A 40806-nucleotide genomic window follows, 5' to 3' on the forward strand; every position below is an offset into this window, starting at 1 on the left:
CCAAACGGACTTTTTGCTTCTTATGGGTAACATTAAAAGCTTAATCAGTTAATTGCCTGTGTTGCGCCGGGTAAAAGAAGTACCATTTCTCGGTAGAGTCTCTGGCGTAGATGGGTTGCAACGGAGCCTTTACCTGATCGATACTTACAAGATATCCTGCCTTAAAGTGCAGCACGATATGGATAATGATAAACAGGAGAGGAACAAGTAAACTTATTTTTTAATGAAAGGCTGACAAATAATTCAAGCTAAAGCGAAACTAAAAATAAAGCTTGAGAAATGCATAGTGGTCAGCAATAGTATTGATGTGGTATGTAGCCGGTGCCTTTACTTTCACACTTGTGAAGAACTTCCGGAAGAAGCAGGGAATGTCTGTTATTTAGAAACATCCTAAATAATGTTCTTTTTATTTGGACCGATTCTAAATAGGGTTTACATTTGTGCTATTCAATAGTACCTGATACAAGCTAAAGCAGTACGCATGACACATACTTGCCCCGAATTTGCCGAAATACACACTACTGCCGCTGGCGCTGTGTACCAGTGTAACCGTAAAAACAGATTGGTATTACAGTTTGCAGGAGGCGTGTCGGTGTTAAAAGTAGATGCCTTTTTGCGTTTGTCATTAGCTGTAGAAGCCATTGATCTGGATAGCATGGTCGTGAGCACCGATCGGGCTTCGGACCTTGAGATTATATCGGTATGCGGTTGCGACCGTTGCTTTGTGCTTACCCTGCCTGAACTACTTGCCTTTAAAGAACTGCTGGCTGGTGCCAAATTCTCGTTGCAACTAAACAGTATGCTGCACGAGTGCCTGAACCCGCTTTTTGTATAGCCATCACCAACCCTGTTTTCTATTGCAAGTACAGCTTTGGCTGTACTTTTTTTATTTAGACTTCTTCCATATTTGGCCGCTGCTGCACTAAATTACAACCTATTGCCTATATTCATGGTATCAATAAAGGGGAGAAACCAATTTGGAGTTATTCCCCCACGTTTTATGAAATAAATTACCTCAACCTTATGAAGGATTTACTTAGGCTTAGAACATCACTGACCGAAGAAATAGAAAAAGTTCTGAACGATCAGATCAAAATGGAGGCAGAAGCATCTGCCATGTATTTAGCCATGTCGGCCTGGTGCGACCGCAACGGGTTCGATTTTAGCGCCGGGTATTTTAAAAAACAGTCTGATGAAGAGCGTGAGCATATGCTCCGTCTTTTTAAATATGTGTCTGATATGGGTGGCAGAGCTATTTCGCCATCCATTACCAACACTCAATTAGAGTACGATACCTTTAAAGGCGTGTTTGAGCAGGCGCTGCAACAGGAGATCGCTGTTACACAATCGTTTAACCGCATTGCAGATCGTTGCCAGAAATCGAAAGATTACGTTACCTTCTCTTTTATTCAGTGGTTCCTGAAGGAGCAGATTGAAGAAGAGTATGTAGCCCGCCGTGCCCTCGAACTGTTCGATGTGATCGGTGAAGAAGGTACAGGTCTCTATGAAATTGATAAGCGCGTACCGAAAATTTCTTACGAAGACACGTACGAAGATTAATCGGCACCGCCATAAACAAAAAAGCCTGTGGACACGCGCTCCACAGGCTTTTTTGTTTATAATTTGTCTGATGTGAGAATATGGTCCTTAAACGCCTGCCTTGCCTGCGATTCTGTAACATGGTGCAGCCAGGCATTATCGGGTTGCATGCTCATAACAGGGGCAAAGTCGCAACGGTCGGTGCAGTCGGTTTTTACTACTTCCACAGTGTCGGTCAGGCCGAGGTCTTTGATCATAGACCGGAACATTTTAGCTATGTCTTTGCCGCCTCTCTTTTTGCACTTGCTGCCTGTGCACACATAAATTACTTTCTCGGGTATATCAAATCCTTTGCTCATAGGTATAAATTACTCTTTTCGGGCTAGTAAAGTTCAGCCATACAAATATCGGTAATTAAATGGAAGCCAGGCAAAGCCTGTTTCACCGCACAAAATCTCTGTTTTTAGCTACAACTGCTGCAGCCCGGGCATCGTTGCCGAATTTTTCTAATGAAAATGACCTTCCAAAGAGAAAATGATTAAAACTAGTCAAGGGTCAAACAGGCAATCTGATCTTTCTGCCATACTAAAGTACAAACAAGAAAGTTCCGCCAAATAAATCAACTTACTTCTGTGGTCGCTTCTAAATTATTCGAATGAAAACAGCCTCCAGAAGGTTTTGCATCCGAATTTTGCCAAGGGTCTACCCGATATTTTTTTGTTGCATGTACTTAGTTGGAATCGCCTGTCTGGCAGATGTATGAAGCAACCCTTATAAAAACTACAGATTGGCTACATCGCCTGCCGGTGTTATGGCCGCCACATTATCTAGGCCGGCTATAACACCAGAGTAAGCGCCGCTGCCTTGCGAGTTAAGCACTTTAACTGCTACGACTGTGGCTCCGTGTGCCACACCCACTAAGCCAATGCTGTTGTCGTAACTCCTGCACCGATCAGTGCATGTAAAAGGTTACGTGGTTGTAATGTTGGTTTCATACTTGGTTTTTAGGTTTGAGATATTGAAAAATTTAAATTTTAAGAGGAAGCGATTTTTTTAAAATACCAAACATAATCTTTATAAGAAAACACCAGCAACCACCTTTTGAAAAATAATTAATTTGGAGTAAATATAAAAGATTGGAATAATCTAATATTGCGTGCGCTAGTATACGGGGTTTTACCTGTAAACCAGCTGCAGGAGCTATTTACCGGCCTTTGCTACAGTGGGCTGTCGTTTCGCTGCGGATGGGAATAGTTGTTCGTTTTTTGTAGTTTAGAGAATCAAATTAAAAATCTGCCTCATGACCACACCTCTTTCTGCTGTTAAAGCTGCTGTGCTGCTTTTTTTTGTGTGTATAACGAGTGCCTGCAACAGCGGGCAAGACAAAACAGAAGTGCAGACCGAGGCGCAACCTACTCCCGACGAGCAACTGCAGGCAACCACCTCCGATAACGTAGTAGAAGTGCTCACTGCTTACGGAAAAGAAAACCCCGACACCTTAGCTTTAATCAGCACCCGGCACGGCGACATAAAAGTGCGGCTTTACAAAGACACGCCCCTGCACCGCGCCAACTTTGTACGGCTCGTGAAACTAGGCTTCTACGATCAGGGCGAGTTTTACCGCGTGCTCGAAGGTTTTGCCATTCAGGGCGGCGACTCTGATAACCGCACCATGAAACAGGGTGTGTACAAAATTCCGCAGGAGTTTAACCCAGCTTACTACCATAAACGCGGTGCCCTGGCTATGGCCCGCTACGGCGATGAACGTAATCCTGAAAAAGAATCATCGTCGCATAATTTTTACATTGTGCAGGGCAAGCCAAAGGCAAAACACGAGCTACAGGCATTTGAGCAACAGAAAAGCATAGCCTACACCCCGGAACAAACCGGGAAATACCTGACAGAAGGCGGAGCTCCCAGCCTGGACCAGGAATTTACTGTGTTTGGAGAAGTGATAGAAGGCTTTGACGTAATAGATAAAATAGCTGCAGAACCAGTTAACAGCCAGAAGTGGCCTAAAGCAGTTGTACCGCACACCATTAAAATACTGAATTGATATAGCTTGTAACATTACTTGTCAAAATGTTAATTGTGCTGCCATCTGTAATAGGACACAAGAAGCAGAACAGGAAAATCTACGGTTGAATTTCGCTAAGTTATCCCGTCAGCTACATACAGTCAAAAAAAATTGCTGGAGAATCTAAGAAGGCAATTGAAGGAGTCGTTTCTGCATTATCCACTAATGTATGGCACATGCTAACAAGGAGGCTCTTTTACGTAAGGCATCGGTTGGCTTCGTAGCAAGACGCTCGCAGGTCTTAAAGACGCTGCGAGGTCTGGTGCCTGCCTAGGCGCTTATTTGGTGATATGAGCTTCAGCTTCAGCAAAGTAAATTGTTAGTCTGGTAATACACCACTTTTATCCGTGGCATCAGTACGCGTAACATCAATTATTCAAATAAAAATGCCCTCCAGAAGAATTCAGTTCACTTTTGAGTCAAGGGTTGTTAGCCATAAAGTTCTTTTCGCAGAACATAATCATTCATGTAGTAAGGCCCGATCGGGATATCTTCTTCCTGCAGCACATGGTAACCGCACGATTGGTAAAAGATAAGCGCCTGGTTATGGCGGTTAACATTTAAATCTATTATGTGCGCTCCCTTGGCGAGGGCCATGGCTTCGGCGCTGTTCAGCAGCACTCTGCCCAAGCCTCTGCCCTGGCAGCTCGGGAGCAGGTAAATCTTATTCAGTTTATAAACCTGTTTCTCGGCATCCTTCTCCGATATGGAGGCAAAGCCAATGGGCTCGTTCTGCTCTTGTAGCAGCAGAAAAGTTTGCCCCGCCTGCATCTGCTCCAGCAAAGCCTCTTCCGTATAAATCTTGCTGAACATGTACGCTATCTGCTCCTGGCTCAGAATGTGGCGGTAAGTAGGTTCCCAGGTCGCATCGGCTAGTTGTTTTATGGCCGTAATGTCGGCTTCGGTGGCAGTGCGGATGCAGTAAGGTGTTGTCATGGCAAAACAAAGAGAGCTGTGCATGTTAAAGCCTGAAGATACAATAGCAAAAGCTAATTCCGCTTTCGGGTGTGGCTTAATTTTCTATATTTGAAAAAATAACTGATCACACAACATCTGGTGCTTATGAGAGCTATAAACCTGGAAGCCATACACAAACCGTTTGAACTGGTAGAGAAACCGAAACCAGAACCGGCAGCAGGAGAGGTGCTGGTGCAGGTACAGGCAGCCGCCCTGAACCACCGCGATGTCTGGATACAGTATGGCAAGTACTTTACAAAAAACTACCCGGCCGTACTCGGCTCCGACGGTGCCGGTGTGGTAACAGCGTTGGGCGCAGGCGTACCGGCAGAGTGGCTGGGGCAGGAAGTGATTATTGATCCTACCACCGACTGGGGCGATAACCCGCAGGTGCAGGCACCGGAGTTTAAGGTGCTGGGCATGCCACAAGCCGGCACTTTTGCCGATTATGTAGTCGTAAGAGCCACCAACCTGCACCCGAAGCCACAGCACCTGAGCTTCGGGGAAGCAGCTGCTCTGCCACTGGCCGGTGTAACGGCCTACCGTGCCATGTTCAGCAAGTGCAGGCTACAGGCAGGGGAGAAGGTGCTGATATCCGGTGTGGGCGGCGGTGTGGCTCTGTTTGCGCTTCAGTTTGCGGTGGCAGCCGGAGCGGAAGTATGGGTAACATCAGGATCAGAAGAGAAATTAGAACGCGCCAAAACCCTGGGTGCAGCAGGAGGCATTAGTTACCGAAAAGAGAACTGGGGCAAAGAACTGAAGGCCCTGACAGGAGGCTTCGATGTGAGCATAGATGGTGCCGGAGGCGAGGGCTTTGTGCAGCTGGTAAAGTTGGCAAAACCTGGTGGCCGCATCGGTATGTACGGTGGCACCACCGGCCTCATCGGGCAACTAAACCCAGCCGAAATATTCTGGAAGCAACTCACCATTTTGGGCAGCACCATGGGCACCAACCAGGATTTTGCCGACATGATAGCCTTTGTGCACGAAAAGCAAGTGAAACCAGTGGTAGACTGTGTATTTCCCCTGGAAGAGACAGAGCAGGCCATGCGTTACATGGAGGCCGGCAAGCAGTTCGGTAAAATTGTGGTGCAGGTTAGTGGATCTGCCTGATTAAAAATTAGAATTGATGATGGCGCGAGTGTCATCGGTCGGAAAGAATGTTTTACGGCCTCTGGCTGCTTTGAAGCTACCTTGCTAAGACATAAATAACTGCACATCAACCAAACTGCCATGCAACAATTTAACATCCAGCACCCAAATTATTTAAATAAAATCGGCCTTCAGAAGACTTTTTGCAGGCTGAGTGTCAAGGGTGGAGGGTGCATGCGTGAGCAGCAGCAGGCTATTCTTCGAAGTTGTCGTAGTAAGTAAAGTCTTTTGTAATGAAGCCGTTTTCGATGGTGAAGATGGTGCAGATCGGTAGTTCAAAGGTGGAGCCGTCGGGGGTGGTGCCAGTCGAGACAAACTCCACTATTATATGTTTCTCACCAGATGGATACATGGCCACAACCTCGTCTTTCAGGTCAGGAATAGCGTGGGTTAACTCTTCGTATTTAGTTATTAGCTCCTCCCTTGTCTGCTTTACTAGGCCTCTGCCCAATGCAGGATCTTTAAAATCGGCCGTTTCGGAATACATGCTGGCCAGCTGCTGCCAGTTGTGGGCGTTAAAAACCTCGAAATATTGTTTTATCAGCGCTTCGTGGTTTGTTGTTGGCATAGTCTGATCTGTTTGTGTGTTGCACGAGGCCAGTGCCAGGGCAAAAAGTAAGCAGGTTGTTAAGTGTTTCATAGAGGGGGTAACTGCAGGTGCTACAGGTGGTTAAGCTACGTTTACTCCAAGCTACAAAATTTTCAGGAGTAACATGTCAGGTATAATACAGCTTTTTAAATTCTTCTTTCTGCTTTAAGTAAGCGGGGTTGTCTTTGGCTTTAAACCAATAGCTTTTAAACACGGCTGCAGCCTTTGCCTTTTCGCTGGTGAGGGCGTCTGCTTCCTGCGTGCGCACAATATTACCTTTGTTTTTGCTCCCGGAAGAATAGGGGTAGGCAAGGCCCGCGTTTTGTTCTGTTTCACCCGATTCGTATTTTTTGCCGCTTTTATGGTTGGCATACCTCCTTGCCCGTGTAAAACCCATCTGCAGAAATTTCCGGGCCATATCAGCGCCTACAAAATCGGTTGCTTGCAGGTACTCCTCAAAGAGAGCGTAAATTTTCTCCGCCGATTCCTGGGCAATGGCTTCTGTTTTAAACCGCCAGTAAGGTAAAATTTCGGCTTTATAAGGCTGCACCAGCAGAACCCCCTGCTCGCCTACGCCTACTCTGTACAGTTCCGGCTGCTTTCTGAAGTCTACCTTCTCAAAATCTAAAGAATAGTTAAATGCGTTTTTCGACATGCTAAATAAAAGGACACAAGTATCAAGACATAGGATAAAAAATGATTTTGGTGGTATAAAGTTGATTTTCAGGTTGTTGTGTTTGTTCTGTTTAAACTGCGTAGGTTAAGGTAATTTTGTATTCAAGCTACTTGTATTAGGGTCGGGGCAGTGTGGCTGCAGTCGGAGTATACGCAGTTTTTGTGACCAAAGAAGTTGTAAAAAGGAATTAATTCCAGATTTCGTTTAGCTCGGTCAGAACAAGTGGTTGGCCATCGGTTACCATAATAGTATGCTCGTGCTGTGCCACAAAACCACCTTTGTTGCCTACAAGCGTCCAGCCGTCTTGCAGGGTGTTGGCAATAGTCGAATTGGTAGCTATAAAGGTTTCTATGGCTACAACAGAATTTTTCCTGAACCGCTCCAGATTATGGCGGTCTCTGAAGTTGGCGATTTCGTGTGGGGCTTCATGCAGTTTCCGGCCAATGCCATGCCCCGTTAAATTTTTTATAACTTTATAGCCTGCCTTTTTTGCCTCTGTCTCTATTAAATACCCTACATCTGAAATGCGCACGCCACCCTTTATGGCAGCAATTGCGCTCCGGAGTATTTGCTTCGAAGTTGCGACAAGTCGTTGTTTTTCGTCTGTTCCTGCACCGATTACAAACGAGCCGCCATTATCGGCCCAATAACCATTTAGTTCTGCCGATACATCTATGTTAAGCAGGTCACCTTCTTTCAGTACCTTTTTAGCTGATGGAATGCCATGCGCTATTTCATTATTTAAACTGATACAGGTCCAGCCAGGGAACCCGTAAGTAAGAGCAGGTGCAGAATTTGCTCCAAAACTTTTCAAAAGCTTTCCGCCAAAATCATCCAGCTCTTTTGTCGTTATTCCTGGTTTGGCAAAGGCCCGCATCTCTTTTAAAGTTAAAGCAACTGCTTCACTTGCCATTCTCATTCCGTGTAACTCTGCTTCAGTGCTGATAGACATGGTTTCTTCTCTTTTTTAATTGGACTAACAATAAGTATATACAGCTTTTTCCCCTCTTCCTTACTTTCTGATATTGCTGCTTTATGATAACTATTCAGGTGAATAATAATTAAAATCGTAATTATTTGCTAATTGTTTTTACAGCTCGTTAATATTAAAGCTATGGTCACACATTAAGTTTTTGTAACTTTACTGCGGAAAAAATTATAATACAACATGGTTACGCAAGAAGAATTTGACAGCGCTGTAGCAAAATCTAAAACGCTGGCAGAGCGTCCGTCTAACGAAGTGCTGCTGCAATTATACGGTTTATACAAGCAAGCTACCGACGGGGATGTAAACATAGAACGACCTGGCGGCTTCGATTTTAAAAGTATCGCCAAATGGGAAGCCTGGTCAAAACTGAAGGGTACGCCTCAGGAAGTTGCTCGTGGCGAATATGTTCGCATAGTAGAACACCTGGCCTCTAAGTAAAAATCTCCAACCTAAATATAGTCTGCAACTTCCCTTTCCGAAATTAGATCTGTTATAGCATTTGAAAAACAGATGTTTAAGCTGTTTTCTTCTGTTGAAAACTGAAAATTAAATTTCGAGTTCAGGAAACTTTTGTTGCAGTCTATTTGGCTACAGCGAAAATAGGCTGGCACCAACGTGCCGGCCTATTTTTTTTGCTTCCAGGCGTAGCCGCAGGCACTGCATTTGTATTTTCTTTTAAAGAAGGGCGGCGGAAACCCCAGGAGCAGGTACACAAACGAGAATACCGTTTTAGAATAGTTCTCTTCCTGCACATGCTCCGAGTCGCAGATGGGGCAGCAGGTTTGCGGTTCGTGCTCCTGCATAAACGGCGCCAGTTCAATGTCATCGTCGGGGTCGAGGTGTCCTCTGCCAGACTGCACCAGCTCTACCAGGTGGCGGGCCTCTGCCTCATGCTGCTCTGCAACCTGCAACTTTACACCGCCCACCGCTACCGAATAAAACGGGTGCGCCCCCACAATGTGCTCATCGCCGAGGTAACACGGAATTCCCTCCGACTCCAAACGCCCTTTCAGGATGTGTGCTTCGGTGGGTTGGTTAAAAGTAGCAATAGTTACAAGACGTAGTGCCATAGAAAGTTGCCGGGACCTTGCCCTGTTAGTTTTGTTTTTTCGGAGGTAAGTTAAAGGCTACCGCATCGTGCTCGAAATGGCCTTTATGTGAGCCGTCGCAAAAAGGTTTGTTGCTGGATAAGCCGCAACGGCAAATCGATACAAGCTCGCGACCTCCCAGGTCGTATACGTTTCCGTTTTTGTCTACAATCTCGAAATCTCCTTCTACACGCAACGATCCGTTGTTGTTAACGGTAATTTTTGTTTTTGCCATCTGTTAATTTTGTCTGTTGTAACCGGCACTGGCCGGTATTGGGTTAAGGGTTAAAATGAATGTATAAACAAATATACTCATTTAAGCCGGTAGTGTTCGGGCTGCCGTGAGTGCTGCGTCAAATTAAAAAACAGAAATAAGAATAACGTTAACATAAATGCGTGCATGTCTCTTTATCTATCGCCTTTGGTGGGTTATAAAAATGGTGCAAGCCGGAGAAACAGAGTACCGCTCAAAGACCAGTTTTTCAGAAGCATCTTAAGGGTTGGCCTACTGCTAATTGTCAATTATGCGAATAAAAAGTGCCTCCAGAAGCCATTTCATCAAAAAAGTGTCAAGGGTAATCCTGCTCTTTTAGGGACTTCGTCTAAACGAAAAAACGTGGCCCCGCCTGAGCAGAGCCACGTAGTATAAGTAGCTGGCTAAAAATAATGTTAGCTGCCGTACCTGAAGGTCAGGGTTTCTGATTTGCCTTTGGCGCCTTTGGTTGTCATGGTGCTCACCTTGCCCTGGTCGTCGTATTTAAAGGCATAGTTGGTGGTATATGTTTTGTTGGTGCTGTGCACCAGCGTGGCATAGCTTATCAGGTTGTTGGGGCTGCTGATGGTGCCTGGCTCTGCAAATTCGTGGAAGGGGTTCTCATGCGAATCGTAGGAGTAAGTAGTGGTAGAATACAATTTAGGCGTTCCGGTGGCATCTATCACAAATTGCTTCTCCTGGCTGTAGTTGCCATTTGGCAGCACTTCGTACTCATAATAAGATTTTAACCTGGAGGAGGTGCTGTCTTTGTCGGTGCCTTCGTAAACCGATTTCGATTTAAGCTTGTGGTCGGAGTACGAGAACTTAGCAAAAGAAGTGTACTCGAGTGTGCCGCTGGTGTAGTAGGCGGTGTTACTTTGCTCCAGGTCGCCTTTCTGATCGTAAATAAACTGCTGCTCTGTTAGCAACGTGTTCGAGTTTCCGAGAAAGGTGCTCACTTTTACTACTTTACCTTTGTTGTCGCGGGCATACTGCTCGTAGGTCTCAAGCTCGCCGGAGGTCGGGTTGTAGTGGTTAATTTTACTTATCTGGCTGCCTGCAAAGTTATAAGACCTTACTTCGGCAGAGTCGGCCAGCACATGAGAAATTTTTCCCTGTTCGAAAGCAGGCGCAACTGATTCACGCTCGTTTTTTTCGCACGAGGAAAGCGCAGCAGCTCCAAATAGCAGGATAGCTGGCAAAATACTGTTCTTCAATTTCATTTGGCTAAAAGTTGAAAGTTGAAATAGTGAAATAAATTAAATTGACCAATACGTATTATTGGCTGTTGTTAGGAAGAACGCTAACTTATTTAAAATAATTGCACTAAGAGGCAAAAAAGTCTTTTTAAACCAACAGTTGTTTAAACAATTATTTTTGAAAGTTATATTTAAAAAGCTATAAATGAGCAATTTGCAAATTGTTTTTATTGCTCGTAAAGCAATTGAAAAAGTTTTAAAAAAATCTATTATAGGATTTTTTAAATGTAGTAGAATTGGCTTCAGTTAATTTAGAGTTGCATTTTTAGCAATAGCCAGCAGTTCATCGCCTGCATCTATATCGTGGCGCAACTGCTCTTTAAAATTGATGCTGACACGCAGTGCTTTCAGCCCTTGCACCCCCTGCATCTCTTCCAGATCCAGGTGCTCCACGTTTTTGGTTATGTACCCTTCGTACTGCAGAAAATCGATGTAGCGCATATACTCGTCTGCCTCCCGCTGCAGAGTATACACAATGGCAATGGTACCGGGCTGTGTCAGCCGTTCTTCAGAGCCCAGTATCGTGGCTTTGTCGATGCGTTTTTTCAAGACTTCGTAACGTATGTTATCGGCGCCATCCACATCAAACTTTTTCTCGTCGAGCCTGAACCTGATCGAGATAGGGGAGCTGGGCACCAGAATAAGCTGTGTAATTTCGAGAGGCAGCTTCAGGTTGGCGCGCAGGTTCTGCACACGCCGTGCAATTTCGCAGGAGAGCATCAGCTGCCACAGCCGCATGTTTTTGAGGTAAATAGGCTCAAAGGTGCCTGTGTTCAGCAGCGAAGCGCCAATGTACATGTTGTACTCCAGGCCATCGGTCTTGTTTTTCTCGAAGTAATGCGGAAAAATTTCCTGTGCCTTTTCCTCTTCTCTTTCCAGAAAAGAAGCAATGGTTTCGTTTATCAGGTAAAGACTTTCTTCGTAGGCTTTGCGCTTGTTGTAGACCGCCCGCGAAGGGTTATTTATGGCTTTGCGGTAGGCATTTACGGGCTCGAAGGTGGTGGCAGGGTTCCGTTTCAGGAAATGCTCGAACAGTGGCTCTATCTCGTTGCGCAAAAAGTCCAGAATCACACCCTCGTCTCCGGTTGCCAGCTCGTGCATTATGCTCTGCGAGTACTTATCTATTTTAAAAATGAGTTCATCCAGGATAGAAAGCTGCAGGTTGTCTTTTGCTGCCAGCACCACGTCTTTGGCCAGAATGAGCTGCTCCAGCAAATCGCCCTGTATGGCTTTGTTCCTTTCTGTAGCCGAACTCCTTACATCAGACACGCCATAAAGCGGGAAAATGTCTTTAAACACAATCGGCTCTATTTCGGAAGTGGCGTTTCTTTCTCTTTTCTCGAGCAGGTTAATAGCCGCCTTGGTAAAGCGCCATTCCACAATAGGGTGTATGGCCGTGTATTTTTCTTTAATGATGTTCTGGATACTGCTGCGCAACTCATCGAGGCCACGGTTCATGGCCAGCGCAAACAGGGGCAGAATCTCTTTTAAGCGGATGGTGGTAAGGGCATTGAGCTCTCCCGGAATAGGAGAGGCCAGTTCCAGCATGCCAATTATATGGCCGTCGTAGTGCAGCGGTGCTATAATCAGGTTGCGTATTTTGGCATCCAGCAGCTTTTGCTCTATGTTAGTCGGGTGCTGGAACATGGCCAGGTCCTCTACCACCACGGTGTGGCCCTGGCGAATAACAGGTTCATAAATAGAATTATTGATGTCGGCCAGCTTCATGTCGCACATTTTGGTAAGCACCAGGCCGCTCCAGAGCTTCCGCGAGTAATTTGTGTCGAAATCGGCCAGCGAGGGGCAGGTAACCAGGCCCAGCTGCAGGTCGGGCAGGCTAAAGAGCACCCTCAGTTTTTGCTGCAGGCTCTCAAAGCTTTCAGGAGAGTTAACCGAGCCTTTCTCGAGCAGGTCGTAGCGGAGCGATGAAATAGTTTCCTCGTTCGTTACGTCGGTAAAATCGTAAATGGCGAAACCGGTAAACTCAAAGCGCTCAGGAGGCAGTTTCTCCATCCAGAGGTCCAGGTTATTATAGCGGTTTATCAGAAAGTTTATTTCGCCGTCTGTCAGCTTTTTTAGCTCACCCAAAGGTTTCACTTCCATAAACTTCAGGTCGATGCTCAGCTTGTAGTGCCGCTCCAGGCGTTTGAACTTATCTTTAATGGTAAAAATAAAAGGCTCCTCCACCACAAAATTGGCATTATAGAATTTCTCCAGAATGAGGGTGTAAGCCGATATGGTTTGCCTGAAAAGCAGTGTTTTTAGGTCTAAGTTTAGTTTTTCGGTATAATTGCCTCCGCCGAGCAGCTTCAGTTCCTCGAGTTTAGGAGTGGCATAAAAACTCTCGAACTGAAAAGGAACCACCACCGCCTTCAGGTCATTTTCCCAGAGCGCACTCGGAAAAATATCTTCCATCAGAATATCGATGGTGTTAATATGTTTGTCAATAATAGAGACATCCTCTATCGGCTCCAGCAGTTCGGGCGTTTGGCGCAGCAGGGTGGCAAGCTCAATAATACGGGCCACGTTGCAGTTCGGGTCTGTGTCGGCCTTGGTCTCCCAGTAGGAGATAAGCGTAAACAGGCTGAGTGTGGTCTTGAACGGGAACTTGTCCACGCTCAACAGCACCTCATCGTTATTCGTGATCGAAACCACAGTTTCCTGCAGACTGCCTCTTTTATCTCTCATGCACAAATGTTGAAGGTATTATAATAATAAAGGTATGGAAGGAGGAATAGGAGGCAACCTGATGGCCGAAGTACTTATGAACCTTTATAAAGCCGCAACAGCTATTCATTGTTTCCTAAAGCATTCGTCCGCTTCTTTAATGGAGCTTTACCTTGTTTAGCTGCCTTTTTATAGCCTCGTCTTTGGTGCTTTAAACGTTACTCAGCGTAAAAAGTATCAAATAATTTGCAGATAACACGTTATAATAATGTTACGGACAGCAGCCGCTGCGGCTGTTGGGTTTAACCCATATAAGAGCCGATCTATGTATTCTGGCATAATATTTATTGATTAGACAACTGTAGTGATAACTATAAGAGTTTAAAACTTATTCTAACATGAACATAAAACTAAAGCTGATGCTGGTGCTACTGCTGGCCGTTTCGGGGCTGCAGGTGCAGGCGCAGACAAAATCGCAGATAGAGCGCGACCTGGAAGATTTAAGAGGCTGGCTATCGAAAAAAGCCAACCAGGCTGACAGCCTGACACGCGCAGAATGGCCGGCTATAAAACAGGAGTTTTTTACAAGAACCGAGAAGCTGGATAAAAATGCCGGTAAACTCTCTGACAACACAAAGCAGGAGTACGGGGAGCTGAAGAACCAGTACCGCGAGCTGGAGCAACAGAACGAGGAGGCCTACGGGCAACCGCTAAACCGCGAAGAGGCCGCCCGTTGGGAACGCGAACTAACAGGCACCAACAACATTAAAGCCATTAAAATGGTAGACCTCCGCGACCGGTACATTTATTTTATGGAGCAGGTGAGGGCCCGCCGCACCCGCTGGAGCCTCCGCGACTGGGACTATGCCGAGCATGTGTACCTGCAGCTCTCCGACCGCAAAGAACTGGTGCTGGATGCCTTGCCCAACGGCGACAAAATGAAAATTGCCGCCCTGCAGGTAGAGTTCAATACCTTGCGCAAAAGCCGCGATGTAAAAGACCGTTTTGAGAACAGGAAAAATTAAGGCGAAACAATAAGGCCAATCAATTATTTGAATAAAAACAGCCTTCCGAAGCAAATTTTGCCTAAAATTGCTAAGGGTTAACCTCTACCTGCTGCTGCAATAGACCTAACGAACAAGCCTCTGCTACAGATCCTGGCAGGGCTTGTTCGTTTTTTTATAGGCATACGGCAGCCAGCTTTCCCGCTACACAAAAATTTCCGGCTGCAGTCTCTGTGGCAGGTCAGTTCTGCCAAAAATACTTTACTTTTGCAGCCCCTTATATACAAAAAATTACAATATGCACATCGCGATCGTTGGCAACATAGGTGCCGGCAAAACCACGCTGGCAACAAAACTGGCGCATCATTTTAAATGGGATCTGTACCTGGAGGCTGTAGACAATAACCCCTACCTGAAAGATTTTTACGATGACATGGAGCGCTGGGCCTTTCACCTGCAGGTGTTTTTCCTGAACAGCCGCTTTAACCAGGTGCAGCAGATTCAGGCCAAGCCGGGGCACGTGATCCAGGACCGCACCATTTATGAAGATGCTTTCATTTTTGCCAAAAACCTGCACCAGTCTGGCCTCATGAGCACCCGCGATTTCGATAACTATTTTGCGCTGTTTCAGTCGATGATCAGTATGGTGAAGCCGCCCGACCTGATGATTTACCTGAAGGCCGACCTGCCCAAACTGATCGGCCAGATAGAGAAGCGCAACCGCGAGTACGAAAACAACATTCGCCTGGACTACCTGCGCAACCTGAACGAGCACTATAACAGCTGGATGAGCACCTATAATCAGGGCAAACTGCTGGTGGTAGACGTGAACAACATGGATTTTGTAGCAAGCCACGACGACCTGGGACTGATTATAGAGCGGATACAAAGCGAGTTGTTTGGCCTGTTTTAACTGCAGAGCTTTGCAGGAGCCGCTGTTTGCTACTTTTAGCAGGCAGCGGCTTTTTTATGCCTGCTACCAGATTTCCCCCTGCCATTACCCTTGGCTAAAAAACTCTGAATTTCTATTGAAAGGGCATTTTCATTAGAATAATTGATGATTGTTAATTATAGGTTGTTGAATGGTTAAATTGTTCGATGGTTAAATTGTTAACTCGTTGATTTGATGAATATTGAATGTAGGATTGAGTGAATGAAAAACGAGCTTTTAACTCATAACTTATACCTCTTAACTCCTGAAATGGGCTACTATCTAAGTTAAGCATTCATAACAAATCAGCCACTCCTAACTAACAAACGGATGAAAATGCTTCTAAACAGGCCATTGAAGTGCCTTTTTCAACGTTCCTGATTTTGAATTTCTAATTTTTAATTTGGCGAAGCTCTAAACATCTAAACCGGCTTTTTCAGTGTAAGTTTTTTCTTTCGGAGCGAAACATTATAATTTAGTATATTGCTTACCGAACGTTAGTTCAGATTTTACCGGGGCTGCCACCTATTCTGCTGTTTTTAGCTTAACGCAGAACCAAAACGCCAGTCGTGGTTTTCCTTTTACATCAGCATTTAAAAATTTACCTGCAGCAGGCGCCTGCTGTCCGGCAGGTAGGTGGCTGCTACCATACTAATTTTGTATAACCTAATCAGGAGAACTGCTCCTGTAATACCTTTCTATGATAAAAAAACTACTTCTGATCGGTCTTGTATTCAGTATGTGGACGAGTGCCACTGCCCAGCAGCAGGACCTGAAACTCTGGTACGAGCAACCAGCTACCATCTGGACAGATGCGCTACCTGTCGGTAATGGTCGCCTGGGAGGCATGGTCTTTGGCAGGCCTCAGGAAGAGCTTATTCACCTGAACGAAGAAACCCTGTGGTCTGGTGGGCCGGCCAATTTAAACCCGAACCCTCAGGCGCCGGACTACCTGCCGCAGATTCGGGAAGCCCTTTTTAAAGAAGATTACAAAACTGCCGCAGAGCTATGCCGGAAACTGCAGGGCCTTTATACGCAATCGTATATGCCCCTCGGCGATCTTATAATAAAGCACAACTTCACAAGTGAGCCTACAGCCTATTACCGCGACCTCGATATAGCCACTGCCACAGCACTTACACGTTTTACCGTTAATGGCACTGAGTATACCCGCGAAATTCTGGCTTCTGCCCCCGACCAGATTATGGTTATCCGCCTGAGATCAAGTAAAAAGGGCCAGCTTACCTTCAGTGCCAGCACCAAAAGCCAGCTTCGGTTTAAAAATGTTGCAGCTGGCAAGCAGGAACTGGTAATGCACGGGGAGGCACCCTCGCACGTAGAGCCAAGCTATGTTAATTCGCCTAACCCTGTTGTGTACGATGCCGCAGATAAGTGCAAAGGCATGCGCTACGAATTGCGCTTAAAGGCAAAGCACAAAGACGGTAAAGTATCTGTAAACGAAGCAGGGCTGCATGTTAACGGAGCAACAGAAGTGGTGCTGTACATCTCGATGGCAACCAGCTTTAACGGCTTCGATACCTGCCCAGACAAAGACGGCAAAGACGAGTCAGCGCTGGCACAGGCTTACCTGAACAAAGCGTTCGCTAAAAGTTTCGATGCCATTAAAAAGGCGCATATTGCCGATTACCAGCAGTTTTTTAACCGCGTTACGTTCTCCCTGAACCACAACCCTGCAGTAAACAAACCAACTCTGGAGCGGCTGATGCGCTACACCGACGGAGCCGATGACCCGGCCCTGGAGTCGCTTTATTTCCAGTACGGGCGCTACCTGCTCATTTCGAGTTCACGTGAGGGAGGCATACCAGCTAACCTGCAAGGCATCTGGAACCCACACCTGCGCGCGCCCTGGAGCAGCAACTTCACGACCAACATCAATGCCCAAATGAACTACTGGCCTGCCGAAATGGCTAACCTCTCGGAGATGCACCGGCCTTTTCTGGAGCTGATCGGGCAAACGGCCAAAACCGGCCGTGCAACAGCTAAAAACTTTTACAACGCCAACGGCTGGGCCGTGCACCACAATTCCGATATCTGGGCTACCTCAAACCCCGTTGGCAACCTCGGCGATGGCGACCCCATGTGGGCGAACTGGTCGCTTGGCAGCCCCTGGTTAAGTCAGCACCTGTGGGAGCATTACAGCTTTACCGGCGACAAGGCTTTTCTGAAAAATACAGCTTACCCGCTTATGAAAGAAGCCGCTCTTTTCTGCCTCGACTGGCTCGTGGAAGACAAAAACGGGTACCTGGTTACGGCTCCGTCTTCTTCACCAGAAAATATGTTTATAACCGAAACCGGCCAGAAAGGTATTATCTCGGTGGCTACCACCATGGACATGTCTATTATCTGGGACCTGTTTACCAACCTGATGGAAGCCTCTGAAGTACTGGGCACCGATGAGGATTTCCGGAACATGATTGCTGAGAAAAGAGATAAGCTTTACCCATTGCAGATCGGGAAAAAAGGCAACCTGCAGGAGTGGTTTAAAGACTGGGAAGACGAAGATCCGCAGCATCGGCACGTGTCGCACCTGTTTGGTCTGCACCCTGGACGGCAGATCTCACCCATCCATACGCCCGAGTTTGCGCAGGCAGCCAGAAAAACCCTGGAGCGGAGAGGCGACGAAGGCACCGGCTGGAGCATAGCCTGGAAAATAAACTTCTGGGCCCGCCTGCACGACGGTAACCATGCCTACAAACTGATCCGGAACCTGCTGCACCTGACGGGTCTGGAAGGAACCGAGTACGCAAAGGGCGGAGGCTCTTATTCGAACCTGTTCTGCGCGCACCCACCCTTCCAGATAGATGGCAACTTTGGCGGTATAGCCGGCATGGGTGAAATGATGCTACAAAGCCACGCCGGTTTTCTGCACCTGCTGCCTGCCATGCCAGACACCTGGAAAGACGGCAAAATTACAGGTTTACGTGCCAGAGGCGGTGTAGAGGTTGATATGGAATGGAAAGATAACAAGCTGCTATGGGTAAGCTTTAAAAGCACAGCTGGCACAACAACAACAACAAAAGTACGGTATGGCGATAAAACCATAGACCTGCAGCTAAAGCCGGGGCAGGTGAAAAAACTGAAAGGCAACCTGGAGGGGTAGCCGCAGAAAGGTCACCGGTTATTACCTGTGGAGCCATCGTTACGCTGCCACACTCCAGGCAACTGCAGTGCCAGCAACATAGTACACTTCTGCCTAACAAAAACTAACTGTAAGCTACCTCCTTATGCAGCACATCACAAAGTTAATTCTGCTCTTGTCATTGTTTCTTCTGAACAGTTATTCGTTTGCGCAGCAAGGCACTGGCAATAGCTTAAAAGGCGATTTAAAGGTACACGACCCCGTTATGATAAAGCAGGGCGATACGTATTATGTGTTTGCAACAGGCAGAGGCATCTCCATTAAAACATCTAAAGACCGTGTAAACTGGCTCAACGCTGGTCGTGTGTTCGATTCGACCAGCCTGCCAGCCTGGCATCGGCACGACATCCCGGACCAGAACGGCCACCTCTGGGCACCTGATATTCATTATGCAGATGGCAAGTACCACCTCTACTACTCTGTTTCTGCCTGGATGAATTTTAATTCCAGCATCGGCTATGCCACCAATACCACACTAAACCCCAACGACCCTGCTTACAACTGGATAGACGAAGGGCAGGTAATCAGCTACAAAAACGGGGGAGAGGGCGTAAACGTAATCGATCCTAACGTGTTTATCGACAAAAACGGGAAAAAGTACCTGGTTTATGGCTCCTACAAAGCAGGTCTGCGAATAGCCGAGCTGAACCCCAAAACAGGCAAACTTTTGAAACCAGAACCTGACCTCACCACCCTCACTACCTCGCTGGGCGAAGGCGTGTATATTGTAAAAGGGCCTGCTTATTATTACATATTTGCATCGAGAGGGAAATGTTGTGCCGGTCTAGAAAGCAATTACCAGATCGTGATGGGCCGCTCTAAAACCCTGCAAGGGCCATACCTCACAAAAGATGGCAAAAGCTGGATCGATAATAACTACACAGTGTTGCTGGCAGGCGACCACGAAGAACCCGGCAGAGGGCACAACGGCATCTTCGCGGAAGGCGACACCACCTACCTGGTTTACCATGCCTACACCCGCTCAGCCAATGGCACCTCTTTGCTGAACATAAAACCTCTTTACATGGATGAAGACGATTGGCCCAGCCTGGACCCAGCCAAGAAGCCTTTCAAAATGGATAAGTTTAACAAGAAGCTGTTTATCGGGAAATAAGTTGCTGCTCCGGTTCCTGCTGCTCCTGAGGCCAGCAGCATGTAAGAAAAATTACTTAAACAGTCGCTGTGTCTTACCCACCTGCTGCATCCATTCCCGCGTCATGAGTTCGTGGCCGGCTACGGTGGGGTGTATGCCATCCCAGATCCAGTACCTGGCAGGAGCCTTTGCCAATGCTTTATCAAAAACCTGCTGAAACGGAACAAATACCGCCTGATAGTCGGCTGCCAAACGTTTAACAGCAGCTTGCCTGGTCACAACATCCGTATGCCAGGCTTCCCAGTTTTGCTGCACCGGACCTACGGGTAAAATAAAGGGCTCACAAAGCACCAGCAGTACGTCAGGGTTCTGTTGTTTGGTTTTTTCCAGAAGTTCCCTGTAAACGTTTTCGAACTGCGCTACCGGCACTGCCTCTTTCTGATGCACGACAGAGGCTGCATCGTTAATGCCAACCAGTATACTTAGCACATCTGGTTTCAGGTTTAGCGTGTCTTCCTGCCAGCGTTTTGCCAGGTCGGTAATTTTATTTCCGCTGATGCCCCTGTTAAAGAAGGAAATATTTTTTGCAGGATGATCGGCACCAACACGGCTCGCAATCGAAAAAGCGTAACCATGCCCCATAATATGATTCGGGTCCTGGTTACGGCCACGGTTGCCATCAGTAATAGAATCACCCTGAAAAAGAACGGTTAATCCTTTAGCTGCTTCTGCTTCGGCAGGTAACGCTGCAGCTAGTAACAGGTGTGGCAAAGATGCTGTTGCACTTGCCAGTGCCATTTTCTTCAGAAAACTCCTTCTGTTGGAGGTTTGGTGTGTCATAGGGTAAGGGGCTGATAATGCAGCTGTAAAAGGCAATATATATACAAGTTACAAATATCCAGCAATGTGTCAGGCCTTGACTTTAAAAATGCAAAAAAGCTTCTGAAGGGCATTTTTATTTGAATAATTGTAAATCAGAACCGAAATGCCACCTGATGCTGCCTTTGCCTTCGCGCCTCTTCTTCTCTGAAAATTGCACCAAGATAGCACAGGATAGTTTTCTGATTGATAAGTTCTAACTTTAAAATAAATTAACAAACGGTAGTTTTTATTTTATGCATTGCCTGGCAACACAAGTTTATCAAACCCTTGACTAAATACTCCAAGAAAGCTTTTTGGAGACCATTTTCATTTAAATAATTTGATCGTTTCAAGCGTGAAATGCTTGGGTATCTAAGTTTAAGAGAGGAGAAGAGCTGGAACGAAAGATGGTATCCTGAAAGTGGACTGAGCCTAGTAAAGCATGTTTGATTTGAAATTGTCTCTTGCCAGCGCCTCCTTTTGCTGAAGATAAAAATTTGATGCTTCGAAAAGTGTGCGGACAAGGGGCAGCCCAAGCAGGTGCGAAGATAAGTAACCAACTACTTTAGGTCTAACATTCAGAGTATAACATACCAACATGCTGCAAAAAATAAAATGTGCCTTCACAATCGGAATACTGATAAGTGCTTCGGTATTATTTACTGCTGGTGCGCATGCCCAGATCGGGAACCGCTTTCCTTCTGAAAAGAAAATGGTGAAAGACCCCGTTACCGGCACCATGCTCACCTTCCTGACGAGCACCCCACACGGCGATTCAAAAATTTACCCTACGCACCCGCAATGGACATCGGACGGGCAATGGCTTATTTTCAGGTCTGGCCGCGTGAAGGGAGAGGCGTTGGCGGTGCACGAGAAGACTGGCGAGATGGTGCAGGTAACAGAAGGAGGCTATGCCGGTATGCTGAACATCGCCCAAAAATCGATGAAGCTCTATTTTATGCGGAACCTGCCGGGAAATGAAGAGCAGCCGCGCCAAAACCGGCCACTCGAGATTGTGGAAGTAGACCTGGCCAAACTTTTTGCCGACAGCAAAGCCGGAAAAGTAAAAGCAGCTGCAACCTATCAACGCGTGTGCGGCACCACTCCACCAGAAATGGGTGCCGGTGGCGACATGGCTCTCGATGCCGACGAAGAATGGGTGTACTTTAGGGTAGGGCAGGAGGAGGCGGCACGTCACCTGGCTCAGAACACCAAAATTGAAACGAACTTTGGCCCCCGCAATATGGGCGCGGGTCCCTCGGGGCTGGCTGCCATGAACGTTAAAACCGGTGCCCTGAAACATGTGGTCTCGGTGCCGTTTCAGGTAGGCCACATCCAGACAAACCCATGGGTGCCGGGCGAAATTATATTTTGCTGGGAAACCGGCGGTAAATCGCCGCAACGCACCTGGACGGTACAGGCCGATGGCGCTGGCCTGCGCCCGCTGTACCCCGAGTCGGAGTACGAGTGGGTAACGCATGAGGCGGTAATTACACAAGATGAGGTGGCTTTTGCCATTATGGGGCACCGGAAGGTAGGCACTGGCAGTGCAGCAGCTACCGCCAGCGCTGCCAGCGACCCTACAAACCCTGGGCAGGAGGCTGGCTGGGGACCCTCTGGTACCCGCGAGAAACCAACCGGGCTGGGTATTGTGAACCTGAGAACCCGCGAAATGACCATTGCCGGCCAGACTCCGAGCGGTAGCGGGCTTTGGCACGTGCACGGCTCCCCAGATGGCAAATGGGCCGTTGGCGACGATTTTTCGCGCAGCGTTTACCTCATAGACCGGCACACCCGCGAAATGCTGATGCTCACCACCGGCCATAAAACAACTGCAGCCGATCACCCGCACCCCACCTTCAGCCGCGACGGTACCAAATTTCAGATTCAGTCTGCTATGCTCTCAGAAGACAACCGCTCCATGAATATTTGTATTGTGCCGGTGCCGGATGCTTGGCTGAAACGAACGCATAAATCAGCCAAAAAATAAACGCTCCGCACGAAGCTGCAAAAGCAAATGAACGGTTGCCACACAAATCTCTGAATTTGTGGAGCAATCGTTTTTGCTTTTGCACCCTTTCTAATTATTCATTTACAAATCTTTCTCCTATTTCCCCTCCTGTGCATTTTTTTATATCTTCCTACCGGAAAAATAAAACGAGCATCTACTACACATGAAACCGAAACACATTTTAGCCGCTACTGCCCTGGCCCTTATCAGCATGGGGTGTAGCAGCCAGAAAACAGCTGAAACCCAGGAGGAAGAAATAGCGCAGAATGAGGCAACAGCCGGGCTGCAGGAAAAATTGGGCATGTACACCACTGTGCGCCTCACAGCCGACCTGAGCCACCTAAGCGACCGCGAACGCCAGATGATTCCGTTGCTGATACAGGCAGGCGAGATCATGGATGAACTGTTCTGGCACGAAGCCTATGGTAAACGCGACTCGCTGTTAAACGCCCTTACTGATGATGCGGCAAAGCAATTCGTGAAAATTAACTACGGCCCCTGGGATCGCCTGAGCAACAACGAACCGTTTATTGAAGGCATAGGGCCCAAACCTGACGCTGCCAATTTCTACCCGCACGACATGACGAAGGAAGAGTTTGAGCAAGCCGACCTGCCTGAAAAAACGAGCCAGTATACTTTTCTGCACCGCTTGCCAAGTGGTAAGCTTATAACTGTGCCGTACCATGTGCGGTTCAGGGAGCAGGTAGAACGGGCATCGGATCTGTTGCGGGAGGCTGCAACTCTCGCCGATGAGCCTGGCCTTAGAAAATACCTGAACATGCGCGCGCAGGCACTACTCACCGATAACTACCAGGCCAGCGACCTTGCCTGGATGGACATGAAAAACAATACCATTGATGTAGTGATCGGCCCGATAGAAACCTACGAAGATAAGCTCTTTGGCTATAAAGCTGCTCACGAGGCCTATGTGCTCATCAAAGACATGGCCTGGAGCAAGCGCCTCGAAAAATATGCTGCCTTTTTGCCTGAGCTTCAGAAGGGGCTGCCTGTTGGTGCTACTTACAAAAAAGAAATGCCCGGTTCCGATGCCGACCTGAATGCCTACGATGTGGTGTATTATGCCGGCGACTGTAATGCAGGTAGCAAGACCATTGCCATAAACCTGCCAAACGACGAGGAAGTGCAGCTTCAGAAAGGTACTCGCCGTTTACAGCTCAAAAATGCCATGCAAGCCAAGTTCGATAAAATTATGAGGCCCATTGCCGATGAGCTTATTGTGGCGGACCAGCAGCAGCATGTAACCTTCGACGCTTTTTTTGGAAATACCATGTTTCATGAAGTGGCGCATGGGCTTGGCATTAAAAACACCATAAATGGCAAAGGCACCGTGCGCGAGGCACTTAAAGAACATGCCTCTGCGCTGGAAGAAGGCAAAGCCGATATTCTGGGGCTTTACATGATTTCGCAGCTGCACACCAAAGGAGAAGTAGATGGCAGCCTCGAAGACTACTACACCACGTTTCTGGCAGGTATTTTCCGGTCGGTGCGTTTTGGAGCAGCCAGTGCACACGGCAAAGCTAACATGGTCCGGTTTAACTTCTTCAGAGACCAGGGCGCTTTCTCCAGAGATGAGCAAACCGGCAAATACCGTGTAGATTATGTGAAGATGCGCAAAGCCATGAACAAACTTTCCGAGCTGATTTTAACTTTACAAGGTAACGGCGATTATGCAGGTGTGGGCAAACTTCTGAATGAGCAGGGCCAGATAAGCTCCCAGCTGCAAGCCGACCTCAATCGCCTGAGCAGCAAAAATATTTCGGTCGATATTGTTTTTGAGCAAGGCGTAGAAGTGCTGGGCCTTAAGTAAGTTAAGAGTTAAAATTTGGAGAAATTCTCTCACTCAAAATTTCTTCAACGCAACAATTCAGCCATTTAACAATTTGGCCATTCAACAATCAACAACTAACAGTCTGTAACAAGCAATTATTCTAACAAAAACAGCCTCCAAAAGCCAAAACAGCTCTTAAGATCCAAGGGTACAACACTAGAGTGCCAGGAAATTGGAATTATGCAAAATGTTGCAGTATTATTGGGCGAGAGCTACATCTTTTTGGTGTAGCTCTTTTCTTTTTTAGTGTAGTAGGCGGTGCAGCTCTTGTTATAAGTAGTGCAATTAAAATTATAGTAACCTAATGATAATAAAAAGAGTAAGTTATCTTTCCAAGTATTTATAAATCAGATTTTTAATTTAACTGCAAGTGATGAAAAGCTTTTATGAATTCAATCCAGACAGTCCTCAGGAACGGCAGGAAAGAGAAAAAATGCATCCTGAGTTATCTAAATTTCACATTGCACTCCGCGAGGAGTTAGGTGAAGAAGAGTATTCCTGTTTTTACAGTGCAGAAAAGGAAAGTTTCAAACCTTTTATGATCCCAAACCAATCCTATAAACCTACATGGATCCAAGCTTAAATACAGCATTTCAGAAATGAAAGGGTAGACCTAATAAACGGTTTACCTTTTTTTATGCCCGTAGCTTTTAATGGCTGCTGCTATTGCCACTTCAAAACCAGCTTTATGTACCAGCTCCTACGCCTGCAACTGTTGCAATACCAGCTCAGCGGCTTCCTCACCAACAAGCGAGCCAATGGCCACGCCCATACCAGATAAGCGTACGGCGCAAACCATGCGCTCCTGCACCTGCTGCACCAGGGTGGTTTTGGCAGGCCCCATCCCCATAATGCCACTCCAGCGCTGCTCCACCTCAAAAGCAGTACCTGGCAAAATAACAGTTTTCAGTAGCTCCTCCAGCTGATTTTGGACCAGCCCTGTCAGGCCGAGGGTGCTGGTTTCCTCTGCCGCGAAATCGAGGTTACGGCCTCCGCCAAACAACACCCTGTTGCCAATGTTCCGGAAGTAATAGTAGCCTCTGTCGTAGTGGAAGGTACCCTTTAGTTTAAGATCGGGGATGGGTTTTGTAAGCAGAACCTGGGCACGGGCGGGTACAACATGTAGTTGTGGCAAAAGCTGCTGTGCCAAGCCATTAGTAGCTACAAGAACAGCCTTAGCCTGTAGGTTAATTTCCTGGGTGGTAGTGGCAATAACTGAGTTCTCCTTTGGGTGGAGTGCCTGCACCTCTAAACCATTTAGCACCAGTACGCCCTGCGCCTGCACTTTTTGCGTAAGCGCCAGTATCATTTTACCAGTGTCGAGCTGCCCTTCTACTACACTCTCGAGCAGGTGCTGCACCTTTCTGAAACCAAAAAGCTTTATTTTTTCATCGGCTTGCCGGTAGGTGGTTGGTAGGCCTGTAATAGCAGACAGCTGTTTGTTCAGGTAAGGCAGCTTTTCGGCGCAGGCCTCATACAGGGGCTTCTTATCGAAGAGTTCATAACCACCCCATTGGTGGAAGTCGAGGGTAGCATCGCCGAGGTGCTGGCGTAGGCGCTGCAGTCCGCGCCACCGTTTTTCCACCAGCGCAAACACTTCGTCTTCGGTGTGGTGCTCCAGGTCGTCCAGCAACTCAGAGGGGCTGCCAAAGCAGGCGAAACCAGCATTTTTAGAGCTTCCGCCTGTAGGCAACAAACCTCGCTCGGCTACCAGCACTTTTAGCTTAGGTTGCGCCTGTTTCAGGTGCAGAGCAGCCGTAAGCCCCACAATGCCGCTCCCGACAACGAGCACATCGATGTTGCTGAAATAGGTTTCCTTTTCCCAGAAGCTAAGCTGCATGGTACGTTAATTGTCCTGGCGGAAGTAGGGATGGCTGTAGTGGCGGGCTGTTGCCTCGTCAATCAGTTCGTAGCTGGTGAGCATAATCTCTCTTTCGCCGGAGTTCATAGCTTTTACAAACAGGCCTTCCGGTGTTTCATAAATAGCGTAATTGTGCTGGCCGAAAGGGTAAAGGTTGTTGCTTCTCAGGATGGTGGCCTGCGTCAGGTCTGCTTCCTGGCCTGTGCTGGTTTTAACAATGTAGCGGCTTTTGCTCATAAGTCTTCTGTCAGGATGTTGTGTAAGATAGCACTAATTTCAGGGGCGCGGTCCATCACCATCAGGTGCTCGCCTCCTTTTACGATGTACATGCCGGGGCGCTGCCGCAGGGGCAATACTTTGTCGGCGGTGCCGTGCAGGTGCAGCAGGTTTGGCAGCGGTTCTTTTTGCCGCCAGGCCAGTAGTTGCTCCAGTGCCCAGCGCAGGTAGTTTTCGTCTATATCTAATATTACCTGGCGGAGCAGTTTTTTCTCGGCTGGCGAGTGGGCTCCAAAAAAGAACGGTGCGAGCGGCAGAAAACTTTGCAAAACCTTTAGCGGAATGTAACGCTGTAGCTTCAGTTTGCCTAAGGCTCTGTAATACCAGGGCAAAGCAGCACTCTGGGCAAGGCTCGATATAATAATGAGCTTCCGGGGCTGAAGCAGCTTGGCAAGCTCAATGGCAATTACTCCCCCAAACGATAATCCGATCAGAATAGGAGTAGGAGCCGTAATTTGTGCCTTCAGCCGACCGGCATACTCCGCCAGCGACTCCTGAAGCGATAATGGAGCAATCCAGTCGAGGTGCTCAAAGGGCAGTTGCGGAGGTAACTTCAGAAACTGAAACATTCGCCAGTCGGCCCCTAACCCACTAATAAAGTAAATCTTATGTTGTTGGTTTTCGCTTTCTGCCTCCAATGTAGCCTTGGGTTTGGTTCTGCCTGCTCGTTTGCGTTTTGCAAAGCTAAGGCCTAATTTCGGAACTTGCTACTGTGCCGGCTTTTGTTGCAGGCCAATATACACACCGCCTTCCCTGATAGCGAGTGGGTAGATCGTGGCGTTTCTGGTTCTGTAGTCGCACTCTTTGCCGTTGTGCAGGCTGTAGCGGTAGCTGTGCCAGGGGCATACCACTTCGTCCAGGTAACTAAGTTTGCCTCGGCTCAGCGAATGGCCCATGTGCGGACAGGCATCTTGTATGGCAACTAACCCTGCAGCCGTATGTGCCAGACAGATTTCCTTACCTGCCACCGCGAGCAATTTTGTCTGCCGCAGTGGTACCTGCACTTTTGCTTCTTCCTCATTCTCAAAAACTTTGTGCCAGCTGTACTCCATCTGTTCAGGTAATTTGCTTCGTGCGTTGTTACATTAGAAATTAAAATGTTGAAAAAGCTTATCCATCTTTACATAACATTCCAGAAAATCAACCATTCAACAATCATTCAAATTATTCAAATGAAATTGGTCTTCAAAAGGGTTTTGGGCTAAAATGAGTCAAGGGTAAGTATGGCTGGCCGGACCTGGTATTACATACTGACTCTGATGGCTGTGGCGTAAGCCTGCACCGGATCCGACTCCATAATCGGGCCTTCGAGCCAAGCTTCTATTTTATAGCCTTCCCGGAGTTGTTCCAGTTTCAGAATTCCGCCGTTCTGGTCTTCCAGATGAGTTTTGCTGTCTACTTTGATGCTGGCTTTCTGATAAGTGTTGCTGGTTTCTTCCTGCGCCTCCACCAGAAGCACGGCCAGCGAGTTATCTTTATTTTTTGTAGTTGCCTTTTTTAAGGTTGTTATGTTACCTTCTATATCCGGAACGGTGTCAGGAATGCGGTTGGAAGTGTCGCCGGAGCAGGAAGCCAGCACAAATGCCAGCAGGTAAAGCAAGGGTGTTATTCGTTTCATGGTTGAGGTTTAGTCTTGAGTCGGGTGTTAAATTGGCGTAACGTACAGGCAGACACCAGGTTGTTCAGGTGCGGGGGAGAGTAGTAGCAAGCCCTTTTATGCCAGTTGTATTAGGCTGTGCCTGGCAACGTTCAGTTGTGTGCAAGTGCAATAGTGTCGCCTTTGTAGTCATGGTTGGGTTTGAGTTTCGCATTTGGGGTATTCTACTGCATAACAAAGCCGCATGTTGCAGAATTTGTCAGCAACATGCGGCTTTGTAACGAAAAGGGTATGTATGAAGTGGTTATGCCACTTTCAGATTAGATCCTGGTCGCTTCTTTTCGCTGTCAGATTTGGTTTCGGGTTCTGCTGGCAATACATATTGTACCAGATAATTGCCTCTTGTGCTCTTAACAGCTCTTGGCTCCTGCATTAGCACCACTTTAGCTCGTTGGCCTACCGTTAAAATGCCAATACCTTTTTGGCGGCAGATGGTCACCAGTTGCTGGGCCAGGTCATTGTTTCTGAAAGTAAGGCTGCTGATGGAGATTCCGAGCCACTGCTCATTTGCCGGAAAGAGGCTGAAATTTTCTACAATAGCTGCCAGCTTCTTTTTGAGTTGGTTTTTTTCTGCAATAGAATGCAGTACGAAGGTTACAAGAGCTGCAAAAACCGATACGCCGGCTGCTACTCCCCAATGTACCCGGTTATAAAGCAGAAAAGCTGTTGCTAAAAATACGATGGCTGTGGTCAGGTAACGAAATTTGCTGAGTCCGTTCTTTTTGTAGTGGGTGAGCAGGTGAGCTAGTCTATCCGAAGAAGCAGTAACTACAGCAGCACAGAAGGGAGTATTATCGACAGTGTTAAACAACAGTAAACCATCTAGTTCGGCATCGGCAGTTGTTTTAACATGGTGCTGTACCTTAATAGTTGCACCTGTATAAGTTGCGCTGTAGTGAGATTGAAGATAATTGTACGCAAAATCCTCAATTTTAGGGCTTCTATGTTTTGACATACTTGTCTAAAGGGAGATAGAGTATACTAGTAGAACGAATAGGTTTACTAATTAAGTCCGTTAGGGCACAACTTAGGCAGAAAGTGGCAATTCAATACGCGGCAAAAATAAAAAGGTGGGCGTATGAGGTAGTGTTTAAAGTGCCAAAAATATAAATCTAATTTAAAATAATCAATAAATATTTTTGTTATTACACTAGATGTAGGTAAAATCATGTTATGGGTGCAAGTACTTCCTCTTTCTGCTACTGCTTGAGTAACATTTAGTTCAGGTTTTTGTTTTAGAGTTTGGCTTTGGTTAAAGGCACCATAGTTGCATTTTTATATCAAAAGAAACCACTACAGCATTCAAAATAAAGCCTGACTGTTTTACCATTGAATATTTACTTAGATTTACTCCAACGTTACCACCTGCTAATTGGTTTTTAAGATAAATAAAGTCATGAGAATAATTATATTCTTTTTTCGTTGGTACTCTTTTGTGCTACTAATTGGTTTAAGTTCGGCCGTTTTGCACGCACAGGCACCCGAAAAACCAATAGCAGCCAAGTTATACCAGGACATAAAGAAGCTGAATGTTTTAGGTACCGCATTGTACATAGCTGCTCACCCCGACGACGAAAATACGCGCCTGATTGCTTATCTGGCCAACGAAGGGCTTTACAACACCGGTTATTTGTCTGTAACCCGTGGCGATGGTGGGCAAAACCTGATTGGGCCGCAGATACGCGAGGAACTGGGCCTCATCAGGACGCAGGAGCTGCTGCAGGCGCGCAGAACCGATGGCGGGCAACAATTCTTTACCAGAGCCAACGACTTCGGCTTCTCTAAAAACCCTCAGGAAACCTTTACCATCTGGGACAAGGAGCAGGTACTGGCCGATATGGTCTGGATAATCCGGAAATTCAGGCCTGATGTACTCATAACACGCTTCTCGCCACTTCCATCTGGCACGCATGGCCACCATACAGCTTCTGCCATACTGGCCGGAGAGGCGTTTGAGGCAGCCGGTGACAAAAAGCGCTTTCCGGAGCAATTAAAACATGTGGAGGTCTGGCAGCCGAAACGACTTTTATGGAACACCGGTGTGTGGTCTTTTAGGTCTGAACAGGAATTTGATGACTACGGATCTCAACTCCTGAAGCTGGATGTAGGAAAATTTAACCCGCTATTAGGTAAGTCGTACCCCGAAATTGCGGCCGAAAGCCGCAGCATGCACAAAAGCCAGGGTTTTGGATCGAGTGGCTCGCGCGGCAGTGCCATAGAGTATCTGGAGCACACCAAAGGCGAGAAGGCACAGAAAGAGCTTTTTGAAGGTATTAACACCAGCTGGAGCCGCATAAAAGGAGGCGAAAAGGTTGGTAAACTCCTGCAAAAAGCCGCCGATGAGTTTAAACCTCAGAACCCTGCCGCTGCTGTACCAGCACTACTCGCAGCCCGAACAGAGCTTCAGAAACTGCCCGATGGCCATTGGAAGCAGCTAAAACTGCAGGAGCTTGAGCAGGTGGTTAAACATGCCTTAGGCCTTTACCTGGAAGTTACAGCCTCCGATTATGCGGTAGCGCCCGGTGAGCCAGTGCGGCTGCAGATAGAAGCTATTAACAGATCGGCGGTGCCTGTAACGCTGCAGGGCCTTAAAATAGCTGTAACCGGGCACGACACCACGCTGGCAGTACCTTTGCAAGACAACAAAGCGCTTATGCTGTCGCTCGGCCTGAAGGCTCCGGCCACAGTGCCTTATACACAACCTTACTGGCTCCGAAAGCCAGGTTCAGTGGGCATGTATGTCGTAGAAGGGCAGCAGGAAGTAGGGCTTCCGGAGAACAGCCCGGTAGTGCCTGTAATATTTAACATGCTAATTGCAGGGCAGCCGCTACAATACACCGTGCCGGTTACGCACAAACGCACCGACCCTGTAGACGGCGAAGTGTATCGGCCTTTTACTGTTACGCCACCCGTATTTGTGAACCTGGCCGAGAAGGTATATATGTTTGCAGACCAGGCACCGAAGCGGGTACAGGTCCTGATAAAAAGCGGAAAAGCCGGTGTAACAGGAACTGTGGCGCTTTCGCTGCCGCAGGGATGGCGCTCTGAACCAGCCAGCTTCCCGGTCGATTTAAAAAGTAAAGGAGCAGAACAAACTGCCAGCTTTCTGGTGTATCCGCCACAGGGGCAGCAGGAAGTAACCATAAAAGCAGTGGCTACCGTTGAGGGTAAACCCTACAGCAAAGGCCTCAACATAATACAGTACAGCCACATTCCGGCACAAACAACTTTTCCGGAGGCAGAAGCGAGGGCGGTGAAACTGGAGCTACAGAAGCGTGGCGAAAAAGTGGGCTACGTGATGGGGGCCGGAGACGAACTGCCGGCTAACCTGCAGCAAATCGGCTACGAAGTTACCATTCTCAAAGATGAGGATATGAAACAGGAGATGCTGCGTCAGTTCGATGCTATTGTGCTTGGCGTAAGGGCCTACAACACCGTAGAGCGGCTGCGGCACCACCAGCCCCTGCTCCTGGAGTATGTGAAAGATGGCGGTAACCTAATTGTGCAGTACAACACATCGGCACGACTCGTCACCCCCGACATTGCCCCTTTCCCGCTTAAACTATCGAGCGAGCGGGTAACGGTAGAGCAGGCAGAAGTAAGGCTGTTGCGACCTGAGCACCCGGTGCTGAACATCCCTAACAAAATAACCTATAAAGATTTTGACGGATGGGTGCAGGAACGGGGGCTTTATTTCCCGAATGAGTGGAGCAAAGAGTTTGAGGCTATCTTGTCTTCTAACGACCCCGGAGAACCTGCCCGTGATGGTGGGTTGTTAATAGCTCCGTACGGCAAAGGACATTACATCTATACCGGTTATTCCTGGTTTCGGCAATTGCCGGCAGGCGTGCCAGGTGCTTACAGACTGTTTGCTAACCTCATCTCCCTGGGCAAAGCTGATACAACATCTGGTAAGGCATCTACTGCAACAGAGGTGCGTGGCAAGGCGCAGTAAGGCTTTTTCAAATATAAATTAAAAATTAAAATTATGATGGCGCGAGTGTCTTCGCTGATAGCTATTAGTCTTAGGCCTCAAGGCGTTAGAGAAGGTAAAGTGGAGAATGCACTTTCGCTGATCGTTAAACTGGAGAAGCATTAGTTCCCCACCCGCCATGCATACAGAAACTATGACAGAAGAAGAAAAGAAACAATACGAGGCAGACAGGCCACCCATACTCGGCAGTTGGAAACGGATTTACGCGTTGGTACTCGGTAACCTGGTAGCTACCATTCTTATCTTTTATCTGATAACCAGATTTTACGCATGAGTTTACCCGATTGGCTGGTATTAGCGGGTACGCTAGGCTTTATAGTAATTTACGGCATCTGGAAAACCAGAGGCAGCAAAGACATTGAAGGCTACCTGAAAGGCGACAACAGCATGAAGTGGTGGACCATCGGGTTATCCGTTATGGCTACCCAGGCCAGTGCCATCACGTTTCTGTCTACTCCGGGGCAGGCGTACGAAGACGGTATGCGCTTTATACAGTTCTATTTCGGGCTGCCTATTGCCATGGTCATCATTTCTGTTACCATTATTCCCATCTTTTACCGGCTCAAGGTGTTTACGGCCTACGAGTACCTGGAGAGCCGTTTCGACCTGAAAACAAGAACCCTGGCAGCACTTCTGTTCCTGATTCAGCGCGGGCTGGCGGCTGGCATCACCATTTATGCTCCTGCTATTATCCTTTCATCTATACTTGGCTGGAGCCTTACTGTCACGAATGTGGTTATTGGCCTGGCCGTGACTATCTATACCGTATCGGGTGGCACTAAGGCCGTAAGTGTAACGCAGAAGCAGCAGATGGCCGTGATGATGGGAGGCATGGTGGTGGCCGGTATTATGGTTGTTAGGTTCCTGCCTGCTGATGTGTCGTTTGGCGATGCCGTGGCGGTGGCGGGCAAGATGGGTAAAATGAACATTGTAGACTTTTCCTTTAACTGGGACGACCGCTATAACTTTTGGTCCGGAATTACAGGCGGGTTGTTCTTGTCGCTCTCCTATTTCGGAACGGACCAGTCGCAGGTGTCGCGATATATTGGGGGGCGCTCTCTGGCAGAGAGCCGGCTGGGGCTGCTGTTCAATGGCTTGTTCAAAATTCCGATGCAGTTCCTGATTTTGTTTATCGGCGTAATGGTGTTTGTCTTTTACCAGTTTAATCAGGCACCGGTATTTTTTAACCAGGAAACGAAAGCGAGAGCAGAGGCCACTGCCTACGCCGGTGAGCTGCGGCAGCTGGAAGAGCAGCACAAAGCCATTTCGGTGCAGAAGCAGGCGGTAGTGCGCGAGCTGGTTGGCAACATTAAAGCAGGAGACGACACAAAGGCAGATGCAACATCGGTCAGGGCACTTGAATTGGAGCAACAGGCGCGCGAAGTGCGGGCAGAAGTTAAAAGCGTTATACAAAAAGCCTTGCCTGATGCCGAAACCAAAGACACAGACTACGTTTTCCTGTCGTTTGTGACCAATTATTTGCCGGTGGGGCTGGTGGGGCTGCTGCTGGCGGTCATTCTTTGTGCGGCCATGTCGTCTTCTTCTTCGGAGCTAAATGCCTTGGCTTCTACTACGGTAGTAGATATTTACAAACGATCTTTTAAGCAGGATGGCGACGGTGCGCATTACCTTTTTGCCTCCCGGGTTTTTACCATAATATGGGGCAGTATAGCGATTATGTTCGCAACCTATGCCTCGCTGCTCGATAACCTCATACAGGCGATCAACATTATCGGCTCCATTTTTTACGGCACCATTCTGGGCGTTTTCCTGGTGGCCTTCTATTTTAAGTATATCAAAGGAAACGCTGTATTCATAGCTGCCTTACTAGCGGAAGCTGTGGTGCTTTACTGCCACTTCTTCACCGATATCGCCTTTCTGTGGTTCAATGTTATCGGGTGCGTGCTGGTCATCGTATTCGGTTTTTTACTGCAGCCACTGCTGCCGTCTGCTGAGAAAAACACCTGATAGTATTTTGTGTGATAAACTTTTGCTTCGGTCAGGGCAGAAGAAATAGAAGAAGGAGTACAGAGATTATTCCGCTAAAACATGTCGGGTAGACCCTTGGAGGTTTTTCGAGGAAAATACTTTTGGAGGCCTTTTTCATTTGAATAATTAGAGGTGACAGCTAATTTACATTAGTGTTTTGCGGCAGGAAGCTACGAAGTGGGCACCTTTGCCAGGTGCACTAATTGAGGCTCCACTGTTCGAGCGTTCAGCGAGTTTGGAGCATCTTGATTTTTTTGGTTCTTTTTGTATCAAGACAAAAAGAACAAGAAAGCAGGCAATGAAACAGCTTCACTCAGCTATCACAGCAAGAAAAGGAACTATGCGAACTGAGAACCTAATTACCAGTAGCCACTGCTATCATATCTCGCCCATAAAATACCTCCTCTGGATGACAAAAGTGGATTGCGCAGGAGCAATAAGTACGATCGGCTACCGCACAACCATAGATGCCATCTATCAATTAAATTGAATTAAGTAGGTTAAGTTTATGAAATTAAAAACGATAGCGTTCGATGCCGATGACACCTTATGGATGAACGAAACTATTTACACGACAACGCACGGGCGCTTCGTGGCCATCCTGGAGAAATATGAGGAACCGGATGTGCTGCAGAAAAGGCTATACGAAACAGAGATCAAAAACCTGAACCTGTTTGGTTATGGCGTGAAAGGCTTTACGCTTTCCATGATTGAAACGGCAGTAGAACTGACGAAAGGCCAGATTACCGGCGATGAGGTGCACCAGATAGTAGCCTTAGGCAAAGACATGCTGACCCACCCGGTGGAGTTACTGCCCCATGTGGAGCAAACCCTGAAGCTGCTGCAAGAGTCTTACAACCTCATGATCATTACTAAAGGTGACCTTTTTGACCAGGAGACGAAGATTGCCCGCTCAGGCCTGGCCGATTATTTTGGGGGAGTAGAGATTCTGAGCGAAAAAAACACAGCCACCTACCAGCGGCTGCTGCAGCGGAACAATATAGAGGTATCTGACTTCCTGATGGTTGGCAACTCGCTTAAATCTGATATACTTCCTATCGGTGAGTTGGGAGCAAGCGCTGTTCACATTCCTTTCCATACCACCTGGGGCCACGAAATGGTCTCTCCTGAAAATATGCTGCATGTGCAGTACGAGGTGCTTCAGCACATAGGCGAACTGCCCGACAGGCTACCTTACATATTCCCGAGCAGGCAAATGGAAGGTATGATGGCCGATTTGTAAGGGAGTAGCCTCTGCTGCTGCTATACCTCCGATGGCCGGGGTTTGCGGCCCGCCACAATATAGACCAGGCTGCCACCTGCCGAAATGTATTCTCCTTTTTGTAGCTTCTGCTTCAGGGTAATTTTGTTGTAGAGGAGCTTTTGCCAGTAGGCATCGAACTTGTCTTTTTCGCCACCGCCTGCCATGTAGTAGTTCAGGTTGTCCTGGTAGTCGTAGCCCATGGCATCAGACTCTATCCATTGCAGCATTTGCTCTACCCGTAGCATTTTCTCCTGTGTGTCGTAAGGCGGAATAATGGATAAGGCTTTGTCCGAAATCCAGACTTTGGTATCGAGCAAGCCTTCTTTTAAGTATAAATCCGGAATAACGTCGCCCAGGGAGTTAAAGCCTTCGCCCAGCTGCTTTTTGCCTTTCTCTATCCGCAGCTTTATCTCCAGCACATCCAGGGTGCTTTCCACATCAAAATCGGTTTCGCCGTAGCGGTCGAACATGAGGTTGGGAACCAGGTTGTTAGGCTCCAGGGCCAGAATCCACCCGCCTGGTTTTGTAATCCGGATCATCTCCTGTATTACCCGCTGCGGATTTTTTACATGAATCAGGAGCGTCTGGCAAAGCGTCAGGTCAGAGGTAGCATCTGGCAAGGGAATATCGGTGGCATTGCCGACTTTAAAAACGTAGTTAATATCGTTTTGCTGGTAAATGCTCTTGGCCCGCTGCCGCGCCTCCTCAATGTACCCAGGTTCATAATCGACTCCATATACGGTGGCGCCATCGGGGAGGTAGCGCGAGAACTTAAAGCCCATCATGCCTTTGCCGCAGCCAATATCGACCAGGGTTTGCGTGTAGGGCAGGTGCAGGCGGTTGGCCAGCAGCTCCAGGTAGTCTTCATTCCACCAATACTCACGGGCAGGGCCCAGGTGTTCTTCTGAGTGTTGTTTTTCGTCTTCGTTATTCAAGTAAGGTTGTGTTTAAATTGTAAAAACAAAGCCCCTGGCATAGCAGGGGCTTTAGGTAAGAAGTTAAGCAAATGTTCCGGCCTGGTTATCTAAAAAGGTAGCACCAGGCACAGCAGGTCTTACTTCATTTTTTTCCACTCAGCTATCGATTTCTCATTCATGCGGATGTAAGCCTGCTCGTTGGCAGCTCTGGCACCTTCTAAAGATTTCTCGGCTGTTTTAACCGCGTTTTTGTAATCTTTCTGCTGTGCCTGCATGCGGGCCAGTGTGTAGAGCCAGTAAAAACGAGGGTCCTGGGCAGTGGCTTTTTTCATCCATTCGGTAGCTTGCTTCAGGTCTTTGTTTGTGTCGTAGTAGTAGCTGGCGGCAGAGGCATAGAGGCCTGGTGCCACATTGTTGCCTTTTACCACCTGCTCCTGAATCTGGGCCATTACTTTGCTGTCTACGTCTGTTTCTATGGTAAACGAGGCAACGGTATTATCCCACAGCAGTTCTACGTCTGCAGCGTTACTTTTCAGGTTTGCAAAGTTGATGGTAAAGCTCTCTGCCCGGCGTGGGTTTTTCTCGGCTTTTACGGTAAAACGAAGCTGGTCTTCTTCCTGCTTGTACTCTTTGCCACCATCGCCCCAGTGCTTCGTGTTTTTATGAAGGATCACCGTCCAGACGTTTTCTCCCGGAATGGTATAAAGTGCGTATTCACCGGCTGGTACTTTGTTGCCCTGGATAGAAACCTCGTCGCTGAAGGTAATTTTAGTTGATGCATTGGCTCCTGTTCGCCAGATAGAACCGTAAGGTGCAATTTCAGCGCCAACAGAACGACCTTTCAGCGATGGGCGTGAGTAATTTACTGTTACATCGGTTAAACCAACTTTCTGAGTTACAGTAGAGGCCGGGCTGGCAGCTGGCATGGCAATCTGAGCCTGGGCTGCACCTGCACCTAGCAAAAGGGATGCTGATAACGCGAAGCCAATTATTGTGTTTTTCATAATACTTTTAAGTTGAAGGATGTCTTTTTCCGGCAGTAATATTACGAAAAAGATCGTGCTAAAACCAGTGCTGCCACCCTCTTAAGCAAGCAGAAATTATGCCCGAAGAGCCAGGAGAAGGATATAAGTTTTTCGAGAATTACCTTTAAGGATTTAACCGACTGATTGTTAGTCTGCTAACTCAATTCAAACTGCAATCTTAGCAGGTTGGCGTAAATGCCGTTGTCGTTCATAGAGAGTACCTCGTGCGGACCTTCTTCTACAATTTCGCCTCCGTCTATCACCAATATTTTGTCTACTTTCCGGATCGTGGCCAGGCGGTGTGCGATAACGATGGTTGTCCGGTTTTGCATCAGCTCGTCCATAGCCTGCTGCACCAGGTGCTCCGATTCAGAGTCGAGAGAGCTGGTGGCTTCGTCTAGTATCAGGATGGCAGGGTTCTTCAGAATGGCGCGGGCAATGGCGATGCGTTGCCGCTGCCCACCAGATAGTTTAATGCCGCGTTCACCTACCAGCGTCTCAAGCCCCTCCGGAAACGACTGAATAAACTGCCAGGCATTTGCTTTTTTAGCGGCCGCTATTACTTCTGCTTCGGTGGCTCCCGGTTTGCCGTAGGCAATATTTTCGCGGATGCTGCCACCAAACAGCAGTACCTCTTGCGGCACAATACCAATGTTGCCGCGCAGGGTACTCAGGTCGAGGTTCTGTATGTTGTGCCCGTCTATGGTAATGCCGCCACTGCTCACATCGTAGAAGCGCATGAGCAGCTGCACTATAGTAGACTTGCCCGCACCACTTGGGCCTACAAGTGCTATTTTCTCGCCGGAGCGGATATTGATATTTATATCGCGGAGCACCTGCAGGTCTGGGCGCGTAGGGTAGGAGAAGGCCACGTTGTGGTAGCTGATGTCGCCGTGCAGTTTCGGCACCGGAGCCTGCAGGTTGCGGTGCCGGTTGGTCGGTTCTTCTGCTTCCGTCAGTATTTCCAGAATTCGCTCTGTGGCTCCCAACGAGGTTTGTACTTTGCCATAAAGGTCGCCGAGGCCACCTACAGAGGCACCGATAAAGACAGTATAAAGTACAAACGAGATCAGGTCGCCTGGCAATATCTCGCCTGTGGCAACAAGTGTAGCACCATACCAGATTACCAGAATGATGCCGCCAAACAAGCCAACAATTATAAATGAAATAAACGCACCACGATAATAAGAGGCCGAAAGTGCTGTTTTAACGGCTCTGGCCAGGGTAGTCTTGTAGCGGTTTACTTCAAAAAGTTCGTTTGTGAATGCTTTTACTGTGTTAATGGCCTGCAAAGTCTCCTCCACAATAATGTTGGTTTGAGCCAGTTCGTCCTGCGTTTTTTTAGAGAGGGCCTTAATTCTTTTCCCAAACACAAAGGCAAGCCCCACCAACACCGGAAACGTAGCCAGCATAAACAGCGAAAGTTTGATGGAGGTCCACATAATAATGGCGACACCTACTACAAGCGTCATGACCTGCCGGAACAATTCTGCCAGCGTTATCGACATGGCATCCTGCACCTGCGCCACATCGGTGGTAATGCGGCTGGTAATTTCGCCTACCCTGCGTTTCTCATAAAATGAAATTGGCAGCAGCATAAACTTGCTGTAGAGGTCGCGACGAATATCGGCAACAGCATTTTCGCTTACCTGCGCAAAAAAGTATACCCTGAAAAATGAGAAGATTCCCTGCAGCACCATAACGGCAAAAAGGCCTAGTGCAATCAGGTTTATGTTTTCAAAAGAAGTGGAGGAAGCGCCTGCAGAGGTATCGAAAAGCTTACCGACCAGGTAAGGGAAGCCCATAAACGTGAGGCTGGAGAAAGTAAGAAATACCAGGCCAACAATAAACTTGTACTTGTAAGGAAGCACATACCGAAACACCCGGAGACTACGTTTAAAGCTTTCTTTTGTAATAGGTGTGCCTTTTTCTCCTTCAGGTGTTCCTTTTGGACCAAATCCGCGTCTTGCCATTAATCAATATTATTAGTACTTGTTATAGCTGCCCCAGTTCGGCTAAACTGTGGCAGCAGAAGCGTGTGATCTTAATAACAGTTAAAACTTATATTAAATGCCACATTCCTGCAAAATATTTCAAAGGTAAGAAAACTGGCCGGATTTAGTCGGATAAGAAAAGGATATGTTTTTTTACTGCCTGTAGGCTTCTCAGTGCTTAAATATCTCGCAGTGCCAGACAGGTTAGTGCCTGGGTGTTTCAGTACTTGGGGGAATGGTGGCAATTTCTTTATGTCATCCAGAAGGTATCTTGTGGGCGAGGTCCTTTAGCAGTGGCTATTGGTTGTCTCCTTATACCACCTCTACTCATTATCATCTTGTAAAGATCTTGTGGGCGAGATCCTAAAGCAAAGGCTACTTTCTTTGAAGTTCAAGTTCGCATAGCTGCTTTTCTTGCTGTGATAGCTACCTGAAGCTGTTTCATAGCCTGCGTCTTTGTTCTTTTTGTCTTGATACAAAAAGAACCAAAAAATCAAGATGCTCCAAAACTCGCTGACCGCTCAGACACTGGAGCCTCAATAGGTGCACCTGGCACGGGTGTTTGCTTCGTTGTTAGCTGCCGCAATACCTTAGAAAAGGGCAGTTACTGTACAAGCGAATTATTTCAATCAAAATGCCCTTCAGACGTGTTTTTTATGTTTTTCTGCCAAGGGTAAGCATCAGTTAATTTCGCTCATCCTCTCCTTCACGTATTCATAATTCAGCCATTACCACATCAGCACATTAACGCATTAGCACATTAACTATGGTTATTATACTTTTTTGATCGTATACTTTAGTACAAGTAATTACAGAGATAAGGAGTGTAAAGATATAAAGATGATGAAAGTGTTATTTAACAGCTTGGTAGTAACGTTGCTGCTAGGGGCCGCCTCCTGCACCTCGTTATCTGAAACTGGTACCCCCGACCCTTTGCCAAACCCCGACCACAACAGGCGGGTGCAGCATAGTACCAGCAGCAACCTCGACCAGGTACGCAAGCAAATGAACCAGCAATCCAGCGAAAGCAACCGGAAACTGAACATAGAGGAGTCCACACATCATGGCCCGGCTACTACGCCTACCACAGAACGCTCGCAACGCGTAGTGGGGGCACCCATCGACTCGACAAGCCACCGAACTTCCTGGCCAGTGCGACCACGGGTAAGCGCCGGAGATTAGCAGCCCTTGACCAAAAAACATAGCTTTTTTGTTGGAAGGCCTTTTTCATTAGAATAATTAGTCTGCGTGCGTGCAGGGGTTGTTCTGCTGAAAAAGGCCTGCCAGTTTAGCCAGGTTCTGCGGTTATTTTTCTTCTTCACTCACATCGAGTGGCTCATCGTCAGGGTGCAGTTCGTCCGGTTCTATGTCTACATACACTTCGTTTTCAGGCGGAGTGGTTTCCGATTCTCTGTCTGCCTCTTTAGGTGCCGGGTTTTTAGTTACCTCCTGCGTATGCTCCTTCTTGCCCAATGTGTCGCCACCGTCTTTTCTTGTTCTTGTGTTTTCGGTATTCTTCATGATGTTCATTTTGAGTTTGAGGTATACTTTACGGAAAAACTATAGAGAAGGCAGCACTAGCAGCTTGTTTTAGTACATAGCCGCCTTTGAGGTCGCGCATTCAGTCTGTATTCGTATATTTGCTTTTTTAAAGGAAACATGGCTGAAAACTACA

At 47.5% G+C, this 40806-nt stretch carries 38 protein-coding genes and 1 pseudogene; 17 read left to right on the forward strand and 22 right to left on the reverse strand.

All coding sequences use genetic code 11. The annotated features are described in order from the left end of the window. Positions 1 to 40: 40 nt before the first annotated feature. The gene (locus FVR03_RS24970; protein WP_255474224.1) at positions 41 to 175 is read right to left on the reverse strand and encodes a hypothetical protein; all 135 of its coding nucleotides are present in this window, start codon (positions 173 to 175) and stop codon (positions 41 to 43) included. Between the two features lie 306 nt (positions 176 to 481). Between FVR03_RS24970 and FVR03_RS14325 the strand changes: the two genes are divergently transcribed. Continuing rightward, positions 482 to 835 carry a hypothetical protein gene (locus FVR03_RS14325; RefSeq protein WP_147922448.1) on the forward strand — a complete coding sequence of 118 codons (354 nt, stop codon included), beginning with the start codon at positions 482 to 484 and terminating at the stop codon, positions 833 to 835. A gap of 188 nt (positions 836 to 1023) precedes the next feature. Beyond that, positions 1024 to 1560 carry a ferritin gene (locus FVR03_RS14330; protein WP_147922449.1) on the forward strand — a complete coding sequence of 179 codons (537 nt, stop codon included), beginning with the start codon at positions 1024 to 1026 and terminating at the stop codon, positions 1558 to 1560. 56 nt (positions 1561 to 1616) lie between these two features. On the opposite strand, the gene FVR03_RS14335 is transcribed toward FVR03_RS14330, so the two are convergent. Together FVR03_RS14335 and FVR03_RS24440 are read right to left on the reverse strand one after the other, a co-directional pair. Next, positions 1617 to 1898, reverse strand: a complete 282-nt coding sequence (locus tag FVR03_RS14335; RefSeq protein WP_147922450.1) for a (2Fe-2S) ferredoxin domain-containing protein — start codon at positions 1896 to 1898, stop codon at positions 1617 to 1619. 424 nt (positions 1899 to 2322) lie between these two features. After that, positions 2323 to 2475: pseudogene (locus tag FVR03_RS24440) on the reverse strand (S8 family peptidase); the annotation flags it as partial. 364 nt (positions 2476 to 2839) lie between these two features. Between FVR03_RS24440 and FVR03_RS14340 the strand changes: the two are divergent. Continuing rightward, complete coding sequence (locus FVR03_RS14340) at positions 2840 to 3595, forward strand: peptidylprolyl isomerase (RefSeq protein ID WP_147922451.1); 756 nt, start codon at positions 2840 to 2842, stop codon at positions 3593 to 3595. Positions 3596 to 4045: 450 nt separating this feature from the next. On the opposite strand, the gene FVR03_RS14345 is transcribed toward FVR03_RS14340, so the two are convergent. After that, positions 4046 to 4552 (reverse strand): GNAT family N-acetyltransferase, encoded by a 507-nt coding sequence (locus FVR03_RS14345; protein ID WP_147922452.1) that lies wholly within the window; start codon positions 4550 to 4552, stop codon positions 4046 to 4048. Positions 4553 to 4678: 126 nt separating this feature from the next. Between FVR03_RS14345 and FVR03_RS14350 the strand changes: the two genes are divergently transcribed. Further along, positions 4679 to 5686 (forward strand): zinc-binding dehydrogenase, encoded by a 1008-nt coding sequence (locus FVR03_RS14350; RefSeq protein ID WP_147922453.1) that lies wholly within the window; start codon positions 4679 to 4681, stop codon positions 5684 to 5686. Positions 5687 to 5918: 232 nt separating this feature from the next. On the opposite strand, the gene FVR03_RS14355 is transcribed toward FVR03_RS14350, so the two are convergent. From FVR03_RS14355 to map, 3 genes are all read right to left on the reverse strand, one after another. After that, on the reverse strand, positions 5919 to 6365 hold the full coding sequence (locus tag FVR03_RS14355) for a nuclear transport factor 2 family protein (RefSeq protein WP_187270171.1): 447 nt from the start codon (positions 6363 to 6365) through the stop codon (positions 5919 to 5921). 76 nt (positions 6366 to 6441) lie between these two features. Then, a complete protein-coding gene (locus tag FVR03_RS14360; protein ID WP_147922454.1) occupies positions 6442 to 6969 on the reverse strand; it encodes a DUF4385 domain-containing protein in 528 nt (175 codons plus the stop codon). Between the two features lie 208 nt (positions 6970 to 7177). Beyond that, positions 7178 to 7942, reverse strand: coding sequence for a type I methionyl aminopeptidase (gene map, locus FVR03_RS14365; RefSeq protein ID WP_147922455.1), 765 nt, complete (start codon positions 7940 to 7942; stop codon positions 7178 to 7180). Positions 7943 to 8158: 216 nt separating this feature from the next. Between map and FVR03_RS14370 the strand changes: the two genes are divergently transcribed. Next, entirely contained in the window at positions 8159 to 8416 is a 258-nt protein-coding gene (locus FVR03_RS14370) for an acyl-CoA-binding protein (RefSeq protein ID WP_147922456.1), read from the forward strand. A 185-nt stretch (positions 8417 to 8601) separates the two neighbouring features. Here FVR03_RS14370 and FVR03_RS14375 read toward each other — a convergent pair whose 3' ends face one another. The 4 genes from FVR03_RS14375 to FVR03_RS14390 all read right to left on the reverse strand — a co-directional run bounded on the left by FVR03_RS14375 (position 8602) and on the right by FVR03_RS14390 (position 13266). Then, the gene (locus FVR03_RS14375; protein WP_147922457.1) at positions 8602 to 9048 is read right to left on the reverse strand and encodes a putative signal transducing protein; all 447 of its coding nucleotides are present in this window, start codon (positions 9046 to 9048) and stop codon (positions 8602 to 8604) included. A 25-nt stretch (positions 9049 to 9073) separates the two neighbouring features. After that, positions 9074 to 9301 carry a CDGSH iron-sulfur domain-containing protein gene (locus FVR03_RS14380; RefSeq protein ID WP_147922458.1) on the reverse strand — a complete coding sequence of 76 codons (228 nt, stop codon included), beginning with the start codon at positions 9299 to 9301 and terminating at the stop codon, positions 9074 to 9076. Between the two features lie 434 nt (positions 9302 to 9735). Continuing rightward, a complete protein-coding gene (locus FVR03_RS14385) occupies positions 9736 to 10542 on the reverse strand; it encodes a hypothetical protein (RefSeq protein ID WP_147922459.1) in 807 nt (268 codons plus the stop codon). A 282-nt stretch (positions 10543 to 10824) separates the two neighbouring features. After that, positions 10825 to 13266 carry a GAF domain-containing protein gene (locus tag FVR03_RS14390; RefSeq protein WP_147922460.1) on the reverse strand — a complete coding sequence of 814 codons (2442 nt, stop codon included), beginning with the start codon at positions 13264 to 13266 and terminating at the stop codon, positions 10825 to 10827. A gap of 377 nt (positions 13267 to 13643) precedes the next feature. On the opposite strand from FVR03_RS14390, the gene FVR03_RS14395 reads away from it, so the two are divergent. The 4 genes from FVR03_RS14395 (at position 13644) to FVR03_RS14410 (ending at position 19454) form a co-directional block, all read left to right on the forward strand. Then, a complete protein-coding gene (locus FVR03_RS14395) occupies positions 13644 to 14270 on the forward strand; it encodes a hypothetical protein (RefSeq protein ID WP_147922461.1) in 627 nt (208 codons plus the stop codon). A gap of 277 nt (positions 14271 to 14547) precedes the next feature. Continuing rightward, complete coding sequence (locus tag FVR03_RS14400; protein WP_147922462.1) at positions 14548 to 15162, forward strand: deoxynucleoside kinase; 615 nt, start codon at positions 14548 to 14550, stop codon at positions 15160 to 15162. 718 nt (positions 15163 to 15880) lie between these two features. Then, positions 15881 to 18301, forward strand: coding sequence for a glycoside hydrolase family 95 protein (locus tag FVR03_RS14405; protein WP_147922463.1), 2421 nt, complete (start codon positions 15881 to 15883; stop codon positions 18299 to 18301). 124 nt (positions 18302 to 18425) lie between these two features. Next, positions 18426 to 19454 (forward strand): arabinan endo-1,5-alpha-L-arabinosidase, encoded by a 1029-nt coding sequence (locus FVR03_RS14410; protein ID WP_147922464.1) that lies wholly within the window; start codon positions 18426 to 18428, stop codon positions 19452 to 19454. Between the two features lie 51 nt (positions 19455 to 19505). Here the strand turns inward: FVR03_RS14410 and FVR03_RS14415 are convergent, their stop codons facing one another. Then, a complete protein-coding gene (locus FVR03_RS14415) occupies positions 19506 to 20273 on the reverse strand; it encodes an SGNH/GDSL hydrolase family protein (RefSeq protein ID WP_147922465.1) in 768 nt (255 codons plus the stop codon). Positions 20274 to 20892: 619 nt separating this feature from the next. Between FVR03_RS14415 and FVR03_RS14420 the strand changes: the two genes are divergently transcribed. The 3 genes from FVR03_RS14420 to FVR03_RS14430 all read left to right on the forward strand — a co-directional run bounded on the left by FVR03_RS14420 (position 20893) and on the right by FVR03_RS14430 (position 24737). Next, positions 20893 to 22284, forward strand: a complete 1392-nt coding sequence (locus FVR03_RS14420) for a TolB-like translocation protein (RefSeq protein ID WP_147922466.1) — start codon at positions 20893 to 20895, stop codon at positions 22282 to 22284. 184 nt (positions 22285 to 22468) lie between these two features. Beyond that, positions 22469 to 24133: a DUF8614 domain-containing protein gene (locus FVR03_RS14425; protein WP_147922467.1), complete on the forward strand. Its 1665-nt coding sequence runs from the start codon at positions 22469 to 22471 to the stop codon at positions 24131 to 24133. A gap of 394 nt (positions 24134 to 24527) precedes the next feature. After that, positions 24528 to 24737, forward strand: a complete 210-nt coding sequence (locus tag FVR03_RS14430; RefSeq protein WP_147922468.1) for a hypothetical protein — start codon at positions 24528 to 24530, stop codon at positions 24735 to 24737. 117 nt (positions 24738 to 24854) lie between these two features. Here the strand turns inward: FVR03_RS14430 and FVR03_RS14435 are convergent, their stop codons facing one another. From FVR03_RS14435 to FVR03_RS14460, 6 genes are all read right to left on the reverse strand, one after another. After that, positions 24855 to 25994: an NAD(P)/FAD-dependent oxidoreductase gene (locus FVR03_RS14435; protein ID WP_147922469.1), complete on the reverse strand. Its 1140-nt coding sequence runs from the start codon at positions 25992 to 25994 to the stop codon at positions 24855 to 24857. 6 nt (positions 25995 to 26000) lie between these two features. Then, positions 26001 to 26252 carry a hypothetical protein gene (locus FVR03_RS14440; protein WP_147922470.1) on the reverse strand — a complete coding sequence of 84 codons (252 nt, stop codon included), beginning with the start codon at positions 26250 to 26252 and terminating at the stop codon, positions 26001 to 26003. Next, on the reverse strand, positions 26249 to 26929 hold the full coding sequence (locus tag FVR03_RS14445) for an alpha/beta fold hydrolase (protein ID WP_255474225.1): 681 nt from the start codon (positions 26927 to 26929) through the stop codon (positions 26249 to 26251). The genes FVR03_RS14440 and FVR03_RS14445 overlap by 4 nt, the downstream gene beginning before the upstream one ends. A gap of 69 nt (positions 26930 to 26998) precedes the next feature. Beyond that, positions 26999 to 27343 carry a Rieske (2Fe-2S) protein gene (locus FVR03_RS14450; protein ID WP_147922471.1) on the reverse strand — a complete coding sequence of 115 codons (345 nt, stop codon included), beginning with the start codon at positions 27341 to 27343 and terminating at the stop codon, positions 26999 to 27001. Positions 27344 to 27534: 191 nt separating this feature from the next. After that, complete coding sequence (locus FVR03_RS14455; RefSeq protein ID WP_147922472.1) at positions 27535 to 27909, reverse strand: DUF3221 domain-containing protein; 375 nt, start codon at positions 27907 to 27909, stop codon at positions 27535 to 27537. Between the two features lie 283 nt (positions 27910 to 28192). Beyond that, positions 28193 to 28903, reverse strand: coding sequence for a hypothetical protein (locus tag FVR03_RS14460; RefSeq protein ID WP_147922473.1), 711 nt, complete (start codon positions 28901 to 28903; stop codon positions 28193 to 28195). Positions 28904 to 29344: 441 nt separating this feature from the next. On the opposite strand from FVR03_RS14460, the gene FVR03_RS14465 reads away from it, so the two are divergent. The 4 genes from FVR03_RS14465 (at position 29345) to FVR03_RS14475 (ending at position 35174) form a co-directional block, all read left to right on the forward strand. Continuing rightward, on the forward strand, positions 29345 to 31903 hold the full coding sequence (locus FVR03_RS14465; protein WP_147922474.1) for a PIG-L family deacetylase: 2559 nt from the start codon (positions 29345 to 29347) through the stop codon (positions 31901 to 31903). A 157-nt stretch (positions 31904 to 32060) separates the two neighbouring features. Further along, on the forward strand, positions 32061 to 32216 hold the full coding sequence (locus FVR03_RS24445) for a hypothetical protein (RefSeq protein ID WP_187270173.1): 156 nt from the start codon (positions 32061 to 32063) through the stop codon (positions 32214 to 32216). After that, complete coding sequence (locus FVR03_RS14470) at positions 32213 to 33910, forward strand: sodium:solute symporter family protein (RefSeq protein ID WP_147922475.1); 1698 nt, start codon at positions 32213 to 32215, stop codon at positions 33908 to 33910. The genes FVR03_RS24445 and FVR03_RS14470 overlap by 4 nt, the downstream gene beginning before the upstream one ends. A gap of 529 nt (positions 33911 to 34439) precedes the next feature. Then, positions 34440 to 35174 carry an HAD family hydrolase gene (locus tag FVR03_RS14475; protein WP_147922476.1) on the forward strand — a complete coding sequence of 245 codons (735 nt, stop codon included), beginning with the start codon at positions 34440 to 34442 and terminating at the stop codon, positions 35172 to 35174. A 20-nt stretch (positions 35175 to 35194) separates the two neighbouring features. On the opposite strand, the gene FVR03_RS14480 is transcribed toward FVR03_RS14475, so the two are convergent. The 3 genes from FVR03_RS14480 to FVR03_RS14490 form a co-directional block, all read right to left on the reverse strand. Then, positions 35195 to 36130, reverse strand: a complete 936-nt coding sequence (locus FVR03_RS14480) for a class I SAM-dependent methyltransferase (RefSeq protein WP_147922477.1) — start codon at positions 36128 to 36130, stop codon at positions 35195 to 35197. 119 nt (positions 36131 to 36249) lie between these two features. Next, positions 36250 to 37116, reverse strand: a complete 867-nt coding sequence (locus tag FVR03_RS14485) for a DUF2911 domain-containing protein (RefSeq protein ID WP_147922478.1) — start codon at positions 37114 to 37116, stop codon at positions 36250 to 36252. Between the two features lie 176 nt (positions 37117 to 37292). After that, a complete protein-coding gene (locus tag FVR03_RS14490; RefSeq protein WP_147922479.1) occupies positions 37293 to 39110 on the reverse strand; it encodes an ABC transporter ATP-binding protein in 1818 nt (605 codons plus the stop codon). Positions 39111 to 39971: 861 nt separating this feature from the next. Between FVR03_RS14490 and FVR03_RS14495 the strand changes: the two genes are divergently transcribed. Next, a complete protein-coding gene (locus FVR03_RS14495) occupies positions 39972 to 40313 on the forward strand; it encodes a hypothetical protein (RefSeq protein ID WP_147922480.1) in 342 nt (113 codons plus the stop codon). A gap of 123 nt (positions 40314 to 40436) precedes the next feature. Here the strand turns inward: FVR03_RS14495 and FVR03_RS14500 are convergent, their stop codons facing one another. Beyond that, entirely contained in the window at positions 40437 to 40652 is a 216-nt protein-coding gene (locus tag FVR03_RS14500) for a hypothetical protein (protein ID WP_147922481.1), read from the reverse strand. Between the last annotated feature and the right edge of the window lie 154 nt (positions 40653 to 40806).

The sequence above is a fragment of the Pontibacter qinzhouensis genome (assembly GCF_008017455.1).
GTDB classification, from domain to species: Bacteria; Bacteroidota; Bacteroidia; order Cytophagales; family Hymenobacteraceae; genus Pontibacter; species Pontibacter qinzhouensis.

What these genes read in the sequence shown, in the direction of transcription:
- FVR03_RS14325 (WP_147922448.1), top strand. Translation starts at nt 482, where the DNA reads ATGACACATACTTGCCCCGAATTTGCCGAAATACACACTACTGCCGCT.
- FVR03_RS14330 (WP_147922449.1), top strand. Translation starts at nt 1,024, where the DNA reads ATGAAGGATTTACTTAGGCTTAGAACATCACTGACCGAAGAAATAGAA.
- FVR03_RS14335 (WP_147922450.1), bottom strand. Translation starts at nt 1,898, where the DNA reads ATGAGCAAAGGATTTGATATACCCGAGAAAGTAATTTATGTGTGCACA.
- FVR03_RS14340 (WP_147922451.1), top strand. Translation starts at nt 2,840, where the DNA reads ATGACCACACCTCTTTCTGCTGTTAAAGCTGCTGTGCTGCTTTTTTTT.
- FVR03_RS14345 (WP_147922452.1), bottom strand. Translation starts at nt 4,552, where the DNA reads ATGACAACACCTTACTGCATCCGCACTGCCACCGAAGCCGACATTACG.
- FVR03_RS14350 (WP_147922453.1), top strand. Translation starts at nt 4,679, where the DNA reads ATGAGAGCTATAAACCTGGAAGCCATACACAAACCGTTTGAACTGGTA.
- FVR03_RS14355 (WP_187270171.1), bottom strand. Translation starts at nt 6,365, where the DNA reads ATGAAACACTTAACAACCTGCTTACTTTTTGCCCTGGCACTGGCCTCG.
- FVR03_RS14360 (WP_147922454.1), bottom strand. Translation starts at nt 6,969, where the DNA reads ATGTCGAAAAACGCATTTAACTATTCTTTAGATTTTGAGAAGGTAGAC.
- map (WP_147922455.1), bottom strand. Translation starts at nt 7,942, where the DNA reads ATGTCTATCAGCACTGAAGCAGAGTTACACGGAATGAGAATGGCAAGT.
- FVR03_RS14370 (WP_147922456.1), top strand. Translation starts at nt 8,159, where the DNA reads ATGGTTACGCAAGAAGAATTTGACAGCGCTGTAGCAAAATCTAAAACG.
- FVR03_RS14375 (WP_147922457.1), bottom strand. Translation starts at nt 9,048, where the DNA reads ATGGCACTACGTCTTGTAACTATTGCTACTTTTAACCAACCCACCGAA.
- FVR03_RS14380 (WP_147922458.1), bottom strand. Translation starts at nt 9,301, where the DNA reads ATGGCAAAAACAAAAATTACCGTTAACAACAACGGATCGTTGCGTGTA.
- FVR03_RS14385 (WP_147922459.1), bottom strand. Translation starts at nt 10,542, where the DNA reads ATGAAATTGAAGAACAGTATTTTGCCAGCTATCCTGCTATTTGGAGCT.
- FVR03_RS14390 (WP_147922460.1), bottom strand. Translation starts at nt 13,266, where the DNA reads ATGAGAGATAAAAGAGGCAGTCTGCAGGAAACTGTGGTTTCGATCACG.
- FVR03_RS14395 (WP_147922461.1), top strand. Translation starts at nt 13,644, where the DNA reads ATGAACATAAAACTAAAGCTGATGCTGGTGCTACTGCTGGCCGTTTCG.
- FVR03_RS14400 (WP_147922462.1), top strand. Translation starts at nt 14,548, where the DNA reads ATGCACATCGCGATCGTTGGCAACATAGGTGCCGGCAAAACCACGCTG.
- FVR03_RS14405 (WP_147922463.1), top strand. Translation starts at nt 15,881, where the DNA reads ATGATAAAAAAACTACTTCTGATCGGTCTTGTATTCAGTATGTGGACG.
- FVR03_RS14410 (WP_147922464.1), top strand. Translation starts at nt 18,426, where the DNA reads ATGCAGCACATCACAAAGTTAATTCTGCTCTTGTCATTGTTTCTTCTG.
- FVR03_RS14415 (WP_147922465.1), bottom strand. Translation starts at nt 20,273, where the DNA reads ATGACACACCAAACCTCCAACAGAAGGAGTTTTCTGAAGAAAATGGCA.
- FVR03_RS14420 (WP_147922466.1), top strand. Translation starts at nt 20,893, where the DNA reads ATGCTGCAAAAAATAAAATGTGCCTTCACAATCGGAATACTGATAAGT.
- FVR03_RS14425 (WP_147922467.1), top strand. Translation starts at nt 22,469, where the DNA reads ATGAAACCGAAACACATTTTAGCCGCTACTGCCCTGGCCCTTATCAGC.
- FVR03_RS14430 (WP_147922468.1), top strand. Translation starts at nt 24,528, where the DNA reads ATGAAAAGCTTTTATGAATTCAATCCAGACAGTCCTCAGGAACGGCAG.
- FVR03_RS14435 (WP_147922469.1), bottom strand. Translation starts at nt 25,994, where the DNA reads ATGCAGCTTAGCTTCTGGGAAAAGGAAACCTATTTCAGCAACATCGAT.
- FVR03_RS14440 (WP_147922470.1), bottom strand. Translation starts at nt 26,252, where the DNA reads ATGAGCAAAAGCCGCTACATTGTTAAAACCAGCACAGGCCAGGAAGCA.
- FVR03_RS14450 (WP_147922471.1), bottom strand. Translation starts at nt 27,343, where the DNA reads ATGGAGTACAGCTGGCACAAAGTTTTTGAGAATGAGGAAGAAGCAAAA.
- FVR03_RS14455 (WP_147922472.1), bottom strand. Translation starts at nt 27,909, where the DNA reads ATGAAACGAATAACACCCTTGCTTTACCTGCTGGCATTTGTGCTGGCT.
- FVR03_RS14460 (WP_147922473.1), bottom strand. Translation starts at nt 28,903, where the DNA reads ATGTCAAAACATAGAAGCCCTAAAATTGAGGATTTTGCGTACAATTAT.
- FVR03_RS14465 (WP_147922474.1), top strand. Translation starts at nt 29,345, where the DNA reads ATGAGAATAATTATATTCTTTTTTCGTTGGTACTCTTTTGTGCTACTA.
- FVR03_RS24445 (WP_187270173.1), top strand. Translation starts at nt 32,061, where the DNA reads ATGCATACAGAAACTATGACAGAAGAAGAAAAGAAACAATACGAGGCA.
- FVR03_RS14470 (WP_147922475.1), top strand. Translation starts at nt 32,213, where the DNA reads ATGAGTTTACCCGATTGGCTGGTATTAGCGGGTACGCTAGGCTTTATA.
- FVR03_RS14475 (WP_147922476.1), top strand. Translation starts at nt 34,440, where the DNA reads ATGAAATTAAAAACGATAGCGTTCGATGCCGATGACACCTTATGGATG.
- FVR03_RS14485 (WP_147922478.1), bottom strand. Translation starts at nt 37,116, where the DNA reads ATGAAAAACACAATAATTGGCTTCGCGTTATCAGCATCCCTTTTGCTA.
- FVR03_RS14490 (WP_147922479.1), bottom strand. Translation starts at nt 39,110, where the DNA reads ATGGCAAGACGCGGATTTGGTCCAAAAGGAACACCTGAAGGAGAAAAA.
- FVR03_RS14495 (WP_147922480.1), top strand. Translation starts at nt 39,972, where the DNA reads ATGATGAAAGTGTTATTTAACAGCTTGGTAGTAACGTTGCTGCTAGGG.
- FVR03_RS14500 (WP_147922481.1), bottom strand. Translation starts at nt 40,652, where the DNA reads ATGAAGAATACCGAAAACACAAGAACAAGAAAAGACGGTGGCGACACA.